The sequence below is a fragment of the Okeania sp. KiyG1 genome (assembly GCF_014132355.1).
In the GTDB taxonomy this organism is placed as follows: domain Bacteria; phylum Cyanobacteriota; class Cyanobacteriia; order Cyanobacteriales; family Microcoleaceae; genus Okeania.
The window spans coordinates 1-49,777 of record NZ_BLZO01000005.1; the positions used below are offsets into that span (position 1 = coordinate 1).

28 protein-coding genes and 2 pseudogenes are annotated in these 49,777 nt (G+C 39.1%); 17 read left to right on the plus strand and 13 right to left on the minus strand.

Going from position 1 to position 49,777, the window contains the following annotated elements:
• On the minus strand, positions 1-4,432 hold a 4,432-nt coding region (locus SAGCYANO_RS00285; RefSeq protein WP_202218259.1), incomplete at its 3' end, for an Ig-like domain-containing protein.
• Between the two features lie 484 nt (positions 4,433-4,916).
• On the opposite strand from SAGCYANO_RS00285, the gene SAGCYANO_RS00290 reads away from it, so the two are divergent.
• Together SAGCYANO_RS00290 and SAGCYANO_RS00295 are read left to right on the plus strand one after the other, a co-directional pair.
• Positions 4,917-6,668: an iron uptake porin gene (locus tag SAGCYANO_RS00290; protein ID WP_202218260.1), complete on the plus strand. Its 1,752-nt coding sequence runs from the start codon at positions 4,917-4,919 to the stop codon at positions 6,666-6,668.
• Positions 6,669-7,379: 711 nt separating this feature from the next.
• Positions 7,380-7,787: a hypothetical protein gene (locus SAGCYANO_RS00295; protein WP_237395460.1), complete on the plus strand. Its 408-nt coding sequence runs from the start codon at positions 7,380-7,382 to the stop codon at positions 7,785-7,787.
• Between the two features lie 140 nt (positions 7,788-7,927).
• On the opposite strand, the gene SAGCYANO_RS47205 is transcribed toward SAGCYANO_RS00295, so the two are convergent.
• Positions 7,928-8,050: a hypothetical protein gene (locus tag SAGCYANO_RS47205; protein WP_255502430.1), complete on the minus strand. Its 123-nt coding sequence runs from the start codon at positions 8,048-8,050 to the stop codon at positions 7,928-7,930.
• Here SAGCYANO_RS47205 and SAGCYANO_RS00300 point away from each other — a divergent pair.
• From SAGCYANO_RS00300 to SAGCYANO_RS00315, 4 genes are all read left to right on the plus strand, one after another.
• Positions 8,025-8,645 carry an alpha/beta hydrolase gene (locus SAGCYANO_RS00300; protein WP_202218262.1) on the plus strand — a complete coding sequence of 207 codons (621 nt, stop codon included), beginning with the start codon at positions 8,025-8,027 and terminating at the stop codon, positions 8,643-8,645. The genes SAGCYANO_RS47205 and SAGCYANO_RS00300 overlap by 26 nt on opposite strands.
• Before the next feature lie 88 nt (positions 8,646-8,733).
• Entirely contained in the window at positions 8,734-8,946 is a 213-nt protein-coding gene (locus tag SAGCYANO_RS00305; RefSeq protein ID WP_202218285.1) for a DUF2555 domain-containing protein, read from the plus strand.
• Between the two features lie 314 nt (positions 8,947-9,260).
• Positions 9,261-10,469 (plus strand): bifunctional phosphopantothenoylcysteine decarboxylase/phosphopantothenate--cysteine ligase CoaBC, encoded by a 1,209-nt coding sequence (gene coaBC / locus SAGCYANO_RS00310; protein ID WP_202218263.1) that lies wholly within the window; start codon positions 9,261-9,263, stop codon positions 10,467-10,469.
• On the plus strand, positions 10,441-10,608 hold the full coding sequence (locus SAGCYANO_RS00315) for a hypothetical protein (protein WP_202218264.1): 168 nt from the start codon (positions 10,441-10,443) through the stop codon (positions 10,606-10,608). The genes coaBC and SAGCYANO_RS00315 overlap by 29 nt, the downstream gene beginning before the upstream one ends.
• Before the next feature lie 186 nt (positions 10,609-10,794).
• Here SAGCYANO_RS00315 and SAGCYANO_RS00320 read toward each other — a convergent pair.
• Positions 10,795-11,527 (minus strand): annotated as a pseudogene (locus SAGCYANO_RS00320) (IS1 family transposase).
• A gap of 434 nt (positions 11,528-11,961) precedes the next feature.
• Here SAGCYANO_RS00320 and SAGCYANO_RS00325 point away from each other — a divergent pair.
• From SAGCYANO_RS00325 to lanM, 6 genes are all read left to right on the plus strand, one after another.
• Positions 11,962-13,182 carry an RNA polymerase sigma factor gene (locus SAGCYANO_RS00325; protein ID WP_202218265.1) on the plus strand — a complete coding sequence of 407 codons (1,221 nt, stop codon included), beginning with the start codon at positions 11,962-11,964 and terminating at the stop codon, positions 13,180-13,182.
• Between the two features lie 51 nt (positions 13,183-13,233).
• Complete coding sequence (locus SAGCYANO_RS00330; RefSeq protein WP_202218266.1) at positions 13,234-14,121, plus strand: C1 family peptidase; 888 nt, start codon at positions 13,234-13,236, stop codon at positions 14,119-14,121.
• A gap of 234 nt (positions 14,122-14,355) precedes the next feature.
• A complete protein-coding gene (locus SAGCYANO_RS00335; RefSeq protein WP_202218267.1) occupies positions 14,356-15,963 on the plus strand; it encodes a hypothetical protein in 1,608 nt (535 codons plus the stop codon).
• A 246-nt stretch (positions 15,964-16,209) separates the two neighbouring features.
• Entirely contained in the window at positions 16,210-17,307 is a 1,098-nt protein-coding gene (locus tag SAGCYANO_RS00340) for a phosphotransferase (protein WP_202218268.1), read from the plus strand.
• Between the two features lie 20 nt (positions 17,308-17,327).
• On the plus strand, positions 17,328-18,380 hold the full coding sequence (locus SAGCYANO_RS00345; RefSeq protein ID WP_202218269.1) for a T3SS effector HopA1 family protein: 1,053 nt from the start codon (positions 17,328-17,330) through the stop codon (positions 18,378-18,380).
• A gap of 2 nt (positions 18,381-18,382) precedes the next feature.
• Positions 18,383-19,657 carry a type 2 lanthipeptide synthetase LanM gene (lanM, locus tag SAGCYANO_RS00350; protein ID WP_202218270.1) on the plus strand — a complete coding sequence of 425 codons (1,275 nt, stop codon included), beginning with the start codon at positions 18,383-18,385 and terminating at the stop codon, positions 19,655-19,657.
• Between the two features lie 354 nt (positions 19,658-20,011).
• Here lanM and SAGCYANO_RS00355 read toward each other — a convergent pair whose 3' ends face one another.
• From SAGCYANO_RS00355 to SAGCYANO_RS00365, 3 genes are all read right to left on the minus strand, one after another.
• Positions 20,012-20,821, minus strand: coding sequence for a group II intron maturase-specific domain-containing protein (locus SAGCYANO_RS00355; protein WP_202218271.1), 810 nt, complete (start codon positions 20,819-20,821; stop codon positions 20,012-20,014).
• A 208-nt stretch (positions 20,822-21,029) separates the two neighbouring features.
• Entirely contained in the window at positions 21,030-21,389 is a 360-nt protein-coding gene (locus SAGCYANO_RS00360; protein WP_202218272.1) for a hypothetical protein, read from the minus strand.
• A 177-nt stretch (positions 21,390-21,566) separates the two neighbouring features.
• Positions 21,567-30,608, minus strand: coding sequence for a CHAT domain-containing protein (locus SAGCYANO_RS00365; RefSeq protein WP_202218273.1), 9,042 nt, complete (start codon positions 30,606-30,608; stop codon positions 21,567-21,569).
• Between the two features lie 742 nt (positions 30,609-31,350).
• Here SAGCYANO_RS00365 and SAGCYANO_RS00370 point away from each other — a divergent pair.
• Entirely contained in the window at positions 31,351-31,998 is a 648-nt protein-coding gene (locus SAGCYANO_RS00370) for an RICIN domain-containing protein (protein ID WP_202218274.1), read from the plus strand.
• A gap of 784 nt (positions 31,999-32,782) precedes the next feature.
• Here the strand turns inward: SAGCYANO_RS00370 and SAGCYANO_RS00375 are convergent.
• A complete protein-coding gene (locus SAGCYANO_RS00375) occupies positions 32,783-33,925 on the minus strand; it encodes a mechanosensitive ion channel family protein (RefSeq protein ID WP_202218275.1) in 1,143 nt (380 codons plus the stop codon).
• A gap of 320 nt (positions 33,926-34,245) precedes the next feature.
• Between SAGCYANO_RS00375 and SAGCYANO_RS00380 the strand changes: the two genes are divergently transcribed.
• Both SAGCYANO_RS00380 and SAGCYANO_RS00385 read left to right on the plus strand, forming a co-directional pair.
• On the plus strand, positions 34,246-35,433 hold the full coding sequence (locus SAGCYANO_RS00380; RefSeq protein ID WP_202218276.1) for a M20 family metallopeptidase: 1,188 nt from the start codon (positions 34,246-34,248) through the stop codon (positions 35,431-35,433).
• A gap of 944 nt (positions 35,434-36,377) precedes the next feature.
• Entirely contained in the window at positions 36,378-37,289 is a 912-nt protein-coding gene (locus SAGCYANO_RS00385; RefSeq protein WP_202218277.1) for an Hpt domain-containing protein, read from the plus strand.
• Between the two features lie 233 nt (positions 37,290-37,522).
• Here the strand turns inward: SAGCYANO_RS00385 and SAGCYANO_RS00390 are convergent, their stop codons facing one another.
• Positions 37,523-38,173: a hypothetical protein gene (locus SAGCYANO_RS00390; protein ID WP_202218278.1), complete on the minus strand. Its 651-nt coding sequence runs from the start codon at positions 38,171-38,173 to the stop codon at positions 37,523-37,525.
• 742 nt (positions 38,174-38,915) lie between these two features.
• Between SAGCYANO_RS00390 and SAGCYANO_RS00395 the strand changes: the two genes are divergently transcribed.
• Positions 38,916-39,167: a hypothetical protein gene (locus tag SAGCYANO_RS00395; protein WP_202218279.1), complete on the plus strand. Its 252-nt coding sequence runs from the start codon at positions 38,916-38,918 to the stop codon at positions 39,165-39,167.
• A gap of 31 nt (positions 39,168-39,198) precedes the next feature.
• Here the strand turns inward: SAGCYANO_RS00395 and SAGCYANO_RS00400 are convergent, their stop codons facing one another.
• From SAGCYANO_RS00400 to SAGCYANO_RS00415, 4 genes are all read right to left on the minus strand, one after another.
• Complete coding sequence (locus SAGCYANO_RS00400; protein WP_202218280.1) at positions 39,199-40,836, minus strand: CocE/NonD family hydrolase; 1,638 nt, start codon at positions 40,834-40,836, stop codon at positions 39,199-39,201.
• Positions 40,837-41,568: 732 nt separating this feature from the next.
• Complete coding sequence (locus SAGCYANO_RS00405) at positions 41,569-42,012, minus strand: cupin domain-containing protein (protein ID WP_202218281.1); 444 nt, start codon at positions 42,010-42,012, stop codon at positions 41,569-41,571.
• Between the two features lie 597 nt (positions 42,013-42,609).
• Positions 42,610-43,380, minus strand: coding sequence for a cysteine hydrolase family protein (locus tag SAGCYANO_RS00410; RefSeq protein ID WP_202218282.1), 771 nt, complete (start codon positions 43,378-43,380; stop codon positions 42,610-42,612).
• A 662-nt stretch (positions 43,381-44,042) separates the two neighbouring features.
• Positions 44,043-45,740, minus strand: coding sequence for a TrkA family potassium uptake protein (locus SAGCYANO_RS00415; RefSeq protein WP_202218283.1), 1,698 nt, complete (start codon positions 45,738-45,740; stop codon positions 44,043-44,045).
• Between the two features lie 878 nt (positions 45,741-46,618).
• Between SAGCYANO_RS00415 and thiL the strand changes: the two are divergent.
• Positions 46,619-47,643, plus strand: a pseudogene (thiL, locus tag SAGCYANO_RS00420) (thiamine-phosphate kinase).
• Between the two features lie 57 nt (positions 47,644-47,700).
• On the opposite strand, the gene SAGCYANO_RS00425 reads toward thiL, so the two are convergent.
• On the minus strand, positions 47,701-48,720 hold the full coding sequence (locus SAGCYANO_RS00425; RefSeq protein WP_202218284.1) for a type I glyceraldehyde-3-phosphate dehydrogenase: 1,020 nt from the start codon (positions 48,718-48,720) through the stop codon (positions 47,701-47,703).
• Positions 48,721-49,777 lie beyond the last annotated feature (1,057 nt).

Here is a 49,777-nt window from a genome sequence, read left to right on the forward strand (position 1 = left end):
CTGCTACTGGTGTATCTCCTATTCCATCATTGTTTGTGTCGTTTAATTTGGTTCCACTAATATTTGCTGGAATATTATTCGCTATATTTGTCAAATCTACCTGGGTCAAATTGACAATTGTATCTGTGGGATTGATGGTAATGGTTGGTGCTGGTTGTTGTTGAGTAAATCCTGTTGGGGGAATGTCTCTGATACTATATGTTCCTGGTGCTAGATTAATATTGTTGAATTGGTACAATCCATTAATATCGGTTGTGGTCTGAATTTCGTTATTATCCAGGATGTTGTTGTCGTTGCTATCTATATATATGGTTATTCCTGCTACTGGTGTATCTCCTATTCCATCATTGTTTGTGTCGTTTAATTTGGTTCCACTAATATTTGCTACTGGTAGTTGTTGCTGCTGGTTACCAAAATTGACATTAAAAGTATCCTCAATACCCAATACTGCTCCATCATCAATTGTAATTAATGGATTTAAAGTAGTTTGCTGAAAACCATCTGGTGCTACTTCCCTAACAAAATATGTATCACTTGGTATATTGCTGGTGAAAAATCTGTAGTTACCTTGCTCGTCAGTAATAGTAGAAGGATCGCCATCATCCAAAATTTCGTTATTATTGATATCTATATATATAGTGACACCAGCTAATCCTGGTTCACCCTCATCCAGAATACCATTAGCATTAATATCATTAAATTTTCGTCCACTAAAACCAAAACTGTTACCAATATTAACCGTAGCATTAGGTTGTTCTGAATTGAGATTAACTGCTACTGCTTCTTGAGTAGTCTGCAAGAAACCCTGTTGTGGTACTTCCCTAACAATATAGTCACCAAATGGCAAATTGTTGAATGAGTAAGACCCATCAGTAAAAGTAAAAGTTTGCAATTCACCAGCATCTAAAACACCATTTCCATTAGTATCTAGATAAATAGTGAATGGTAAACCTATTTCACCAGGTAGCTCTTGAATTCCATTTTGGTTATCGTCTTGGAATTTTACCCCACTAATACTGCCAGTTTCTATAACATCATTATCAATAATTGTGCCTATTCCTTGGCCATCTAGAATATTGCCACTAGAAGCACTGGTAAGATTTACATTAAATATTTCGTTGCCTTCATTTGCTTCGTTATCATCGATAATCGGAACTGTTATTGTAGTGCTAGGTGTTCCAGGTGCAATAGAAGCAAAACCTAATGTAGTCCCAGTATAATCGTTTGGTGCTGTAGCACTTCCATCACTGGTACTATAGTTTAGATTAATAGTTTGGTTACTTTGCGGGTCTACAGTAACTGTGAATATAGCATTACCATCACCTTCATTGACTATGACATCATTAATACTAATATTTGGAACAACAGATTCGTCATCATCTATAATTGTACCTAAACCGATACCATCGGATATAACTGCGTTAATAGGATTACTCAAATTAACATTAAATATTTCATCTGGTTCGTCAATCTCATCATTTAAAATATCTACTGTAACTGTGGCAGTGGTTTGAGTTTCTGGAATTGTCACCGTATTATTAACAGCAGCAGTATAATCTTGTCCTGCTAATGCTGTATCATCACTGGTGCTGTAGTTAACTGTTACATCATTAAAAGTAGGTTGAGATAAACTGATAGTAAATTCTGCTGTACCCGCATTTTCATTGACTGTAACATCATTAATCGATACAGTTACACTATCATTATCAATAATTTCTACACTAGCACTGTCAAGGATAATTGCTGGAATCTCAATAATTTCATTGACTAAGTTAAGAGTCAGATTCTCGATACCTTCGGGTGCTGCATCATCATTCACAGTTACAGGTACATCAGCAAAAGTTTGACCTGGAGAAAAAGTAACAGTAATTGTTGTGTTATCGAAGTCTTGCGTACCTAATGTTGTATCTGTAAAAGGAGTGGGGACACCTGTAGCTGTGCCATTAATTAATTGCACTTCTACCGCAGCACTACCGCTTGTATCTCCGCTACGTTGAACTTGTATCGAATCACCTGCTAATGTACCATCTTCATTAATACTGTATAAGTTGTTTGTAAAAGTAAAAGAGGGTGGTAGTGAATTAACACTAACCGTAACCGTGGCCAAATCTGTGCCACCATTACCATCATCAATAGTATAAGTAAATGTATCTGTACCTGTAAACCCATCTGCAGGAGTATAAGTAACTGTGTTATCTGAGTTAACAGTAATATTGCCATTATTAGCAGAATTACTATCTACAGTAGAAAGAGAAATGTTATCCCCATCAGGGTCGCTATCATTTGCCAAAACATTGATAATAACCGAAGTATTAGAAGTAGTAGTAGCAGAGTCTGCTTCAGCATTAGGCGAAGTGTTTCCAGGAGCAGCAGCAGTAACAGAAATACTCACCGTTGCCGTATCTGTGCCACCATTACCATCAGTCACAGTATAATTAAACGTATCTGTGCCGCTGAAGTTAGTGGGTGGTGTATAAGTAAACGTGCCATCATTATTGAGAGAAACACTACCTCCATTGGTACTGCTAAGTTCAAAGCTATCAATGAGTACGGTGTCGCCATCAGGGTCAGTATCATTGCTCAGAAATGGAAATGTTACCGGAGTATTTTCCGCAGTGCTGACATTATCATCCCCTGCTACTGGTGGGTTGTTGTCAGGAGGAGCGACACTAACCGTAACCGTGGCCAAATCTGTGCCACCATTACCATCATCAATAGTATAAGTAAATGTATCTGTACCTGTAAACCCATCTGCAGGAGTATAAGTAACTGTGTTATCTGAGTTAACAGTAATATTGCCATTATTAGCAGAATTACTATCTACAGTAGAAAGAGAAATGTTATCCCCATCAGGGTCGCTATCATTTGCCAAAACATTGATAATAACCGAAGTATTAGAAGTAGTAGTAGCAGAGTCTGCTTCAGCATTAGGCGAAGTGTTTCCAGGAGCAGCAGCAGTAACAGAAATACTCACCGTTGCCGTATCTGTGCCACCATTACCATCAGTCACAGTATAATTAAACGTATCTGTGCCGCTGAAGTTAGTGGGTGGTGTATAAGTAAACGTGCCATCATTATTGAGAGAAACACTACCTCCATTGGTACTGCTAAGTTCAAAGCTATCAATGAGTACGGTGTCGCCATCAGGGTCAGTATCATTGCTCAGAAATGGAAATGTTACCGGAGTATTTTCCGCAGTGCTGACATTATCATCCCCTGCTACTGGTGGGTTGTTGTCAGGAGGAGCGACACTAACCGTAACCGTGGCGGAATCTGTGCCATTATTACCATCATCAATAGTATAAGTAAATGTATCTGTACCTGTAAACCCATCTGCGGGATTATAGGTAACTGTGTTATCTGGGTTAACAGTAATATTGCCATTATTAGCAGAATTACTATCTACAGTAGAAAGAGAAATGTTATCCCCATCAGGGTCGCTATCATTTGCCAAAACGTTGATAGTGACCGAAGTATTGGAAGTAGTAGTAGCAGAGTCTGCTTCAGCATTAGGCGAAGTGTTTCCAGGAGCAGCAGTAGTAACAGAAATACTCACCGTTGCCGTATCTGTGCCACCATTACCATCAGTCACAGTATAATTAAACGTATCTGTGCCGCTGAAGTTAGTGGGTGGTGTATAAGTAAACGTGCCATCATTATTGAGAGAAACACTACCTCCATTGGTACTGCTAAGTTCAAAGCTATCAATGAGTACGGTGTCCCCATCAGGGTCAGTATCATTGCTCAGAAATGGAAATGTTACCGGAGTATTTTCCGCAGTGCTGACATTATCATCCCCTGCTACTGGTGGGTTGTTGAGTTGAGAAGCAAAGAGCAAATCTTCTTGCAAAACTCCCGGATAACTTACCAAAACCTCTTGCTCAAACGCCAAACCATTCCCAACTTCCCCAACTTTAACCCCAAGTTCCCAACTACCTCCCAACTCTGCGCAACCAACAGGACCAACAGCACTAGCAACACCCACCCCTGTCAACTCATGGAACTTGCCCACAAAAGCTCTACCAATATCTCCCGCAGCTACCTCGCAACCATACAAAAATATCCCACCAGTTCCAATGACCTCACCCCACCTTTTCAACTCTGCTCCATATTCACCTAAGTTGGAGAAGCTGAACTTGATGTTACCCAACTGCAAACTACCAGGAGAACCGTGACAAACAATATGCAGACTATTAACTGGATAATCCAAAATAGCTCTACTTATTTGCCTGACCTCATCTTCTTCCGAGTTCAGAATCACAACTTTTGCTCCTGGCAAAACCCCCGATGCTAACATTTGATAATTTTCTACCGTGGGGTCAATAATTACCAACATTCCCATACCAGGTGGCCAAATACTCACACAATGGCTATTACTTGCCAACTTTTTATCGAGAATTTCTTGGTTGTGATTTTGGTTTAAAAAGTTCATGGTAAATATTTGTGAATCTGTTTTTTTTTGAGGATTTTTCCTGACCAATTGGATAGTAAATTTTGGATAAATTGCGTGCGAAAGACCAGGTTTAAAGCCTTAATCAAATCAATAAATTGGCGATATTCAAGAGTAGAGTAAGAAGCTAATTCGCTACTAATTGTTATAAGCACAACCTCTTGATACCAGTATTTATACTGTTTAGTTTTTTATTATTTGTGAATTTTATAATATATAAATAACTAACACAACGGCAATAAAAATAATATTAAATTTTATTTCTTCCCCACTCCCCTACTCCCCTGCTCAAGATACGGGTTGAAAAGTTTTTGAGAAATGAATAGTATTAGCTAGGGCGAATGCCATTCGCCCCTACGGTTGCTGAAAGAAGATATTAATGATATAAACGTCTTAAATTATTATGTACTGAAAGCAAAGTACAGCAATTTCAATAAATATACCGATAATATGAGGACAAAATAAAATGGGAAATAAACTTTTATTATCTTTAATCTCAATATTTATTTTAGGGCTTCCTTTAACATGGACAAAATCTGCAACTGGATTAACACAAATAAATTCTACAAAAGTTAAACCTCAAGATGAGTCTTTTCCCCATTTACTATCACCACCAATATTACAGAGTTCAAATAACTCCCATTCTGTTTCTTCAACAGTTAGAAAAAAAACCCTACAACTAGCACAAACATCAGATGAATATGACGACCTTTCAGAACTAGACCAAGTAAACTCTGTATCCCAACTTTCAGATATTCAACCTACTGATTGGGCATTTCAAGCATTACAATCATTAGTAGAACGTTATGGCTGTATTGCAGGATATCCAGACGGCACTTATAAAGGCAACCGAGCTATGACCCGATACGAATTTGCTGCTGGGTTAAATGCTTGCTTAGATAGAATGACAGAATTAATTAGCCAGTCTACAGTAGACTTAGCGAGTCGCGAGGATATGGCTGCCGTTCAACGTTTAGTCGAAGAATTTGCTCCAGAGTTAGCTACCCTCCGTGGTCGAATAGATGTACTTGAAGCTCGCACCACAGAATTAGAAGCAAACAGGTTTAATGGCACTACAACAATATTTGGTGGAGAAGTAATATTTGGTTTAACCAATGGTTTCGGTGGAGAAGATATAGAAAATGCTTTTGGCAGACGTGGAGACGGAGACAAAAACACAATTTTTAATTATCTAGTACGACTGCAAACAGCTACAACCTTTACAGGTAAAGACCGCCTACGAATAGAATTAGGTGCAGCAAATTTCAGTTCATCAAATTTCAGTATTGGTGGTTTTGCAAGTCCCCAGTCATTTAATACAGATATGGCAATATTATCTTATCAAACAAATACAGATGACGAGCTTCAGATATTTAAGTTGGAATATCGTTTTCCCGCTTTTGGCGATCGCGTAGTCTTCACTTTCCGTCCTGTCAACTTCAGCTTAAATAGCGTCCTCACAGCTAACTCCCCTTATTTTGATGCAGGTCGTGGGTCTATTTCCCGGTTTACTGACTCTAGTCCCATATTTAAGATAGGTAGATTAGATTCTGGTTTGGGTTTTGACTGGTTAGTTACTGACAAAGTACGTTTGCAAGTTGCCTACGGTACGCGGGATAGCGAAAACCCTGGCAACGGTCCTACAGGCCAAGGTGGCATTACTGATGCTGGTCACAGTGCGATGGGAGTCCAATTTTTAACTGTACCCTTTGATAATGTGTTGACTGGTGTGACTTATATTAATGCTTATTCAGAAGACGGTTATTTAGATACTTTTACTGGTAGCTTAAATGCTGATACTTCTGGAGGGTTAGGTCTACCTGCTAATATTAATGCTGTGGGTGGTACAGTGCAGTGGCGAGTTTGGGAAAGAATAACTCTGGGTGCTTGGGGAGGGTGGGTATTTACAAATTATATTAATTCTGATGCTCATGCTACTTCTAATACTTATTTATTTTCTGTTGGTATGTCTGACCCTTTTGGTCGTCAAGGAGATTTATTTGCTGTTTTATTTGGTAAACCTTTAAAATTGGTTGATGGAGATAATGGCATTCAAGAAGATGAGAATACTTCTTATCATATTGAAACTTTTTATCGGTATAAAGTTAACGATTATATCACAATTACTCCCGGAGTTTTTGTAGTAACTAATCCAGAACATAATGAAGATAATGAAACAATTGTAATAGGAGTTTTACGGACAACTTTCCGCTTTTAGCCTTGAAAAAGGAAGAAGGAAGAGGGAAGAAGGGGAGTAGGGGAGTAGGGGAGTAGGGGAGTAGGGGAGTAGGGAGTAGGGGAGTAGGGGAGATTGAAGTAATTATAGAATTATCAACATATACAACATATATTATATAACCGGATTCTATATCAATAAACCTAAAAGAAAAAGATAATTCATTAATTGATAATTGATAATGGATAATTGATAATTACCTCTGGTTAAAACCGCTCTTGATTGAATATAAGGAAATATTATTTCTTCTCTTGGTCGATTGGATATGGCGAGGAAACCTCGCCATCCCTCGACCGCTTTTTCCCCTTAAAAGGGAGGCTTTAAACCATAATTATTTAATTACTAATTATTAATAATTAATAATTCGGTAAAATTAGTAGGACTTACGCATAACAACGTATTTTCCTCTGAAGCGACCGACAGGGTTTGCGGAACATTCCGGGATGGAAAGCAATCTCAAGTCCTAGTTTTTCCTATCTCATCCGTAAGTCATGATTAACAAAAAATTTAGAATAACTATATTTATCCATGAATAATAGCTTTTTGATAGCAGTAATAAACAGAAAACAAACAAGAGTAAAGGTGCAACAAAAAAGAGCAAAATATTTGGGAAGAAACAAAGGCAAAATTCAGAATTCCCTTCTGCCTTCTGCCTCCTGTCCTCTGCCTTTCCCGATAAATTCAATTAATAAATTGATATGTTTCCTTCTTTTTTCTTCTTTTTCCCTTAGCTTAATATCTGTAGCTTACGCTCAAGAAGAAAATTCTAGAGAACCAGCAAAAAAACGTAGAATCAGTGTACCATTTTTTGAAGAAGAGAGAAGACTAGATTTCACTGGCTTTTCTAATAGTTTCTTAAATGATGCTCTCGGTGGTACAGGCAACCCCATGAGTGGCAACACTCCACCTGGGTCTGATTTTACCATGTCTCCAAATGTATCTGACTCCGAATTTTCCGACCCTTCTCGTGGAGTTCCCCCTCGTGGTGGAATGATGAGAGGTCCTCAACCTGCTGCTGGTAGCTCTGGCGATCGCGTACCATCTCAACCTATAACTGGAGGTGGAGGTAGAGGTATTTTTCAACAGTTACCGCCGAGGTAATATGGAGTGTGGGGAGATGGGGGATGGGGAGATGGGGAGATGGGGGGATGGGGAGATGGGGGGATGGGGAGATGGGGAGATGGGGGGATGGGGAGATGGGGGGATGGGGAGATGGGAGGATAAAGAAATATTTGGCAATGTTAGCCTTCCTTCTTCCCTGTTCCTTCTTCCTTCTTCCTTCTTCCTTCTTCCTTCTTCCTTCTTCCTTCTTCCTTCTTCATATAACTTATAACTGAAATGACCCAATTAACTTCAATTACCATCTCACCTAATAATGAACCTACAGGTTTAGTTGTTCTCTTACATGGCTGGGGAGCTAACTGTAACGATTTAACACCTTTAGCAAAACAGTTGAATTTGCCTGATTATAGGTTTGAATTTCCAGATGCTCCGCTACCTCATCCTCAAGTTCCAGGGGGAAAAATGTGGTATGACTTAGAGAATTTAGAAGAATTCAAAGGTCTGCCTGAAAGTCGCCAAATATTAATTGATTGGCTAATTTCTCTAGAAAGTAAAACAGGGATACCTTTATCTAAAACTATTCTATGTGGCTTTTCTCAAGGTGGGGCAATGGCTATGGATGTAGGAGTAACTTTGCCAATAAAAGGTTTAATTATTTTAAGTGGGTATCTACATTCTCAACTTCAACCATCAGGAGAAAAATTACCACCTGTTCTAGTTACACATGGTACACAAGACCCAGTTGTACCTATTGAACAAGGAAGACGAACGCGCGATACTTTCACAAGTCTGGGGGCAAATATACAATACCAAGAATTTAATATGGGACATGAGATTATTCCAGAAATTGTAAAGTTAATGCGAAGTTTTGTTATAGATACTATGGCAAAAGTTTAGAAAGACTATTATATTAAATGGGAGTGTTATTCACACTCCATTTTAATTAATGCTTTCAGCAGATGCCATTTCAGGGAGGTTGGTTTTGATGCAAACTATAGCCCGTTCTTTACACGAGGTTGCTAATGTAACTGCGCAGGATGTAGCTAAGTTAGCTTTACGTTTGGAGGAAGATGATTATCAAAATCCTTTTGACGGGTTGAGTGATTGGCACCTGCTACGAGCGATCGCCTTTCAACGTCCAGAGTTAATTGAGCCTTATATCCATTTATTGGATTTAGAGCCTTGTGATGAGGCTTGAGGCAAATATGGGGAGCGCATAAGTCAGTAATTTAATTATTTTATCAAATTTGAGAGTGTTGGTTTAGAAAAAAATAACCAAGGTTTTTTCATCTTGGATAGTTTTTACCCAACACTCTTATTTATTTAGGGAATAGGGAGAAATAATTAATAATTAATAATTAATAATTAATAATTAATTGTTGAACAGATGTCTATAGCAACAGAAGTAACAGTCACTATACAAAATTATGCTTAGTAATCATTGGCCGTGAAAATCTATTCCCTGTTCCCTGTTCCCTGTTCCCTCTCTACTTTTCAAGACAAAAAAATGTTATGACTAGAAGAGTTTTAATCAGTATTTGTGGTGGTATAGCAGCTTATAAAATTTGTGAGGTAGTTTCTACTCTCGTAAAATCTGGAATTGAGGTGCGAGCAATTTTGACAGATTCTGCTCAACAGTTCATTACACCTCTAACTTTATCCACTCTCTGTCGTTATCCAGCTTATACAGATCGAGATTTTTGGCAATCTACTCACGGACGTCCATTGCATATTCAGTTGGGTGAATGGGCAGAAATAATAGTCATTGCTCCTCTCACAGCAAATACTTTGGCAAAATTAGTATACGGTTTAGCAGATAATTTGTTAACTAATACAGTGCTGGCTTCTAGTTGCCCAATTTTATTATCTCCGGCAATGAATACTGATATGTGGGAACAACAGACAGTACAGCGAAATTGGCAACAAATATTGATGGAAAAAAGATATTATGGTATCAGTCCAAATATGGGAATATTAGCTTGCGATCGCATTGGTCAAGGCCGAATGGCGGAACCAACAGAGATAGTGACAAATATAAAATCTTTGTTATATACAGCAGGTAAAAGAGATTTAGCAGGTAAGAAAATATTGATTAGCGCGGGTGGAACGCGAGAACATTTGGACCCAGTGAGATATATCGGCAACCCTTCTACGGGTAAGATGGGTATAGCTTTAGCTAAGGCAGCATTGCATCGGGGTGCAAGTGTCACTTTGGTGCATAGTATTTCGGGAGAGTTGCTGTTATCAGGGATAAAAACTGTGGAGGTGGTGAGTGCTGCTCAGATGCGACAAGCAATGTTATCTCATTTTGGTGAAGCAGATATAGTGGTGATGAGTGCAGCAGTAGCAGATGTTAAACCTGCTGAGTATAGTAGTGAGAAGTTGCCGAAGCGATCGCTACCAGATTTATTACCTTTGACACCTGTACCGGATATTGTGGCGGAGCTAGGGCGGTTAAAGCAGCGCCAGCAATATTTGATTGGGTTTGCGGCACAGACTGGAGATATTGTTGCACCTGCGTTGGAGAAGTTGCAGGAGAAAAATTTAGATGCTATTGTTGCTAACCCTATTGACCGAGAGGAAGCTGGTTTTGGTAGCGATACAAATCAAGGAATTTTTCTGGATGCTGAAGGTGGTCGGCGAGATATTCCGTCTTGTAGTAAGTTAGAAATGGCTCATAGTTTGTGGAGTTTTGTCTTGGAGAGCGGAGTGGGGGAGTAGGGGAGGTGTGGGAGGTGTGGGAGGTGCGGGGAGTGTGGGAGATGTGGGAGGTGTGGGGAGATGGGTAGATCGAGAAAGATTTGGCAATAAAATACTTTTTATTGATTTACAATTTGTCGGATTAGGGCCATCACTATAAACGAATTTTGGGCTAAATGTTTTTTTGGGCCTTTAGCTAATTAATAATTCTCCGCAAGCAAGTAATAGAGAAAAAAAGATTGCAGCGATCGCCTGTCTACTTAACAGCAATAAGGCAAATCGAAGAGACTGTTCTTGCGTAATAGTTAACAGAGTAACTAAACAGGCGTTGCACAGTGACGAATGATTATGAGAATTGAGGAATTTGCCGATGTTTCAAATAATAGATCAGCAGCCGAATTGATCTATACAGCATATCAATGGACTTGGAGTAGCACAAAGTTTTACGATGTAACCTAGCTAGATAGTGTCTTAGACGGCAGTTTTCTCCTTCTACTCTCGTCATCGCTGCGCGTGCTGACTAGATGATAGTGCTCCGCACCGCTAACGCGAACGCAATCATCTATTAAACAGGGATAAACCTTGTATCCATCTGTAATATACAGAAAACACCCAACCGTGAATCATCTGCCATAATATTGTAAAGGTAACGGCGGAGCGATCGCCTATCACAAACTTAATAATTCCTGGCATTTGGCTATTCACGACTGTCCAGACCTAAATTTTGTTTTTTTTGAGCCGATAAAAGTTTGCAGTTCATCTATTTGAGCAGTTTCAGGTATTTCATAGTTATCGTCAGAAATCTGTGCTTGGTGCAAGCCGTACCCAGTTAAGCACTGTGTTATGGGAAATACCAGTCACTCTATCAATGGCTCGGAATCCCATGCCAAATCGCGGACATTTTTACACAAAGCTCTTTAACATCAGAACTATAACCCGCAGGAGAGGGACTTTCTCGAAAGCGTAGCTCCTCCGTTAGGAGGCAATTGACGGCCACAGTCACGGCACAGATAACTCTGTTTTCCCTGACGATGACCATTTTTCACTACTTTATGGCTTTGACAATAAGGACAATCCATTTTTCCATGACATTCTAGAATATCATTCTCTATTGTGCAACACCCTGCCCTCTGCCTTCTGCCTTTCATATATATTAGTTTTATAGGGTTGACAAATAATTTTGCTTATGCAAGTATAGCAGTTGCCCTTTTGTGTATAGTCGTTATCACTCCTCTCAAATTTAGTCACAGCAATAATTTTGACTTCCTTGGAGCCTTCTACCTTCTGCCATCTGCCCTCTGCCTTATTGCCACTATAGTGTAAGTATTCTACCAACTTGGTATAACCTCTACCCTTTGCCTCTCCTACCTTCTGCCCTCTGCCCTCTACCTTCTGCCTTCTCCTCCCTTAAACCCTATATGAAAACAAGCCAAATTGTATAGGGTTTTATAGGTCAAATCAGTAGCTACCCTTACGTCATTGTTGGTAGCAAGCAATATCCAGGGAGCAGATAATGGAGGGTACTTTAACGGGGCAAGACAACGACCTACTCAGATCTCAGTTTTGGGAAAAATGGACTGAATATCAGGACCAGCTTTATCGGTGCTGTCTTAAGTTTATGAACTCTAACCCAACAGATGCCGAAGATGCCTTGTCTCAGGCAATGCTCAAAGCTTGGGAAAAGGTACAGAAATATGCTGGGAAAATCGATAACTTGAAGGCTTGGCTATTCAAGCTGACTAGCAACCTCTGTATTGATATCATCAGAAAACGTTCTAGAGGAGCAGTAGGTGTTGAAAGTATTGAATGGGTGGGGGATACTGAGGAGATAGGTATAGGTTCAACGGTTGCGTCGCCAGAGATTTGTCTGGAGAGACAGGAGCAATCTACTGAGATACAACAGGCGATCGCTAATTTACCAGAAACCTTGCGGGAAACTTTTATTTTACATTTTTATCAAGAGCTGACCCATACAGAAATTGCCCAACGCCAAGGGATATCCTACGATAATGTGTGCAGGCGAATATATCAGGCGAGGAAACTGCTCAAAGAGAAGTTGAGCGGATATTTTCGAGGTGCGGAGGAGGATGTCATATCTAGTCCGGTTGAGTACTTAGGCATTGGTGGAAAGAAGGCAGAGGGCAGTTCAGCGAAGCCGTTGCCGCAGGCTGGGCAGAAGGCAGAAGGGAAGGAGGAAAGTTGCAAGTTAGACTCCCATGAACTTTCTTTCACAACGAAGGAAGAAAACTCTGGTGTCCCCGCGTCTCCCTGTCTCCGCGTCCCCGCGTCCCCGTGTTTCCCTGTCTCCGCGTCAGTCCTAACTAAGGGTATTCAAGAGGACATGATATTAGTGGGAGACGGAGACAGCAATGGACAGAATAAGATAGGCATTAAAGAAGTAATAGTAGAAACATCGCCTACTGTTCGGGAAACGGGAACGGTATCGGTAGAGACGTGCAATCCCAATCGCCTAACAATAAAAGGTGAACCACAGCAACAATCACCTATTTACCCATTTCGCTTATGTGGGATATGCTTGCAATGGGTCAACGCTTCACTAAGAAATCGCCGTTCTCAACGCCTCCCTACGCCTCAACCGAACTCTTTAAAGATTAATAGAAAAAATCAGAAAAAAAGAGAACTTCCGTCTCTTAAACAGAATAGTAAAACTAAAACGAAAGGTCTAGGGTTTGGAAATTTTGAAGATTTTCTACTTAGAGTTTTCTTGGCTTGACACGTTACGGGTTAGTTTTGCATAGCAAGTTCAGTAAAACCATAAATTTCTATGTTGATTTTCAATGGTAGAGAATGGATTGGTACAGGTTGGGTACCTGAGTTGCCTGATATCAACGACAAGAATTTGGAGACAGAAACAGTCAAAACATTTTTACAGAGAGTTGGATATCAAACACTTCTTAGTAAGGTTGACTTGCGCCGAGGGTTTCCACCAGTGTATGACCAAGGTCAGATCAATGCTTGTCAATCTAATGCTTGTGTGGCTCTGGCAGAATACTTTCAGCAGCGAACTTTCGGCAAAACTCTAGATGGTTCCCGAATGTTTATCTATAAAGTAGCCCGACAACTAGTTGGCCAATATGCAGATAAGGGAGCTTATAATCGCAAAGCGATGGAGGCATTAACTTTCTTTGGCGTACCGCCAGAAAAGTTTTGGCCTTACAATCCAGCCATAGTCAACGCCGAACCTCCGGGTTTCTGCTACGCCTTTGCAGAAAACTTCAAGGCGACACAGAGTTATCGTTACGATCAGCCTAACGTTAATCCTGAAACACTGCTAGCGATCGTTAAAGACCAACTCGTTAAAAATTTACCAGCGATGTTTGGTTTTCCCTTATTCCCATCGATCGCACAAGCTCATATCACAGGTAAGATTCCGACTCCTGACCCCACGGAAAAGCCAGCAGGTCTTCATACCGTGGTAGCAGTGGGTTATGACGACAAGATAATCATTGAAAACCGGACTCCAGGTTGCCAGAGAGAAGAAGGAGCACTGTTGATTAGAAACTCCTGGGGCGAAAGATGGGGAGATGCCGGATATGGCTGGTTACCTTACCAATACCTATTGTCAGGGTTAACCAGTGACTGGTGGTCTTTGTACGATATGACTTGGTTGGATCAAGAACAATTTAACCAACCGGTTGCTGAGCGAGAGTAATCAGCAAGTTAGTATTTCCAGAAACTTCAAGCGTTTGCGTTAGAAAGCAGACGCTTTCACAGAGCATTGTCCTCCAGCTATGAGTTGGGGGAAGGGATAGAGGGTGGGTAAATCAGGCGATGAGGAATGCGACTGGAGACAAAACTCTGAAAGCAGGAACCGTCTGCTTGAACTCAATGGAAGCCTCTAAGAGCTTCCTCGACTGAAAAACATTTACAACTGAGGATTTTTAACGTGTTACCGCAATATCAAATTGATGCTGCTAGGGCTTTAGCAGGCAAAATTCAGCAAGACTATCTAGGTGGTGCAGCTCCTGGAGGTAGACCACCAATTGTGCCAGTTCCTACTATATACACGGCAATGATTCCAGTATGCCCCCCTACCTCACCGCCCTATTGCCCAATCATTAATCCAACGGGAGCACAGGGTGCAGCTCCGGGTACTGAAGTTTATACAGCAAGTACTGTGCCACAGTGCCCACCTACCTTTTACGCTTGCCCGCCTACTAACCCTGTAATTTGCCCGGGGGCGGCAGCGCCGGGAACTGTAGCTGTTCCTACTATATACACGGCTCAGATTCCAGTGTGCCCCCCCACCTCACCGCCCTATTGCCCAACCATTAATCCAACGGGGGTACAGGGCGCAGCGCCGGGAACTGTAGCTGTTCCTACTATATACACGGCTCAGATTCCAGTGTGCCCCCCCACCTCACCGCCCTATTGCCCAACCATTAATCCAACGGGGGTACAGGGCGCAGCTCCGGGAACTGTAGCTGTTCCTACTATATACACGGCTCAGATTCCAGTGTGCCCCCCCACCTCACCGCCCTATTGCCCAACCATTAATCCAACGGGGGTACAGGGCGCAGCTCCGGGAACTGTAGCTGTTCCTACTATATACACGGCTCAGATTCCAGTGTGCCCCCCCACCTCACCGCCCTATTGCCCAACCATTAATCCAACGGGGGTACAGGGCGCAGCTCCGGGAACTGTAGCTGTTCCTACTATATACACGGCTCAGATTCCAGTGTGCCCACCAACCTCACCGCCCTATTGCCCAACCATTAATCCAACGGGGGTACAGGGCGCAGCTCCGGGAACTGTAGCTGTTCCTACTATATACACGGCTCAGATTCCAGTGTGCCCACCAACCTCACCGCCCTATTGCCCAACCATTAATCCAACGGGGGTACAGGGCGCAGCTCCGGGAACTGTAGCTGTTCCTACTATATACACGGCTCAGATTCCAGTGTGCCCACCAACCTCACCGCCCTATTGCCCAACCATTAATCCAACGGGGGTACAGGGCGCAGCTCCGGGAACTGTAGCTGTTCCTACTATATACACGGCTCAGATTCCAGTGTGCCCACCAACCTCACCGCCCTATTGCCCAACCATTAATCCAACGGGGGTACAGGGCGCAGCGCCGGGAACTGTAGCTGTTCCTACTATATACACGGCTCAGATTCCAGTGTGCCCACCAACCTCACCGCCGTATTGCCCAACCATTAATCCAACGGTGGCACAGGGCGCAGCTCCGGGAACTGTAGCTGTTCCTACTATATACACGGCTCAGATTCCAGTGTGCCCACCCACCTCACCGCCGTATTGCCCAACCATTAATCCAACGGGGGTACAGGGCGCAGCTCCGGGAACTGTAGCTGTTCCTACTATATACACGGCTCAGATTCCAGTGTGCCCACCCACCTCACCGCCCTATTGCCCAACCATTAATCCAACGGTGGCACAGGGCGCAGCTCCTGGCACCGTCCCAACCATTCCCGGAATTTGCCCACCAACCGTACCCCCAGTTTGTTATCCGACTTACTTCCCTGCTTGCTAATGGACTCTTCCTATAGCAGGGGCATGACAAGGTGCAGCCCCAGGTAATATCTACACTGATTGGTGTACCATACCTCCAGGATATTGCTAAGGAATCAGCATATCCAAGATCACTCAAGCTAGTACCGTAGCTTTTGATAACGTCTCAACGCTGCCATCCTGGTAGCGTTGGGGTTATTAGACAGCATCAGCTCAAATTTCACCAAAAAACCGGCACAAATTTGCCAACCGCCAGATAATTTACTCCATGGCTAACCCTACCAGCTCTATTGTCTATTACCTATTAGACCGGGGCTTTCTCACTTTTGAGTCCGTAGTTGATGGTGACTTGAAAGTGATTGAGCGCCCTACACGCTACCGTAACTACTTTATTCACCGCCAAAACCATCCCGGCTACTTCGTTAAAAAGCTTCAAGACACACAACCGGAAAACTTTGTTGTCTTACAAAAAGAAGCTAATTGTTATCAATTAGCCCAACCCAATGGAGTTCTTGCTTCCCTAGCTTCCCTGATGCCCAAATTCTATGGATTTGACCCGATGCGAGGCGTCTTAATTCTCGAACTGGTTTCAGGCTCTGAGGATTTGGGCATCTACCACCGAAGGGTAGGCAAATTTCCCATCGAAATTGGGGAGCAATTGGGACGAGCATTAGCTAGTTACCATCGTGCTGGTAGCTTTGCTTTCCGGGTTCCTAATCAACAGACTATCTTTCCCAAACAAATTCCCTGGATTCTCTCCATTTACGAAAACAACTTACAATATATTCCCCAAGAGGGAGCCTCTACCCAACTTCAGACCATTCTACAGCGCTATCCCGACTTTCCTCAGAAAGTGGAAGCTTTGCGTAGTCAGTGGCAAACAGATACCCTGATTCATGGAGACATGAAATGGGAAAACTGCCTAGTCTCTCCCGCTAACAACGGCAAGAGTGAATTAGAACTAACCATAATTGACTGGGAACTGGCTGATATTGGTGATGGCTACTGGGATGTAGCAGGAATTTTTCAGGCATACTTTAACTTCTGGATTTTGTCCATGCCAGCCACTGCCGAAATCTCACCAGAGCAGTTGGTTGCTCAGGCTCCTTATCCCTTGGAAAGCCTACAACCGGCAATGCAAGCCTTTTGGCAGGCTTATGTGGAGAACTTACCAGTTAACCAAGGGCAAGCAGAAGAGTTGCGGGAACGCTCCATGATGTATGCTGCCGTGCGTACCTTGCAAACGGTATTTGAATACACGAGAAGCTCAACCCAACTCACAACTAATGCTATCTATATGCTTCAAGTTAGTTTAAATATCTTGCAAAATCCCAAAGAAATGGTACCGATTTTGTTAGGAAATTAACTCCAAGAATAATATCAAACATGGAAGCACAACTGATTCCAGAACTGACAAAAATCTGCCAAGCAGTTAAGATTGCTTCTCCGACAGAAGCCTCCTTTGCTGGACGGCGGGTTCCTGAAGTGGGAATACCAGGACAACAACCTATGTCCCAGCAACAAATGCTGGCTTCTGGACAAAACCCCATGATCTGGCGCTTGCAGTCTCAGTTATATATGTACTGCTATTGTCAACAGTTCACCGGGACAATTCCTGAAGAACCGAAGCCAGACCATCCTTCTCAAGTCCAAGACCCTAACTTCCTACAAAGCCTTTCCCAAGCTAACACCAGTCGTGAGCGTTGGGAGAGCGGCTGGCAAATCTATCGAGTCGAAGCTTCGAGCCAAGTAATGGCTCAAAAGTTTGGCACTAACCGTATGTTCTGGCCTGGTCAGTTTTTCTGCCAGGAAGGAGCGGGAATGGCACCAAGGGTAGGAGCTAATATCAGCGTCTTTTTACCTAGGGAATCTTTTACCATACAACCGGGCTTTTACTATGTTTTCAGTGAAACCCAGATTGGGTACGAAGATGACTACAATCAAGTACGTTTCTATTGGCATCTCCAAGAACAAGGAGCAGCTACCTTAATCCGTTGCCTAACTCAGAAACTCAATCAGTTTCAAGTGCCGTTTCGCTTCAAATGCCTGACCTCTTGGAATAGTAATTTGCCTCGTTCTGACTCAGCAGTTTTATTTGTTAGCAAACGCTTTACTCAGATTACCGCCAGACTACTTTCAGAAGTCTATCCTAAAATCGAGAAGTACCTGGAACCTCGAACACCCCTATTTAGCAAACAACTTGCTCCAGGATTAGGACTAGCAGAAGACCCAAGTAATGGGGATAGCTTTGGCTTGAATCGTTGCCGTATTCTCGCCGAAGGTATCTGGAATGCCTATAGCAAAGGTCTGCAAACTGAGCGAGACCAATTGGGAGAAGTAATTCAACAATTCAACCAATATGGCATTAGTTTAGAACGTCCTTATTTGTCGGCTGGGTCAATTGAGCAATATCAATTTCCCAATTTATTTGTTGAGTAGAAATGATGAATACTACAGTACAAAATAGTTTTTTAGAAACAGCCAACGCCATTGCCGCTCGCCTCTGCCGAGACGCAATCTGGAATAGTAAGCGCTGCAACTGGTTGGGAGCATCAATGGACTATCTCCTCAACAATTGGACAGTGACTGAAAGTTCCTTTGGTCCAGACTTATACACTGGCACGAGTGGTATTGCCCTGTTTTTGGGTAAGATGTACCAGCTGACTCCTGAGAAACTCTATCGCCAAACTGCCGAAGCGGCGATCGAGCATACCCTATCCCGGTTACCAGAATTACCTCCAGAAGTTCGCAGTGGTTTTTACAGTGGTTGTACTGGTATTGGTTATATTTTAGTTCGCCTGGGGGAAATCTTTGACCATCAGGATTGGCTGGAAAAAGGACTAAAAATCTTAGCAGAACGTAGCCAGGATGACCTAAGTAAGCAACAGCTGGATGTAGTTAGTGGTATTGCTGGTGCGATTCCCGCTTTGCTCTCGGTTTATCAGCAGTATCCACAAGATGTCCTCTTAGAAGCAGCCAATCGCTATGGTGAATACTTACTGTCAAAAGCCAACAAAAATGATTATGGTTGGTCTTGGACTACTCTGGAAATGCCTGGTGAGGTTCAACAGCAAGACCTAACTGGATTTTCTCACGGAGCAGCAGGAATTGCTTGGGCATTACTGGAATTGTATCAACAAACCAAGCAAGAGTCTTTCCTGGTAGCAGCAGAAGCCGGTTTTCGCTACGAGCAAAATTGGTACAATCCTCAGTACGAAAACTGGCCAGACTTACGCAATTTTCAGCAAGGGACAACTACTGGCACTAATCCAACTCCCAGTTACGGAGTTGCCTGGTGTCATGGCGCACCCGGTATTGGTTTCTCGCGGCTGCGTGCTTATGAGATTTTAGGCAAACCAGATTACCAACACCAAGCGGAAGCTGCTATACGCACCACGATTAAATCCTTGCAGCAACCTGCCACCGGTGCAGAAAGTTATTGCTTGTGTCACGGTTTTACCGGCAATACCGAATTACTCCTTTATGCCAGTCGCGTCTTAGGCAATGCCGAATATAAATCCATAGCTGAGCAAGTTGGCTGGCGAGGCATTGAACATTATGAAAAGAACCGTATTCCTTGGTCTTGTGGAGTTATGGGGGGAGGAGAAACCCCAGGTTTGATGTTAGGGTTAGCAGGGATTGGTTATTTTTATCTGCGTCTGTATGACCCCCAGCTAGCGCCATCGATGTTGATTATTTTGCCAGAAACAGATTAAGCGCAGGTTAACCCTCATACAGGGTAACAAGTGGCTAAGGCGGCGATTGAGGACTACTCCTAGCTGCTCTTTAGCAAAAACGATCGCGCTCCTCAATGCAATCGTTTTTGCATTGTGCTCGTAAAGCAACACCAAATGCGATCGCTCTTTGTTGTCGTAGTTACGACGGCGAGCATCATACTAAATCCGCGTAATACGAGGTAGAGATGGTGTTGGGTTATGAAGAAAGCTCCACCAACCCTACAATATGGTGTAGATCGGTTAACCTAAGCCGGAGAGTCACCTCTCCGACTCGGCTACAAAACCGGACGTGAAAGTTTCCCTTCATCCGGCTCCTCAACAAGACAGTACTTGTCACATATACCTCGTCACCAACATTCCATCTATCCATTTCCAATCAGTCACGAATTTAGGAAGTGGTTTTGGTTCGGCACTATTACAGCCAGATTTGTTACCTTGACTGCCATCATGGCGAGTCTTTTCGTCATGGCAATGTCGATGGAGAAGTTGAAAGTTTTTATACTCATTCAAACCGCCAATAGACCGTGGAATGATGTGGTCTTTCTCTATGACATCTCTATCTTGAAAAGTTAATCCACAATAGGGACATTTGCCTTTTTGCTTTTTTAATAGCAAGGCATTTAACTTGGGTAATTCTGGATGTTTACCCAAACGAGAACTCCAGTAAATTAGGTTTCCATCAAACGGCGAGGCAGTACCTTTAACCTTTGTATGACGGATAATGGGTGTTTTAGCGTGTTCAATCAATCTTAACCCATCAGTAGTAGAGAATATCCAGTTGTTATCTCCATGTGTGTGCCAATATTTGTCCGTAATCCAATCTCCGTTTTTATTAGGATGACGGCGTTTAGCCCATCGTGCTAGTTTCAGGTACAATAGGTGATCTAACTTAGTAAATACCCTCTTGCTACATTGTGATGAATAGTAATTCGCCCAACCCCGAATAACCGGGTTGAGGTGTTTGATAACAGCACCTTGACTTTGTGCTTTGTGAGCATCAATAATGTCAGCAAGATGTTGATAATGTGCCTGAATTTTAGCCTCACTGGGTTTGACTATCGTCTTGAAGCCTAGCCGTTTTCGATGTCCATTACACCCTGATTTATATTTACCCACTTTGTATTGACGAATGATGGTTTCCATGCATTGGCATCATGGAGTCCAAATGACGAAGTCATGTTTATGTGGATAAAAGATAATTTTTAACTTCCAACAAATCGCTGGTCGTGACGGTGACAGGCAGCTCGACATTGAGCCGACAAATCTCACTCAGCAAATACGGCATAGATTTACAACCCTTAAAATCGACGAAAAACATAAAACCAAGGGAGATGAACCTTGGGCATAAGGGTCATTTGGAGTAAGCGATCGCCCCCTTCAACCCGCTATTCCCGGCTAAGTGAAAACATCGAGGTGAAAGGACAGGTTTCAAATGTTCCGTCAAAACAATAGTCATCGCGTTTAACACCAAAGCATCCAAAGACGACCACCATTCTATTGATTTCTCCTCACCTCGAATCAAGCGCAACTCCCGAAATTGAAAATTCCCCGAAAGAATTTGCGCCTGTAGGATGGGCTTTTTCTCGTGCCACCATCGTCTGACCTGCCAGACATCGGCATTCGGATGATAATGTAGGCGTTTTTTACACAACCATTCATAAGCAGTATCGATCGCCTCGTCGGAGGCTATTTTTTCTATAAGAGTGGACATTGATGTAAAAGTCGTAAGCTCTGTCGCCCTTTATTTGTCAAGTGTATTCCCGATCATAGGCCGAGTGACAAAAGAAGGCTAAAGACACTACTTTTGCCTACAGGCCAAACGCAAACTAATTTTACACCGACGAGGGAGATGACTAAATATTCATTACAACCTTCATATTCCGCTCCACTACCAAGGACTACCGACCATTGTAAACCCTGCCCAGTAATAGGGATGGGAAAAATTTTTCTGATTCATCTGAGCTAACTCTGGAGGTAAAGGCATTTCTCCACGGCTTCCTGAAACTTTTAACATACCATTTTCGATAACAACTTTACCCTTTAACATTGCTATTTGTGCTGCTCGTAATGCTTCAGCTTTAATACTAACATTACCTAAGTGAGAGTAAAATTCTGTCATTAATCCTAATGTTCCTTCATCATTAACTAACCATAAACTTGCTAATACCGATCTAACTCCGGTTGCTATTGCTAACCCGGCAAAACCTAGTTCAGAATTTTTATCTCCTACTGCTGTACGACAGGCGGATAATACTAATAGTTCAACTTCGGGATTATTCCATTCTAAATCGCGGATTTGATGTAGGTGTAATTTATCGTTCCATAGTTGAATATAAGATTTACTGGCATTCCCCGCTCTAAATTCTGCATGAGTAGCTAGGTGAATAATTGGATAGGGATAATTTTGGCGTTGATTAATTAGGTTTTTTCGAGTAAATTCTTCGTTGAGAAAAATATTACCTTGTTGTGAATTTTTGGTAATGGCTTTTAATTCTACTGGTACTGCTGGTAAGGGTGGTTTGTTAGAAAATTTACTGGCTCCCATTGCTAAAAGTTTTGTATTTTTGAGGGAGTTGTAGTTACTATTCATTAAGCTGACGCTGGGTATTAAACTGACGTTATATTTTTCGATTAAAAATTGTTTTCCATCATGTAATGCTGCTAAGGGTAAGAGGCGAAAACCTGCATCCATACTAAATAGTAATGTATCAATATTTGCTGCTTTTAATTCTGCTGAAATTGGAGATATTAACCAGTTGTATAGTTTTTTTGCTGTTGGTAAATAGTTATGATTGTTGCGTTGTTTCGGGTCGATAATATCTAGATAAAATTTTATTGCTATTTCCCATAGTTGTTTTCTATTGACTTCAGAAATAGTTTTGAGAATAGATTGACCGTCGGGGGTGAATAATATTAGTTGTAGTTGGTCTTGATGAACGTTGACGTAGATAACTGCTGATTTTTTTCCGGTCTGATGGTGCATATCTACTAGGATTTCTCTGACGTTTTTTGTGGATAGTAATTTTTGGTCGAGATTTTCTCCTAGATAATTTGAATATTCTTCGATTCGGTTTTTTTCTAGGGCTAATATTATTTGGGATGGTGAGGTTTCTATTGTTAATGGATTGGTTGGGGTTAGATTTAATTGTGGTAATTGTTGATTGGTTTGGCTTGAGTTTGGTAGAGGGTTATTGGGGTTATTGGTATTGTTAGAGTTAATCGTATTTTTGGGATTTGTGTTGATGAGAGTTTCACTGTTATTTTGTGGGGATTGAATGGTATTTTGAGTTGTGGTGGTTCTCGAAAAGTTAGTGGTATTTCTGGTTTGTCTGGCAGATATATTTGCTGGATTTTCTCTAGGATTATTATTGATAGATGAAGTGGGAGTTATGGGATTGGGATGATTATTTATTGTTGATGGATTGGTATTAGTTGAAGTTGAGGTTTGATTATTATTGATTATGGGAGAGGGAGAGTGGTTGGTAATTGGTGATGGGTTGGATTTTGGTGTTTTTGATGGTGGAGTTAGGTTATTGGTTGGTGTTGGGGGTGAATTTTCAGATATTTGTGTAGTTGGATTAATAATTGTTGGTGTTGGGGGTGAATTTTCAGATATTTGTGTAGTTGGATTAATAATTGTTGGTGTTGGGGGTGAATTTTCAGATATTTGTGTAGTTGGATTAATAATTGTTGGTGTTGGAGTATTGTTAGTAGTTGAAGGTGTGGATATGGGAGCTATAGAAATGGGATTATTTTCAGTTGGTTGGCTAAGACTATTGTTTGATTGATTAAGATTATTGTTTGGCTGGCTAAGATTATTGTTTGGTTGATTAAGATTAATTTTTCCTGTCTCTGTAAAGATTTCACCTGTGTTAATTTGACCAACTTCAGTGGTCAGATTAATATTGCCACTTTCTTGAGGAGCAGTGGAAGTAATATTGCCTGTATTTATATTATTTCTAGCACTAATATCAATGTCCCCAGCAGTACCTGTTTCTGCTTGAGTCGTAATATTTTCGGTATTAACAGAACCTGCCTGACTATTAACAGAAATATTCCCACTATTCTCTCCAGCAATAGAACTAATATGACCTGTATTTATATCGTCTCTTGCGACAATATTTATATACCCAGAATCTCCAGTTTCGGCAATTGTTTCAATATTATTAGTATTAACAGAACCCTCCTGACTATTAACAGAAATATCTCCACTATTCTCCCCACCGATAGAACTAATATTTTCAGTATTAATACCATATATTGCAGCAATATCTATATCGCCAGAATTTCCAGTTTCAGCTTCAGTTTCAATATTATTAGTATTAACAGAACCCTCCTGACTATTAACAGAAATATCTCCACTATTATTATTGCCATAGGTACTAATATTTTCTGTATTAATATCCTCTTCCGCACTAACATCAATATTACCTGAGTCTCCAGAGTTGCCACTAGATTCAATATTGCCCGTATTTACCTCGCCATTATCGCTACTAACCTCTATATCTCCACTATTTTCTCCACCACTAGAATTAATGTCCTCAGTATTAATATCTTCTCCCGCTTCGACAGTAATATCGTCTGAGTTACCAGAGTTGGAGAGAGACTCAATATTTTGAGTAGTAATAGAACCATCAGCAGCAATAACCTCCACTTCTCCCGATGAGCGATCGCCTATTGACTGAATATCTGCCGTATTAATATCACCTTGAAAATTATAGGTATTGAGGCGAATATTGCCACTGGTGCCATTTTCGGCAATAGTTTGAATTTTACGAGTGGTAATAGTGCTGTTATTACTTTGGATATTAACATCCCCACTTTCTTGAGGCCCAAATGAGGCAATGTTTTTGATGGTGACACTGCCATCAGCATTGAGATTAATATCTCCTCCGGTACCGTTAACAGAATAGGAGGCAATATGGTTAAGTTCTATATTACCTTGGTTACTTTGGATAGTAATATTCCCGCTGGTCTCATTGCGACTGGTAGAAAAAATATCGCCAATGTCAATGTCACCTATTTCACTACTGACACTAATATTACCGCTAATTTCACCTCCTATTCCACTAATACCACCCACAGTAATATTTTCTTTAGCAGAAAGAGTAATATTACCACCCGTGCCATTGTTTGCTTTTGTTGCTAAGTTAGCGACAAAACGTTCAAAAAAGGTGGCAACTTCAAGGGAGGTAATGTCTGTGTCGGTGGGAAATTCATTAATAATTCCTGCGGTTGTGTCGATAGATCCGTTGCGGGATGTAATAGTAATATCTCCACCACGGTTATCTTCTCCTGCTTCTTCGCCAGAATAGCTGAGAATATTAGCGGTATTAATATTATTGTTGGCAGTAATATTCACATTTCCGGCGTCACCTGCTTCGGAGCTAGACCGTAATGTTCCACCAGTGGTATTTATGGTGCCTCCTGCATCTAGGGTAATGTCTCCTCCTCTACCAATACCGAAGGAGTTAGCATCAATACTGGCAGTGGAAATATTTCCTTCTGCGTTGAGGGTGACATTTCCTGCTTGGTTGTTAGACCAAGATAATATTTTGCTGTTGGCAGTATTGATGTCTCCGGTGGAGTTGAGGGTGATATTTCCTGATGTTTCTGAGTCGGTAACTGTGGATATTGGTTCTGTAGCTTCAATATTTCCTGCTGCGGTAATTTCAATTTCCCCTCCACCGGAGGTTAAAACGCCTCTAATTAAATCTGTGGTATTCCCAATACTCAGTCCCTGGGTGGGAGAGTTGAGAAATATTCCAGCACTACCTGCTCTAGCTTCTAAATTATCTACTTCTAAATTAATTGGTTGTGATGATAAACCTATTCCACCACTGTTGCGAGTCTGAAAAATAATGTTGTTTGCTCTGACTAGGGAATTTTCTGAAGCAGCGAAAATATTACCTCCTTCGGCGTTAACTATTACTGTTCCAGTTGTGCGGAGGTTGCTGAGGGTAATATCTCCAATTTCTCTGAGAGTACCTAATTGAATTGTAATATTTCCACTACCTGCATCTAGGATGGTATCTTCTGCCATGGTTATATTACCTGTACCTGCTTGGCGATAATTAATATCTGCATTATTGTCATTAGCGCTGAGAGTAATATTGCCATTTCCTCCAGAAGTGTCTATGTCAGCATTGATATTTATATTGCGACCTGCTTTTAGCTCCAAATTGGAAATTTCATCAGAATTAATAGGTTCGTTAATAGTAATATCATTGTGTGCTTGTAAACTAACTTCGCCCTTTTGGTCGTTAATTTGGTCTGCATCACTACTAATACTACTGTCGGAGTCTGAGTTAAAAGCATCCTCTTCCCCTCCATCAGTAATAGTTATATTTTTTGCCGGGTTAATTTCACCAATTTCAATACTGCCGTTGTTAGCATTCATATTGATATTTCCATCCTCGCCATTTTCAGCAGTGGTATTTAACTCTCCCGCATTAGTATTAATATCGCTAGAATTACTGGTGAGGTCAATATTACCACCTCTTTCTATTCCCGATGTATTGATATTTCCAGTGTAAATTCTCTGTTCAGCATTAAAAGTAATATTTCCACCCCTACCTTCCGAAGATGAGTTGAGTAAACCCAAACTGGTATCTATATTACCGGAAGCACTCGTAATATTAATATCGCCCCCTTGTTGAACTCCCGCAGTATCGATGTTGCCAGTAATAACTGAATTATTTGCAGTTAGGGAAATATTGCCTGAGTTGGTGCCAGCAGAACCTGAACTTAATCTCCCACCAGTAGTATCAATAGTACCAACCGCATCTAAAGTTATCTCTCCCCCATTACCCAGAGAAGAACCAGAATTTGAGTTTATACTACTTGTGAAAATATTACCTCCACTTGTAAGAGTAATGTCCCCTGCATCTCTTTCTCTAGAACCAGAGTCAAGGCGATCGATGCTAGTGTCAATATTTCCTCCTGCTTGAATATCAATATTTCCTCCATTGCCACTTTCGTTAGATGAGGCAAGTATTTTTTCGGTAAAAATATTACCCTCAGCTGTCAAAGTGATATTCCCCCCATCTCCTTTATCGGAACCAGCTTGTATTTGACTTGCCCTAGCATCAATATTGCCTCCTGCGGTCAAAGTGACATTTCCACCTTTATTTTCATTGCCATCATCAGGGAAGTTTGGAGTTACTAATGACGAGGCAGAAATAAAGTTTGTCGTAATATCTCCATTAGCTGTCATTTCAATATTTCCCCCATCCCCAGCACTATCAGAACGAATCACATCTGCAGTAGTATCAATGTTACCACCAGCATTGAAAGTAATATTTCCTCCTTTGTTACTGCTATAAGTAAAGGAAAGAATGTCACCCGTAGAAATATTTCCATCTGCTGTAAAAATTATATTTCCAGAGTTACCTTTTATAGAAACAGAGTTAACAGTTTCACCTGTGGTATCAATATTACCACCAGCTTCCAGAATAATATTACCTCCGTCGCCAATACCTCCTGTAATTACGGCAGGGTTTAAATTTTCACTAACTATTGAGTCTGAGGAAACAGAAAATAGACCGCTGGTTGTAATGTCGCCTTTTGCTCTAATTTCAATATCTCCGCCGTTACCATAACTTGATGCCGAAATAACTTTACCTTCTGTAGTAACTATTGAACCAGAGCGACTCTCTATTTTTATCTGACCACCTGCTCCATTTCCACTAGCAGAAGTATCCACATTTGCTGTCTGAATATCTCCTTCTCCTATAAGGGTAATATTACCTCCACTTCCTAACTCCGAAGAGGCATTAATTTTACTTTCCGTTGTATCAATTCCACCACTATTACTTTCAATAATTATATTCCCTGCATCTACCTCGCTTGTCGCTGTGGAAATTTTTTCTGTCACTGTAATTTTACCTTCCGCCGAAAGTTGAATATCTCCTCCTTCAGTAGTTGAAATTCCTATTACATTTTCCCTCACGCCACCAATATTTATTTCTCCCAAAACTTCAAAAAATGCTCCATTACTACCAGCAACTGCCTCTAATTTTTCTGCGTTTAAACGTAAGGGTGCTTCAGATAAACCAATTCCACCATTCCCAGAAGTTAGGAATAAAATACTACCTGCATTTATCAAAGAATTTTCCGAAATACTTTCAATATTTCCCCCATTTCCATTAACCAAAACTCGACCTGTTGTAGTTAAATTTGCCAATTTTATATCTCCTACATCCCCCAAATTTCCTAACTCAATTCTAATAGTGCCACTTCCGGCCTCTAAATTTGTTTCTTCTCCTTGAATAATACTTCTTACATTTTCTATTACTGGTATAAAATTTCCTATTTCATCTGTAGTTGGTTCACTATCTGCTCCTAAATTTGTTTCGTCTCCTGGAATTATATTTGCTATTTCTATCTCTCCATTACCTTGAATAAAAATATTTCCATTCCCATCCGCCGTCTTAATATCTGCATTAATATTTACACTTTCACTAGCAGTCAACCTCACATTATTCGCTGCTTCTATTTTTTCTTCAATATTTAGATTTCCATCCACATTTAACCGAATTTTTCCAGCTCTCCCACCTGTAGAAATTCCTGTTAATTCTCCATTTACTCCACCAATTGTTAGAGATGAAATAGCATCTATTAATGCTCCGCCCTTGCCTGTAATTGCTTCTAAATTATTTACATCTAATCGCAATGGATTTTCTGATAATCCGATTCCTCCTTGTCTACGGGTTCTTAAAAGTATTGTGTTTGCTCTGATTAAACTATTGGGTGAAACTTGGGTAATATTACCACTATTAGCATTAAGTATTACTCGTCCTTCTGTGGTTAAATTAGCTAGATTTATATCTCCTATTTCTCCTAAACCACCTAATCTAATAGCGATTCTTCCATTTCCAGCATTTAATGTTGTTCCTTCTCTTTGATTAATTGATGCTGCTCCATCACTACGATTTTCTATATTGGCATTATTATCATTACCAAATAAAGTAATATTTCCATTACCTGTAGATGTGTCAATATCGGCATTTATATTAATACTTCTACCAGCCTTTATTTCTACTGATGAGTCAGTTTCAATTTTTTCATTTACTGTTATATCGTTGTCAGCTTGGAGAATTATTTCTCCTGATAAGTCTTCTAGATTTTCAGCAGAAATTGTGACGTTATAATTTTCATCTTGAGCAAAGGGGTCTGTTGGTGTTTCTGTTTCAGTTATTTCAGAATTGTCAATATTTTCAGTAGATTCAATTTCAGAATTATCCCCTGTTATTTCAGAATTAGAATCATAATTTTCAGTTATTTCAGAATTGTCAGAATTTTCATTAGATTCAACTTCAGAATTATCCCCTGTTGTTTCTGAATCAGAATCATAATTTTCAGTTATTTCAGAATTGTTAGAATTTTCAGTAGATTCAACTTCAGAATTATCCTCTGTTATTTCAGAATCAGAATCAGAATTTTCATTTATTTCTGAATTGTTAGAATTTTCAGTAGATTCAACTTCAGAATTATCCTCTGTTATTTCAGAATCAGAATCAGAATTTTCATTTATTTCTGAATTGTCAGAATTATCCTCTGTTATTTCAGTGTCTTCTGACTCTCCAACCTCAATATTTTCCGGGTCTAATAAAATCGTTCCAGAATTTCCAGATGCAGCACTAACATTAACACTTCCATCAAAAATCAACCGTTGTTTTCCCGAAACTTCAACAAACCCCCCATCCCCAGAAAACTCTCCACCTTTAGCACTAATATTCCCCCCAAAATTAGTAATGCCATCCGACCAAACTATTACCCTTCCTCCATCACCATAACTAATAGCATCAGCCGAAATAAACGAACTTCCATCAACAAAAGTTTGCCGAGAATTACTCACTATTCCATTGCCTTGAAAATCACCTCCTATTAATATTGTTCCCCCTCCATTAAAACCATTAGCATTAATATTCGCATCTATCACTGCCACGCGATCGCCCAAAATATTAATCTGTCCACCAATATTATCTCCCCCCTGACCCCCCTTTGAAAGGGGGGGAGTTGTTGATACATCTATATTTCCTGAAGCGACAGCATCTCCCGATACATCAGCAACTATTGTATTTGTATCTATCAAAACCACATCACCATCAGCATTAACAGTCATCGATGTGGCGTGACTTGTTTCTCCCCCTGTTAATAACTCTGGTAAAGATAGGGGAGTAAAATTAGAAATATCTGCCTCATTTTCCACTGATGAAGATATTTCCAAACTTAATAAATGTCCTGGTTGAGATATTCTCAGAGTACTACCACCTTCCACTGCAGCGATCGTAATATTACCCCCTGCTGTAGAGAGTTCCCCAGTATTAACGACGACGCCACCAAGTAAAGTCAGATTTTCACCAGGAGTTAAACTTAAGTTTCCTTCATTAACTATAACGCCTGGGTTTGATACGTTAAAACGATAACCACTAGGGTTTCCGACTAAATTTGCATAATCATTTGTTCCCATGGCCTGAAACCAGAAATTATTACCGTTAAACCCAATACCAGTCGCCGTCGTAACGCTGAAAGAGGCGGGTACATTAAGACTAGCATTCTGGCCGAAAATAATTCCCGCAGGGTTCATGAGAAAGAGGTTAGAGTTACCACCAATGACTTGAATTAAACCATTAATAATAGAGGCATTTCCCCCTGTGACTCTGCCTAAAATATTTCGGGTATCTGGGGCAGTGAGAAAGTTAGCTGTTTGGCCGGAGTTGAGGTTGAATTGGTCAAAACTGTGGAAGAGGTTTGCCCCACTCTTGGTTCCCCCTTGAATATTAAATTGGTTGCCCTGTGGTGTGACAGTTGTTCCTGTACCGTCATTTGCGGGGGTAATGGGTTGTGCTTTGGCGGGGGTTGCAACTACTATTGCTAGTAATGGCATTAGTAGAGATAAAGGATAGTTTAATCTAACAGTTTTCATAGCTTATAGAAACACACTAATTTAATTTAACTGTCCAGTCAAAATACTATTTATTATATTTTAGTTAATTTATTAGGCGTTGCTAATTTGAGGTATGATATATAATCCGGTTATACAGTATATGTTTATGATTCTATCCACACTTCAATCTCCCCATCTCCCCATCTCCCCATCTCCCCATCTCAAATGGGTTCTATAGGGTTTTAGCGGTTGCTTGCCGGACCATTAGTATTTTGCAATTGCGCACAACAAATTGATACTGCAATAAACGTCCCATCAAAGAGAATGATTTGTAAAGAATGGTTAATAAATCGCCCTTTTTTGTGCCAACTTTTCGAGGTTAACGACATTTTACGTAGGATTTCGGCGTTGCACAGTGACGAATGATTTGAAATTTTTGATGAAAAGGATTTTGGATTTGAGAATTACTAGAATTATTAATTAATGGTTTTTTTTAGTCAAAATCGAACACCTATTTTTTGCAGTATCATTCGATAATGTGCAACCCCAGGATTTCAATTCTCCGCGTCTGCTTGTTATTTCCCCCACACCTTTTTTCACTCACCCTTTTTCTCGTTATGACCCGATTTAGAAAAAAAGCGCTCCCAACCCAATAAATTTTGTCAGAAATAGCCCTATGTGATCGTTTTATATATAGAGTTATATATAGAGCACGGAAGACAGAACATCAAATTTTGTCCAAAGTCCAAAAACTATCAACTCAATGTCCATAAGGGTAAAAATGATCAAGCAAAAGATTTCAAAGTATTTTCAAGCACTTCTGATGGTTGTAGTGTTGACAGCCTTGACAGTTCTTCCATTAACAATGGCTCCAGATGTGGCAGTAGCCAGCCCAGACTGGGATAATCTGGTTCAACTGAAAAACGTCGAGACAAATCGTTACTTGTTCTCTGCAGGGAATGTTTTCCCTGGTGAGCCAGGAGATGAAGGAGGTTGGCTCTCCAGTCCTCCTGTTTTGGGGAGCGATGCTAACTACTACAATCGTGGACAGTGGTATTTAGAGAAGCGAGGTGATGCCTACACGCTGAAAAACGTCGAAACTAATCGTTATGCCTTCTCAACAGGGGATATCTTCACTGGTGAGCCAGGAGATGAAGGAGGTTGGCTCAATATTCATCCTATTGTAGGGGCAGATGCTAACTACTATAATCGCGCACAGTGGTACATCGTTAAGCAAGGAGATGCATATCGGTTGGAAAACAAAGAAACTAATCGTCAACTATTCTCAACAGGTAGTATCTTCACTGGTGAGCCAGGAGATGAAGGTGGTTGGTTGGATAGTCCTGTCATGACAGGGTCGGATGCTAACTACTACAATCGGTCATTGTGGGAAATCTCTGGTCCAGGAGCAAGTCTATTAGAGGACTAGCATCGCTAAAGTGAAATGACCTCAGCGTAACCCAGCTTACGCTGAGTTTGCATACTGTAGATGATAATAGAGTTGTTGGGAAATAAGGTAAAATGATTTTAACAGAAATTGGCCAGAAAAATGCTAAATATTGAACGAGCCTTAAAACAAGACAAAAACTTAACAGGTTACTCAGAAGATTACTAACCAAAATTGATCGGGCTGAGTTTTCATTTTTCGCTAACCTCAGTTATTTCCCAACAACTCTAATGGTGAGCGCTTGCCAAAAACCAGCTTTAACATGGCTACGGAGTGCGATCGCACCTTCAAAAACTAACTTCCTTTCCTAAAGTGCCTGCTTTTTAGTCTAAAACGCTCAAAAAGCTAGTATTTTGGGACGATTATGGGAGAAAAATCATTCTTACAATTCTTACCCCTACCTCTTCGCTCATTCCCATTTCTCCTGTCTCCTGTCTCCTCTCTCCTAGTCCTACTAAAAGACTTTTTCAGCAAACCCTAATTATTTGGTAATATTTTTTCTAATAGTTAATCTGAGTTGAAAACATTGAAAACTATGACTCCTGACTCCTGATTCCTGATATCATGTCCGCTGGTATCGTTTGTGTAAACCCAAGGGTGAATATCTACAAAAAATTTCAGATTTTTTGGACTTTTGAGTCTTCTATTCTAGATAACTAAAGCCTTCTTCCCTCTTCACTTCTTCCCTCTTCCTTCTTCCTTACCTTTACAATAACGATGCTACCGAACTTGATATGACTCCTAGCTGCCAGGAAAATATTACAACTTAAATAGGATTTATATATTCTCTATTTCCTTGTTCAATCCCTAAATTTTGACTAGACTGCCAACTTTTATAAGTTTCTGTATCACTAATAATATTAATATTAAATAAATCTATTCTCTCTTGCTCCAATAAAGCCAAAATTGCCAAATTTAATTTGTCATAAGAGCTATAATACTTATCTAAATTGTTAGTATATCCAATTACTCTAATCACGCGAGCATTTCTGTCCAATCCATCAAATCTCACCAGACAAGAATCATCTAAAATGTCAATTGATTTAGGAATTTGTCGAATTTTCTCATTAATATCGGCTATTTTCTGAGCTGAAATTCCGTCAATTTTAATGAATAAATCAATAGCTGCTTTCCGATTTTCAATTGGCTGTTGGCAGAAATTTTTGATGTTGCCATCAATCATTTTAGAGTTAGGAACTTTCTGAATAGCTCCCTTAAACTTTAAATAAATTGTTGTACTTCTAATACCAATTTTCGTAACCTGCCCCAAAACACCACTTGGTAGTAAAATCAAATCATTTTCACGATACAAGCTGTCACTGTAAATTACAATTGTAGCTAACCAATCACTAATAACATCCTTAAATAATAAACCTAACGTTAAACCAGCGCCACCGACTAAACCAAAGATTGCAGTAACAGAAGTTCCTAGTAATAATTCTCCTGCTTTTAAGCCAAAAATCAGGATAGCAGTTAACCTAAATAATATCGGAAGATAAGGGCTAATAATATCATCTAATTCAGTCTCAGTTTGAGCTGAGAACTTACTAAAAAAGTCTCCTAATATCGGAGAGATACGGTAGACAATTAGTGAAAAATTACCTACTATTGCTAAGTTAATAATTCCTGTAACTATTTGATTTAATTGGGGAGAAATAGAATCTGTTAAGATTAATTGTAGAATCCACAATCCAAGTATATAGATAAACCACCCTATCGGCTGTTTAACAGATGCAATTAATTGATCGTCAAGGGTAGTTTTTGTATTACGAGTTAAAGCCTCAACTTGCTTAATTAATATTATGCTGAATAGTTCTTTTAATCCTAATATTCCTATTAAAGCCAGAGCAATAAAAAATATTTTTATTGCTGGTATATCTAAATTGTAATATTTATGAGACTTTGCCAAATTTTTTCCATGATTAATAAAGTCAGATCCCTTGAATAATTTAGTAGTTTTTAAGTTAATAGATAAGTATTTAGTATTCAGTTATTTTTTAGTTTTAGACAAACGGTTGGCGATCGCTCCTATCTAAATAAAAAAATTTATCTCAAAGTTAAGTAGGATTCAAAAGACACTCAGAGATCGCTCCCCATATAATACAACGGTGGGCGATCGCCATTTCCAGCAAAACTTATTGCTTAATAATTTCCCAGGATAATTCCCCTTTGTTATCATCATTTAATGTGCTTTAGATAGACTCAATACTACACAAATATAAATTATCTATGTTAACCAAAATTAAAGATTTAGCAGCTACCCTCGCCCCCCGTATGATTGAAATTCGTCGTCATATTCACTCTCACCCAGAATTAAGTGGCCAAGAATACCAAACGGCTGCTTATGTTGCAGGTGTGTTATCTTCCTGTGGTCTCCATGTACGAGAGTCTATAGGTAAAACTGGCGTTCTGGGAGAACTCAAAGTTAATAATAATAATCAATGGTTGGCTATTCGTACCGATATGGATGCTTTACCAATTAAAGAATGTACTAATTTAGATTTTGCCTCCCGTAATGCTGGCATTATGCACGCCTGCGGTCATGATGTCCATACAACTGTAGGACTAGGAGCGGCAATGGTATTATCTGAATTGGGAGAACCCTTACCAGGTAACGTTCGGTTTCTGTTTCAACCAGCAGAGGAAATTGCCCAAGGTGCAAGTTGGATGATTGAAGATGGGGCACTTGAGGATGTACAGGGAATTTTAGGAGTCCATGTCTACCCAACTATTCCAGCAGGTTCTGTGGGTATTCGTCACGGGGTACTCACTGCTGCTGCTGATGATTTAGAATTGACAATTATTGGGGAGTCTGGTCATGGTGCCCGTCCCCATGAAGCTATAGATGCAATTTGGATCGCTTCCCAGGTAATTACTAATTTACAGCAGGCCATTAGTAGGACTCATAATCCTTTAAGACCTGTAGTGTTAACAATTGGTAAGATTAGTGGCGGACGAGCGCCAAATGTGATATCCGACCAAGTAAAAATGTGGGGAACTGTACGATCGCTTCATCCAGATACCCATAAAGTTTTATCTGCATGGATTGAAAATATTGTGGCTAATATTTGTCATACTTATGGCGCTAAGTATGAACTAAATTATCGTCAGGGAGTACCATCTGTGCAAAATGACCCAGCATTGACTCAGTTGGTTGAGTCAGTTTCTTTGGAAGCTTGGGGCAGCGATCGGGTTCGTATTTTATCTGAGCCTTCCCTCGGTGCGGAAGACTTTTCTATGTATTTGAAGAAAGTTCCAGGTATGATGTTTCGTTTAGGAGTGGGACACAAAGACAAACCTAATTATCCTCTACATCATCCTCAGTTTGAGGTTGATGAATCTGCGATTGTTACTTGTGTGGTTACTTTGGCTTATGCTGCCTATAAATATTGGCATAATCGTCATTTAGGCCATTAAGGTTCAGAAGGAAGAAGGAAGAAGGAAGAAATTACAAAGTCAAAAGTCAAAAGTTAAAAGTTAAAAGTTAAAAGGAAGAAGGAAGAAGGAAGAGGGAAGAAATTACAAAGTCAAAAGTCAAAAGTTAAAAGTTAAAAGTTAAAAGGAAGAAGGAAGAAGGAAGAGGGAAGAAATTACAAAGTCAAAAGTCAAAAGTTAAAAGTTAAAAGTTAAAAGTCAAAAGGAAGAAGGAAGAGGGAAGAAATTACAAAGTCAAAAGTCAAAAGTTAAAAGTTAAAAGTTAAAAGTCAAAAGGAAGAAGGAAGAGGGAAGAAATTACAAAGTCAAAAGTCAAAAGTTAAAAGTTAAAAGTCAAAAGGAAGAAGGAAGAGGGAAGAAGGAAGAAGGAAAAATGTTGTGTTGTCTGAGTTTTAAGCCTTTGATCTGTACTAATACCATTTCGGAAGAGTAATGCTATATTTTACCATCTCTCCTACTCCCCTACTCCCCTACTCCCCTACTCCTCATTTCCTCATGACAAAGATTTGACGTAATGTAGGGCACAAAAATCAAAGGGGTTTCCTGACGGAATGCTCCGCAAATGGAAATTTGTGCAGTCAGCATTGCCTCAAAGGAATGCTGCGCAAACAGGGAAAGTTTGATAGCTCAAACCGAGAGAAATGCAGTTGAAAAGGGAATTTTAAATCTTCTTAAATTATCCTACCTGTAAAAGCCAGGGATTTCAACCCAAGCTTATAACTGACAGCTAGTTAACATTAAATTATCTCCTAACTCTCAGTCAAAAAAGGATTAAAATATATATCGTTAATTACTTTAATATACTTTTATAGATCCAGTTATTAATGCTAAAATAGAAGTAGTAACTTCAAGTAAATGGAGTTTTCTACTAAACTCCTTTTTTCTTACTTAATTAGTTAATAATTGTAATTTTTAGGAGAAATATTATGTCATCAGAACAAGACGATCGGATTAAACAATTATTTATATTAGAAGCAGAAGAACATTTAGTTACCCTAGAAAATGGGTTGGTAGATTTGAAGTCTACAATGTCAGATTCTGAAGCTATTAATGATATGTTTAGAGCAGCTCATTCTGTAAAAGGTGGGGCTGCTATGTTAGGAATGCACAGCGTACAAAAGGTAGCTCACCGTTTAGAAGATTGTTTCAAAATCATACGCGAAAATCCTGTTGATATTGACCAAACAGTAGAGTCTCAATTTTTAAAAGGGTATGATACTCTCAAAGAGTTAGTAGAACGTCTACAAAGTCCCTATGGTTTGAGGGAAGAAGAGGGACAAGAAATTGTTGATAGTGCTTTGCCTATATTTTCAGAATTAGAAACTAATTTGAATACTTTAGCAAGTGGTGGTACTGTTTCTCAATCTACTAATGGGAAGACAATATCTAAATCTAATTTTGCTCAACAAGTTAAAAGTAAGTTAAAAGAGATGTTAGAGGTGTTTAAACAGGCTGACTCTCCTGAATCTAGAAAACAGCTTACAGAGATTTGTAATGGTTTGTTGAAGTTGGATGAAAATACAGAAATTTGGAAGAGTTTAGTTACATATTCTCGACAGGCGATCGCTAGTTCTAAGTTGTCTTATCAAATTCTAGCTCCTGTAATTATTAAAGAACTTAATCAAGCAGGTGAGTTGATCCAAGCAGGAAAAGTACAGGAAATAGTGGCGAGTCAAGACCTTAAGGAAATAGCAAAAGCTTCTGAACAGAAAAAAGTAACTTTGCCAAAAGAACCTAAAGAGTTAGTGAAATTAATTATTAAAAGTTTTAATCATAAGCAACTCGAAGCGATCGCTCGATTATTAGTTAAGCACGTTAAGTCGTCAAGAAATAATTGAAAGAGGGAACAGGGGTAATAATTAATAATTAATAATTAATAATTAATAATTAGGGTTTGCTGATTAAATATCAAAGCATTGACTGATATTTATTTTAGCATTTTTTTGTCTAAAAAAGTGGCAGCTTTTCAGATCAAAGAGCTGCATAAAGCTAGTATTTTGGATTGTTGAAAAGATGTCTAATTTAGATTCAATCTGGTCTTTCATATTACAATTGGTTGTAGTTTGAGTTCTCATCCACCTCTTCCTTCTTCCTTCTTCCTTCTTCCTTCTTCCTTCTTCCTTCTTCTTTCTGCAATACTTTCCTCAAGTTTATGCAAAGCATGATTAACTTTTTCTTCTAACTTTTGAAACTGATGTTGTCGTAGGTCGCTCCACTCTGGCAATTTATTAATAAACTGCTGTAAATCAATAATCACACTTGTTAAATCATTAATTTGCTGTAATTCCGGTCGCTGTTTAAACTGCTGAGAAATCATTTCTAGCTCTTTTTGTAACAGTTTAATAGTTTGCTCCTGAATATCAAATCGATTAGACAAACTTTTCATAGTTTCCAGCAAAGGCTTAATATCGATATTCTCCTGATTATCCTCTAAGTTTTTAGCAGTAGATTCAAAAAAAGCTATACTATTTTGTAACTGGGAAATAATTTGGGAAATTGACTCTTGATATTGCTCTAGTTTTCCAGCAGTATCAAATTTAATTACTTTAATTTGTGCTGCCAATTTATGTCGATTAACTAAATTAATTAACAGAGAAATCAAAACACATCCTACTGCATAAATAATTGGTTTATCGAATATATAATTTGCCAAAAATCCGACAACAGAAGCAGTAATAAAAATATATTCAGCAATTTCTAAAAGACTACGACGATAGAACATATTTATATATTTTTTAGTTTACTTCTCACAATTATTATATAGCAGAAGGAAGAAGGAAGAAGGAAGAAGGAAGAAGGAAGAAGGAAGAAGGAAAAGTATTACTTTGTCTGAGTTTTAAACCTTTGAACTGTCCGCGTCCTTTGCTTCGACTGCTATAACTCTTGCTAAATACTTTTGCTAAATACTTTTAATTTTTGACTGCTTTGATATCAATTTCATAAAATATTGCTACATTCATCGAAGAACGAGCAGGGAGTAGGGAATAGCTAATACCATGAATGAAAAAAGAATGTTACGAATAATACAGCGGATTCCACTTTAGTGAGGTATGTCCCTCGCGGGCAAGATGCCCGCACTTGCATTCATTTAATTATTAATATCTGTACTTCATCAGGACTTACGCAAAATATTAAATTATACACCATTTGTAGGGGCAAACTGCTGTTTGCTTCGCATAACTATCGTTAACGCCCCTACTAGATATAGTGGCTGTGCGTAAGTCCTGTTCATATACTTGGAATATTTAGTCCATCCTCTTCTTTTCAAGGAGAGGTAATTGTTAATTCGGGTTTGCTGAAAAAGTCTTTTAGTAGGGGAAGGAGACAGGAGACAGGAGACAACCCACCCCTCGCCCCTCCCCTCCCAGGAGGGGAAGACAGGAGAAATGGGAATTATAGAGGAGGTAGTCGGAAAAATTATAAGACTGATTTTTCTGCCATAATCGTCCCAAAATACTAGCTTTATGCAGCTCAAAAAGCTGAAAAGCTGGCACTTTTTTAGACAAAAAAATGCGGCGTTGGTGAAGCGCGTGTATGATATTAATCCTAATTATTTAGGAGTCAGTCCTCAGGAGTCAGGAGGTTTGAAAGAAGAAGAAACAGTAGTAGAAGAAGAAAGTTTTTTGTTTATGCTCTTATCCAGACAAGATATCATACCTCTTTTCACCAACGCCAAAAATGCTAAAACCAATATCATTCAATGCTTTGATATTTAATCAGCAAGCCCTAATTATTAATTGTTAATTATTAATTATTAATTGTTGAACTTACCTTAGATAAAGAAATTCGTGAAGGATTATTTTTTCCTGAGCTAACAGTTATAGTAATAATTTTTGCGTCAATTAATCGTACTTCTTTTGGTAGCTTATCTATGCCAGGATTAATTAAATACGCAGGAAAACAAGCTGCACTTAAACTCAATCGAATAGTATTACCTTTCTCAATTTTTATACAAGTTGGCTGTAAAGATATTTTCACTGGTAAGTCATTAGAAACAACCTTAATATAACCTTGGGTAAAATTATAAACATTGCCGTTTGATTTAACTTCAGATAACACCGCCGAAAGGTCAAAACTACTGGTATCTGCTGTGCAATAAACTTCTACATAAACATCTCCAGCTATGTGTAAATCTTCTGTTAAAAATTCAGAAGTATAAGTCAAAATATCAGTACGACAATCTAATTCTGAACGTTCAAAAGAACCGGCCGGAAATGTGGCATGACCGCCCAATGCTGGAACGGGTCGCCAAGAGTCATGTACAAATATATCATCAGTAGAAATATCAGGACAATTATCCTTGAGTTTCCCTGAATCTTCTCTCATATTCGCAAGTCCTGTACTAGCTAAATAATAAAACTGATAATTATTACTCGGCCAGGAATCAAAATTACGCCATTCGTTACTTCCCATCTCAAATAAAGAAACAGGCGATCGCTCTAATATTCCTGTATTTATTCCTTTGAGAAATTGGTCAAACCATAATATTTGTAAATCATCTATGGGGTTAGAAGCTACTAAACCATAATTTATAGCTCCTAGTTTTCTTCCCCAAGGAATATGAGACCAAGGACCTACTATTAATTTTTGCAAGAACTTACTACGAGAAAATATTTTTTTATACAAATTAATTGTGCCTCGTAAATAAGTATCAAACCAACCACCAATATGTAACATTGGTAGGTCTATATTTTCTAAATTTGGTGATAGACTTTGCCAATATTCGCCTGGTTGATAATTTTCTAACCATTGATGATAAAAAGAGTCTGGTGCATACTTATTCATCACTTTTGATACAGCCGGACTTGGAGTCGAAAAAGACAAATTTTTAGCAGCTTGATAAAGTTCTTGATAAGCTTCTTCATCTCCTTGTAAACGAGCAGTTTCTGTGGCTAATTGAATTGCCCAACCTAAGTTTGTTTGTAAACAAAATGCTCCTCCTTCATAAGCCCATTCTGAATATAAATTATCAGCAATCATAGCAGGACAAATTGTTTTTAAAGCAGGAAGTTTAGCACTAGCAGCATATAGTTGAGTCATGCCTTGATAAGAAAATCCATACATCCCTATTTTGCCAGTGCTACCTGGTAAATTTGCTGCCCAATTAATAGTATCAATTCCATCTTCAATTTCATGGGCAAATAGTTGAAATTCCCCCTCAGATGTACCTCTACCTCGCACATCTTGAATAATCACAATATAACCATGAGAAGCATACCATTTTGGATGAGCATAGACTACTGTAGAAGCGATCGCTCTGCCATAAGGTTGTCGCATTAATAGGACTGGAAATTTACCCTCTGCATCAGGGCGATAAATATCAGCATCTAGACGTATTCCATCTCTGGTAAATATTGAAGCTGTTTCTTTTGGTAAAACTTTCATTTTTAGGGAATAGGGAGTAGTTCAATTCAGTTATCAGTTATCAGTTATCAGTTATCAGTAGTGGAGTGGCACACCCAAAATGGTGCAATAGTAGGGGCGGGTTCCGCGTTAAGTTAATGGTGTTACCCACGACTGAGTAAACCCGCCCCCGCCCCAGTAATCTAATGCATAAAATTAGCTGTGTCAGTCCAGTAGGGTGCGTTAATGAAATGTAACGCACCATCTAAATTTTAATTTTCTTAGTAATTAACAATTAATAATTGCCTCTCTTGAAAAATAAGAGAATTTAAAAACAATATTTTTATTCCTTTTTATCTTTTATTCCGTAAAGTTTACTGTAGATAAATATAGACAATTAGTAAGTTTCATAATTCTGTGTATCTTCACACACAATTGATATAACGGAGGATAGAAATCAAAATATTTTTGAGTGCTAATTAAGCAGATATAATATAAATTTTTCATTTTAATTTTTGGCAAAAAGGAACAGAAAAAAGAGAATTGGAGAACTGGAATTTTGGGTAATATTTTTCTTCTTTCGTCTTCCTGTTTTATAGTAGAAGGAAAAAGGCGTTTAGTTATCTAGGAGAAAAAAGAAAAAATTTTCACGCTCCGCGTCAATCCTCTTCTTTTCAAGGAGAGGTAATTATTAATTATTAATTATTAATTGTTGAAGTCCCCATCCACTTCTTCCTTCTTCCTTCTTCCTTCTTCCTTCTTCCTTCTTCCTTCTTAAATACAACTTGAGCGAGAAAGAACTTGCATATCTTCTTCATCTAAATCTACTGGTATTCCACTACGAATTAGTTCGGCAAAATCTTCATTGGGCACCATAATACATAAAGCATAAAGACGAGTTAAACCAGTATTTTCTATGACATGAATCCCTGTTGGTGGTACTAAAATACTATCACCAGCACGAATATTAACAGATTTTCCGTCACATATTGCCCTTCCTTCTCCTTTAATAATAAAGAACATTTCTACCGCTAAATTATGTCGATTTGGAGGAGTTTTTCCCCCCACATCAAAAATTTCTAAACATACAGTTAAAGAAGCATTTGCAATGACGGGGTCGAAAATAATTGCTAATCGATTACTATCATGGGGACTAATACGATATGCTTGATAATCTTGAGGAGACTTAAGGACTGGAATCATGCATTGAGTAATCATTTTTTTATAGGTAATAGTGTTAACTTCTTCAGGAAAATATTGATTATTTAGTTTTAGTTTTGCTTAGACACCAGTGATATCATAACTACTCATGTTGGCATGAAAAATTATGGTTTTTATCGGGCAATAAATAAAAGATTTTTGGCAATTTTACTTTTTATTTGAACTAAAAATTTTTTCCTTCTTAGCTTAATATAAATTGTTGAGTTTCGTATCTTTTTAACTCCAGCTATAAAGTGCTATTTTTTGTAACTAATATTTAACTGAACATGAGACTTTTCAGAAAAATATTTATTATCTTTTCTTTTGCGAGTTTAATACCCCACCGTCATTTCAGTTATCAGTTATCAGTTATCAGTTATCAGTACCTCTGCCTAAAGTCAGAGGCTTGAAATATTGAAGTTGATTTTTTTTTCATCCCCTTGTAGAGCGGTAGCTCGCGGCACAGCCAAGGGGAGGCTTGAGACCTGATTTTTTGGTCTACGGCGGTGCTTAAAATTGTTTGGGGTTATAAGACAGGAAGTGGCCGAACGTTGACTATCCATAAGCAATTTTTCCTTCTTCCTTCTTCCTTCTTTCTTCTTCCTTCTTCCTTCTTCAATTAATAGCCTCTAAAATAGCATGAGAATTTGTGACAAACCCAAAACATTGTTTCACATTATAAATAGTAGCTTGCCAACAATATTCAGGAGAAGTAGTAGCAGCGCAGTCCGAAACTAAAATGCAGTCATAACCAAGGAAATTTGCATCTTGTAATGTTGCCATTACACATTGGTCTGCATTCACTCCTGCAAATAACAGAGTTGTTTTGCCAATATTTCGCAGGATGCTATCAAGAGGAGTATCCCAAAACCCACTCATCCTATATTTACTTACACGAATATCTTCTGGTTGTTGCTCTAACTCATCAACAACTGCTGCTGCCCAACTTCCTTCTATAAGTACGGGGGCATTATTTTTTGGCAGTGGGTCTCCTAAACCTATACCTTTACCAGTGGGGTTATACACATGGCGTAACCCGGCACTAATATTCAGTAAGTCGGGACGGTTTCCCCAGTTTAACCAAATTATTGGAACCTTTTGCGATCGCAGTTGTGGTAAAAAATTTATTAGTGGTTGAATGGGAGACCTTGCAGGTGTTACATCTACACCAATATGAGCTAACCAACCATCAGGGTGACAGAAGTCATTTTGCATATCTATAATTAGAATTGCTGTTTTAGCTAAATCTAACTTAATGCTTTTGGTTTCAGTTTTAATGACAATAGGTTGAGCAGGAAGAGGAGGACGAGTAATATCTGCAGTTGTCTCATCAACTGCCCACGCATTGGGTGGTATACCCAGAGTTTCAAGGGAGGAATTCTGCATAACAGCTTACTGGGTGAATTCGTCAATAAAATCACGAACAGCATAGAAAAATTCTCTATACTCTCCCTTATTTTCGTCGATCGTAATATTATTGCTTGTTTTATTTAATAAAATTTTAATTTTCCTATTAATTGTTCGGGTAATTTTTATTTTTAAATGTTTGTATGTTAGATTGAAGGGTTAAAAGCTTTAAACAATAATAATATTTTTGTCACTGCTTATTATTGGGGAAGTCTAAAAATTTAATTTTATACTATAAAATTTATTTAGGGCTTGCTGATTAAATCTCAAAGTATTTATAGATAAAGATTTTAGCCTTTTTAAGTATCAAAAAGTTCGAGGTTTTAAGTGGTAATTGTTCAATTAGGAGCGGATTTTGGTCAAGATTGTTCTGCCATAGTCAGTCCAAAATACTAGCTTTTTGAGCGTTTTCAACTGAAACAGGCGCACTGCAATTCGACCCTAAAAATGCTCAAACCTTTATATATCAATACTTTTATCATTAATCAGCAAGCCCTAATTATTAATTATTAATTATTAATTATTAATTGTTGAACTACTCCCTTGTTGATTATAAAAAGTTTAAAACTCCTGAGTTAAAACCCAGGAGAATAAAAACGACATATTTCCAAAGCTCCCAATATATTTTGTGGAGAATTAAACTATTTAGCAGCATTACTTATTAGTTGTATAGGTGCATTTCTCCAGAGCTGGTCTAGTCTATTAGCTGGCATCGTTAAGTACAAAACATCACCAGAATTCAAGGTCGCATTTAACAATTCCCAACCATGAATTTCTTGACCGTTGCTTTCTATATACAAAGGTACAAAATCAGCACTACTAGCTGCTTGTTGAATAATTTTTCCACAAAAAGGATGCCCCGGTGTAATTAAGGTAGCTAACGCTACCCACAAACTATCTGCCGTAATTCCATTACCAAGAATTCTACCCCCAATAGCTGCTGCTGCAAAAGCAGGGGAAGCTAATTCTGTGGGACTAAGTACAGACTCAAACTCAAAAACTTGTTGTACCATTAGAGCTAAGTGTGGGTCTTGACTTCTCACCACAACTGGCATTTTAGGAACAAGTCCTTTCGCACTCAAAGCAATCTCTAAATTAACAATATCATTACCCGTTACAGCTAAAAGTGCTTCAGCTTTTTCAATATTGGCAACCTCTAGAGTCGTAGATAAACTTGCATCTCCCTCAATCACAGGAATTTTCATAGACCTGGCAGTATTGAGAAATCTACAGCTAGGGTTACGCTCTACCACTACTACTTCATAGCCACTATTAATCAGTTGCTCGGCAATATGTAAACCAATGCCACCAAACCCACAGATAATATAATGCTGTTTTAGTGGTATGCGGGCAGCATCCCAATACTCTTGGAAGCGAGTCCCTAATACAAAATCATTCAGCAGCGCATAACAAATACCAACGATCGCCGTTCCTACAAGCATCATAATCGAAGTAAATACTTTGATACTACCTGGTGCTTGTTCGGCTATTTTTTCATTTCCCCCTGCTCCCGTAATCATCCCAACTGTAAAATATAGAGAATCAACAAAGCTGTTATTCAGATTGATACTAATATAAGTAATAGTGCAGAATAACACAGTTACTAAAAGAGCCAAGTTGAGAACTACTGCTGATTTACTGTGTCGTTGAAATTGCCTGAGTCTGCTAAATACTTTGAATAAGTAATAAACTAAATTTTGTCTGCGAGTTCGCACTTTTGGTTTACTAGAAATAATCAGACGATCTCCTACCCGTAACTCTCGCTCTTCTACTACTGCAGAGACTAAATCTATTGGATTTGCCACTGGTATATAGTAGATCAACATTAGAGAGCGATCATCCCACAAAGAACTCAGTTTACGACCTTTCCAAGGATGATTGTGGCCGATTAATTCTTCTCGCATTGGCCAGGTCTGATTATATATGTGTAGCTGGCCAATAGCATGATTTCCTAAAGCTGCAAAAGCAAATACCGGAGCTGCTAAAGCTGACACACTCATTGTCGTATGGTCGGTTAGAGTGTGGTCTAGGCGATCGCCTAAACTTGTATTAAATAGACGATTAATAATCCGAATTTTCGGATTGAGAATTCTTGCTAACATTAAGACGGCCAAATTAACAGACTCATCTTTCCCTGCTAAAACCAGAGTATGAGCGCTTTGAATGCCTGCTGCTAATAATGTAGATGCTGAACGAAAGTTGCCGACAATAATCTCTGTACCCTCTCCACGGAGTGGGCGATCGCTTATACCTACAACTGTTGCACCCTGCTGTCTTAATAAACGAAATATTTTGTAGCCGGTACGACCCAAGCCACAGACTATTATTCTAGGTTTCATTAGACCGGGAAAGTTATTAAAGTAATATTAAGAAGTCATCTTTTAGTTTTTCCTATAAACTATCATTTATTATTTATGCTAAAAAAATGTAACTTACAACACTGTTTCTTTGCTAATATTGATCTTTAGTTTTTATCAATAGTCATTCTCTTTATTGATTTTTCTTAATTATTTGATACAAAAATTAATGTTTTGAAATTTTGATAAATAATTCAATTTTGACTATATTTTTAGTTAGTTACACAAATCATTCGCTCATCCTAAATCCTAAATATCTAAAGATATTGATTAGTAAATCCTTTTAATGGTCAGGAGGTCATTTCAGTTATCAGTTATCAGTACCTCTGCAATAAGGAGGCTTGACATCAGGAATATTCTTTTTTTATCCCCTTAAAAGGGGAGGCGCATACCCACAATTTCTTGGTAAGTGGTGAAAATTATGACTAATTTACCAATAAAAATTACTGATGATTTAAAGAGTAAGATCGTAGATAATTAGTGAATACATATTCTCCATGTAGCTAAAAAAAGTATTTTTCGAGCAGTAATTATCTAAATATGATCTAAAAACAAATATACATCTCCAAAAATCAAAAATAAAATCAATTCTTATCTATAAATATTTTAATATTTCCCCCTGTTCCCTGTTACTGAATAATTAAAGTTTAAAGCCTCTCCTTTAAAGGAGAAACAAGAAAAATTTTTCATTATTAGTCAATCAATTCCGTTTTCAAAGAGAGGTAATTATTAATTATTAATTGTTGAACTATTCCCTATTTTATGGAAATATCTAATAATTAATAAATTTGAGACTTTCAAAAGTAATTACAGATGTCAGTTTGAGTCAGAAATATAACTTTTGTATAGTATAAATTGCCATGACCGCAGTTAAAGATATTAGCGAACAAGGACTTTTAAAAGTATTACACCGTTTTTGCCCCACAGAAGTTGTTGGAGATGATGCTGCTATTGTGCCAATTAAACCCAACAAATCATTAGTAGTCACAACTGATACACTTGTTGATGGAGTACATTTTAGCGATCGCACCACTTCCCCTGAAGATGTCGGTTGGCGTAGCGCTGCTGCCAATTTATCCGACATCGCAGCAATGGGTGCATTCCCTATTGGTATTACGATCGCTCTTGGTCTGACTGGCGATACTCCCGTTGCTTGGATCGAACAACTTTACCAAGGAATTTCTGAATGTCTACAACCGTACAATACTCCTATAGTCGGTGGAGACATTGTGCGATCGCCTATCCGTACTATCTCAATTACTGCTTTCGGACAAATTGAACCTTCACAAACTATTCTTCGTTCAAATTGTCAACCCCAAAACGCGATCGTTGCTACTGGAGTACATGGAGCATCAAAAGCGGGATTAGAATTATTACTACATCCAGAACTAGGTAAATTTCTCACAGAAGCAGAACGTTCTTCCTTAATTTTAGCTCACCAACGTCCTCGACCAAGGCTCGATATTTTAACAAATTTATGGAATTGCTTATCTTTAAATAGTTCTAATAGTATAGAGAAGAACCAGAACTCGGTCTTAGTAGGAGGAATGGACAGTAGTGATGGGCTAGCAGATGCGATCGTTCAGATGTGTCAAGCATCTCAGGTCGGAGCTAGGATCGATCGCCATCAAATTCCCATTCCTTCTTATTTAACTAAACTCGTCTCACCCGAACAAGCATTAAAGTGGGCACTCTATGGAGGAGAAGATTTCGAGCTAGTTCTGTGTTTGCCTCCAATTTATGGCCAAGAATTAGTAAAAAAATTGGAGTCGGTGCAGCCATCGTGGGTACAACCACAGACGACACCGACATCTTATTAATAGATAGCCAAGAAATTTACCCAAACGAGCAACTTACACTTAACCAAGCATTTCAACATTTTTGAAAAAGTTATTTATCTGGGATTTTAACTCAATTGTCAGACAATCAAAACTCAAACAAACTAAGCAGGCCACTTCTGTGCCACAGTTTCAGCCAAGTCTACAACACGCTGACTATAACCCCATTCATTATCATACCAAGCAATAACCTTCACCATATCACCATCCATAACCATTGTCAGACTAGCATCTACAATAGAAGATGAATCATGACCACGAAAATCACTAGAAACCAAAGGTAGATCGCAGTATTCAATGATACCCTTCATTGGTCCATTAGCAGCTTCTTGTATAACTTCGTTAACTTGTTCAGTAAAAGTATTTTTCTCAACTTGAGCTACAAGGTCTACAACAGAAACATTAGGAGTAGGTACCCGCATAGCAATACCATTTAACTTACCTTTCATTTCTGGAATTACCAGAGCCACTGCTTTAGCTGCACCTGTGGAAGTTGGTACAATATTTACAGCCGCTGCTCTGGCCCGCCGTACATCTCTGTGACTAGCATCCAAAATACGTTGGTCGCCAGTGTAACTATGAGTTGTAGTCATTGTACCTTTAATAATGCCAAAGTTGTCATTTATCACTTTGACCACTGGAGCTAGACAGTTGGTTGTACAACTAGCATTACTGACAATATCGTAATCATCATGCTCATAATCTTGATGGTTAACACCTACCACGAAAGTACCAACTTTTCCACCTTTACCAGGAGCAGTAATTAAAACCTTTTTTGCTCCAGCTTGTAAATGCTTTGAGGCTCCTTCCTCAGTCACAAATACACCTGTAGCCTCAATAATTAGATCGACATTCCAGTCTGCCCATGGTAAATTTAAAGGATTACGGTCAGATACACACTTAATTGTTTTACCATTAACTGTGATGGAATTTTCATCCGTACTAATATCTACACCCTTTAATGTACCCAACATTGAATCGTACCTTAGTAGGTGAGCATTGGTTTTAGGGTCAGAAGTATCATTGATAGCAACAACATCAAGTTGGCTATCTGTACGAGTTAGCCAGCAACGTAAAAAATTTCGTCCAATTCGTCCAAAACCATTTATACCAACTCTAATCACTTTTTACCTCCTAACAACAGCAATAATTATGTATAATTAAAGTTTTTGACAGTTTTACAAACTGAATTAATCCAGTTTTAGTGTTAACTAGCTATCAACTATCAGCATTTCAACTATCAGCTTTTTGACCTTGGGTTTATGCCCCGGCAACTAATGCGCCGGATGGTTGAGTCGGGGTTTAAATCCACGACTAGGGCGTAAAAAAAGTCCTAATGCTGACCGCTGACCTCTGAGTGCTGACTGCTATTTAATTTAGCCAGTCCTGTGCTGCCCCACTGGGTCCTTTTGGTAGTTCAGATATTGATTTCAGCCTTAAACTCTGCCGTACCTTCATCTCAAATCCTAACTTTTTCAGCAGCGATCTGAATTTTAGAAAGGAGAGCTTAAAAGAAAATTAATCTTGACCATCATCATACAGCAAAATGGTAATTTGATAATTTTTTTGTAGGTTCATTACGATCCCTGCCATTGATCGAGTCAGCCATGGCATTAAATTTAAGTTTTTGTTCACAGCTTGTTGTATAAAGGAACCTATATGGATGAAGGTATAGAACTTGTTACTATTTTTGTCAAAAGTCAAAAAAATAAAAGTCAAAAGTCAAAAGTCAAAAGTCAAAATAGAAGGAGAAATTTTTTCTGCTCCACTAATTATCAAAATCATAAGGGTCGCGCAACCCCGCCTTTTAAGGCAATATTTTGGAGAGAAGCTCAAATCCCCTACTTCCCCTCCTGGCTCCCCTCCTGGGAGGGGCGGGAGTGGGTTGGGGAGGGGGCGAGGGATGGGTTAACTTCTGTACGGGCGCCATTCGGCAGCTTGCGTCAGCAAATGGCCATTTGCTTCGCATAACTATCGTTAACGCCCTACTGAATTCTGACTTCTGACTTCGTTAACCAGGGACAGTTTACAGCGGTTTCATTTGGGCAGACCACAGTAGGGACGTTCCATGGAACTTCCTACAAGGTTTGAAATGTGAAGATGTAATTCATCAATGAGCAAAAGCGCAAGTAGTAAAGAAATATAGAAGCTAATAAAAAACTTTTGTTGAATAGTTTTATA

Coding starts and splice junctions, on each gene's coding strand:
- SAGCYANO_RS00290 (WP_202218260.1), top strand. CDS start 4,917: ATGGGAAATAAACTTTTATTATCTTTAATCTCAATATTTATTTTAGGG.
- SAGCYANO_RS00300 (WP_202218262.1), top strand. CDS start 8,025: ATGACCCAATTAACTTCAATTACCATCTCACCTAATAATGAACCTACA.
- SAGCYANO_RS47205 (WP_255502430.1), bottom strand. CDS start 8,050: ATGGTAATTGAAGTTAATTGGGTCATTTCAGTTATAAGTTATATGAAG.
- SAGCYANO_RS00305 (WP_202218285.1), top strand. CDS start 8,734: ATGCAAACTATAGCCCGTTCTTTACACGAGGTTGCTAATGTAACTGCG.
- coaBC (WP_202218263.1), top strand. CDS start 9,261: ATGACTAGAAGAGTTTTAATCAGTATTTGTGGTGGTATAGCAGCTTAT.
- SAGCYANO_RS00325 (WP_202218265.1), top strand. CDS start 11,962: ATGGAGGGTACTTTAACGGGGCAAGACAACGACCTACTCAGATCTCAG.
- SAGCYANO_RS00330 (WP_202218266.1), top strand. CDS start 13,234: ATGTTGATTTTCAATGGTAGAGAATGGATTGGTACAGGTTGGGTACCT.
- SAGCYANO_RS00340 (WP_202218268.1), top strand. CDS start 16,210: ATGGCTAACCCTACCAGCTCTATTGTCTATTACCTATTAGACCGGGGC.
- SAGCYANO_RS00345 (WP_202218269.1), top strand. CDS start 17,328: ATGGAAGCACAACTGATTCCAGAACTGACAAAAATCTGCCAAGCAGTT.
- lanM (WP_202218270.1), top strand. CDS start 18,383: ATGATGAATACTACAGTACAAAATAGTTTTTTAGAAACAGCCAACGCC.
- SAGCYANO_RS00355 (WP_202218271.1), bottom strand. CDS start 20,821: ATGGAAACCATCATTCGTCAATACAAAGTGGGTAAATATAAATCAGGG.
- SAGCYANO_RS00360 (WP_202218272.1), bottom strand. CDS start 21,389: ATGTCCACTCTTATAGAAAAAATAGCCTCCGACGAGGCGATCGATACT.
- SAGCYANO_RS00365 (WP_202218273.1), bottom strand. CDS start 30,608: ATGAAAACTGTTAGATTAAACTATCCTTTATCTCTACTAATGCCATTA.
- SAGCYANO_RS00370 (WP_202218274.1), top strand. CDS start 31,351: ATGATCAAGCAAAAGATTTCAAAGTATTTTCAAGCACTTCTGATGGTT.
- SAGCYANO_RS00380 (WP_202218276.1), top strand. CDS start 34,246: ATGTTAACCAAAATTAAAGATTTAGCAGCTACCCTCGCCCCCCGTATG.
- SAGCYANO_RS00385 (WP_202218277.1), top strand. CDS start 36,378: ATGTCATCAGAACAAGACGATCGGATTAAACAATTATTTATATTAGAA.
- SAGCYANO_RS00390 (WP_202218278.1), bottom strand. CDS start 38,173: ATGTTCTATCGTCGTAGTCTTTTAGAAATTGCTGAATATATTTTTATT.
- SAGCYANO_RS00395 (WP_202218279.1), top strand. CDS start 38,916: ATGCAGCTCAAAAAGCTGAAAAGCTGGCACTTTTTTAGACAAAAAAAT.
- SAGCYANO_RS00400 (WP_202218280.1), bottom strand. CDS start 40,836: ATGAAAGTTTTACCAAAAGAAACAGCTTCAATATTTACCAGAGATGGA.
- SAGCYANO_RS00405 (WP_202218281.1), bottom strand. CDS start 42,012: ATGATTACTCAATGCATGATTCCAGTCCTTAAGTCTCCTCAAGATTAT.
- SAGCYANO_RS00410 (WP_202218282.1), bottom strand. CDS start 43,380: ATGCAGAATTCCTCCCTTGAAACTCTGGGTATACCACCCAATGCGTGG.
- SAGCYANO_RS00415 (WP_202218283.1), bottom strand. CDS start 45,740: ATGAAACCTAGAATAATAGTCTGTGGCTTGGGTCGTACCGGCTACAAA.